We start from the raw sequence: 51391 nt of genomic DNA, 5'->3' as shown, positions 1-51391 counted from the left end.
AAGTAGCGGTAGGCCACGTCGATGGTGATGCCCTGCTCGCGCTCGGCCCGCAGGCCGTCGGTGAGCAGTGCCAGGTCGGGCGCCTCCTGGCCGCGCTTGATGGACGCGGCCTCGACGGCCTCCAGCTGGTCGGTGAGGACCGACTTGGAGTCGTGCAGGAGACGGCCCACCAGGGTGGACTTGCCGTCGTCGACGGACCCGGCGGTGGCGAAACGCAGCAGGGTGGTGGCCGAGACGTCGGCGAACTGCTCGGTGGACGTGCTCATTAGAAGTACCCTTCGCGCTTGCGGTCTTCCATCGCGGCCTCGGACATCTTGTCGTCGGCGCGGGTCGCGCCCCGCTCGGTGAGGCGGGAGGCGGCGATCTCGGCGATGACGGCGTCGAGCGTCGTGGCGTCGGAGTCGACGGCGCCCGTGCAGGACATGTCGCCGACGGTGCGGTAGCGGATGAGCCGCTTCTCGACCGTCTCGGTGTCCTTGGGGCCGCCCCACTCGCCGGCCGTCAGCCACATGCCGTTGCGGGCGAAGACCTCGCGCTCGTGGGCGAAGTAGATCTCCGGCAGCTCGATGCCCTCGCGGGCGATGTACTGCCAGACGTCCAGTTCGGTCCAGTTGGACAGCGGGAAGACGCGGACGTGCTCGCCGGGCGCGTGGCGGCCGTTGTAGAGCTGCCACAGCTCGGGGCGCTGGCGGCGCGGGTCCCACTGCGAGAACTCGTCGCGCAGCGAGAACACCCGCTCCTTGGCGCGGGCCTTCTCCTCGTCGCGGCGGCCGCCGCCGAAGACCGCGTCGAAGCGGTGCTGCTGGATCGCCTCGGTCAGCGGGACGGTCTGCAGCGGGTTGCGGGTGCCGTCCGGGCGCTCGCGCAGCTTGCCGGCGTCGATGTACTCCTGGACGGAGGCGACGTGCAGGCGCAGCCCGTGCTCGGCCACCACCCGGTCGCGGTAGGCGAGGACCTCGGGGAAGTTGTGCCCCGTGTCGACGTGCAGCAGCGTGAAGGGGACCGGCGCCGGGGCGAAGGCCTTCAGCGCCAGGTGCAGCATGACGATCGAGTCCTTGCCGCCGGAGAAGAGGATCACCGGCCGCTCGAACTCGCCCGCCACCTCACGGAAGATGTGGACGGCCTCGGACTCCAGGGAGTCGAGGTGCGACAGCGCGAACGGGCTGTCCGTGGTGTCGTGAGCATGCGCAACGGTGGTCACAGCAGACCCCTCTCGGTGAGCAGCGCGTGGAGCTGCGCCGCGGACTCCTGCACGGTCTGGTTCTGGGACTCGATCCGCAGATCGGGGGCCTCGGGAGCCTCGTACGGGTCGTCGACGCCGGTGAGGCCGGAGATCTCGCCCGCGGCCTGCTTGGCGTACAGGCCCTTCACGTCACGGACCGAGCAGACGTCCACCGGAGTGGCGACGTGCACCTCGACGAAGGCGGTGCCCTCGGCCTGGTGGCGCTTGCGGACCGCCTCGCGGCTGTCGGCGTACGGGGCGATGACCGGCACCAGGACCTTCACGCCGTGCGAGGCGAGCAGCTCGGCGACGAAGCCGATGCGCTGCACGTTGGTGTGCCGGTCCTCGCGGGTGAAGCCGAGGCCCGCCGAGAGGAACTCGCGGATCTCGTCGCCGTCGAGGATCTCGACGCCGTGGCCCTCGTCGCGGAGCCGGCCGGCCAGCTCGTACGCGATGGTCGTCTTACCGGCGCTCGGCAGGCCGGTGAGCCAGATGGTGGCACCGGTCACGTGGTTCTCCTGGGAGGTCTGGGAGGTCTGAGGGGTCGTGGTCATCAGCCGTGGATCCCGCATTCGGTCTTGGCGCGGCCCGCCCAGCGTCCGGCGCGGGCGTCCTCGCCCTCCACGACGCGGCGGGTGCAGGGGGCGCAGCCGACGGAGGCGTAACCGTCCATCAGGAGCGGGTTGGTGAGGACACCGTGCTCCATGACGTACGCGTCGACGTCTTCCTGCGTCCAGCGGGCGATGGGGGAGACCTTGACCTTCTGTCGCTTCTCGTCCCAGCCGACGACCGGGGTGTTCGCCCGGGTCGGGGACTCGTCGCGGCGCAGGCCGGTGGCCCAGGCGCGGTACGCGGTCAGGCCCTCCTCCAGCGGCTTGACCTTGCGCAGAGCGCAGCACAGGTCGGGGTTGCGGTCGTGCAGCCCGGGACCGTGCTCGGCGTCCTGCTCGGCCACGGTCTGACGCGGGGTCAGCGTGATGACGTTGACGTCCATCACGGCGTCCACGGCGTCGCGGGTGCCGATGGTCTCCTCGAAGTGGTAGCCCGTGTCGAGGAAGACGACGTCCACGCCGGGGCGGACCCGGGAGGCGAGGTGGGCGACGACCGCGTCCTCCATGGAGGAGGTGACGCAGAACCGCTCGCCGAAGGTGTCCACGGCCCACCGGAGGATCTCGAGGGCGGGGGCGTCCTCCAGATCACGGCCGGCCTGCTCGGCGAGTGCCTTGAGGTCGGACGTGGTGGCTTCCTGGCCTTCTTCGTGCTGAGTGATCGTCATATCTCTTCCCTCCCAGGGGTGTTGCCCGAAGTCGCCGGGGCGAGCAGCCCCAGGAACTTCAACTGGAAGGCTCGGCTGCACGCTGCGCATTCCCAGGCGCCGTGACCCTGCTCGTTCGGACGCAGGTCCTCGTCGCCGCAGTAGGGGCAGAAGAACGGGGCGGCTCGCTCGCTCATGAGAGGGACTCCTCCGAGGCGCGGGCCGTCCAGGTCGCGAAGCGCTCGCCGGTCTCGCGCTCCGCCTGGAAGCGCTTGAGGACGCGCTCCACGTAGTCGGGGAGCTCGGCCGCGGTGACCTTGAGGCCGCGGACCTTGCGGCCGAAGCCGGCCTCCAGGCCGAGGGCGCCGCCCAGGTGCACCTGGTAGCCCTCGACGCGGTTGCCCTCGTCGTCGAGGACCAGCTGGCCCTTGAGGCCGATGTCCGCGACCTGGATGCGGGCGCAGGCGTTCGGGCAGCCGTTGATGTTGATCGTCAGCGGCTCGTCGAAGTCCGGGATGCGGCGCTCCAGTTCGTCGATGAGGGAGGAGCCGCGGCCCTTGGTCTCGACGATCGCGAGCTTGCAGAACTCGATGCCGGTGCAGGCCATCGTGCCGCGCCGGAACGGCGAGGGGGTGACGCGCAGGTCCAGCGCCTCCAGCGCGGCGACGATGCCGTCGACCTGCGCCTCCTCGACGTCGAGGACGAGCATCTTCTGCTCGGCGGTGGTGCGGACCCGGCCGGAGCCGTGGGTCTCGGCGATCTCGGCGATCTTCGTCAGGGTGGCGCCGTCGACCCGGCCGACGCGCGGCGCGAAGCCGACGTAGAAGCGGCCGTCGTTCTGCCGGTGGACGCCGACGTGGTCGCGCCACTGGCCGGCGGGCTGCTCGGGCGCGGGGCCGTCCGTCAGCTTGCGCTTCAGGTACTCGTCCTCCAGGACCTGGCGGAACTTCTCCGGGCCCCAGTCGGCGACGAGGAACTTCAGGCGGGCGCGGTTGCGCAGCCGGCGGTAGCCGTAGTCGCGGAAGATCGAGATGACGCCCTCGTAGACGTCCGGGACCTCGTCGAGGGAGACCCAGGTGCCGAGGCGGACGCCGAGCTTGGGGTTGGTGGAGAGGCCGCCGCCGACCCAGACGTCGAAGCCGGGGCCGTGCTCCGGGTGGTTCACGCCGACGAAGGCGATGTCGTTGATCTCGTGCGCCACGTCGAGCAGCGGCGAGCCGGAGACCGCGGACTTGAACTTGCGGGGCAGGTTGGAGAAGTCCTTGTTGCCGACGATCCGCCGGTGGATCTCGTCGATGGCGGGCGTGCCGTCGATGATCTCGTCGGCGGCGATGCCGGCCACGGGCGAGCCGAGGATGACGCGCGGGGTGTCGCCGCAGGCCTCGGTGGTCGACAGGCCGACCGCCTCCAGGCGGTTCCAGATCTCGGGGACGTCCTCGATGCGGATCCAGTGGTACTGGACGTTCTGCCGGTCCGTGATGTCGGCGGTGCCGCGGGCGAACTCCTCGGAGATCTCGCCGATGACGCGGAGCTGCTCGGTGGTCAGCCGGCCACCGTCGATGCGGACGCGGAGCATGAAGTACTCGTCGTCCAGCTCCTCCGGCTCCAGGACACCCGTCTTGGTGCCGTCCAGGCCCTGCTTGCGCTGGGTGTAGAGGCCCCACCAGCGCATGCGTCCGCGCAGGTCGTTGGGGTCGATGGAGTCGAAGCCGCGCTTCGAGTAGACCGTCTCAATGCGTGTCCGCACATTGAGACCGTCGTCGTCCTTCTTGAACTGCTCATTGCCGTTCAGGGGGGTGAAGTGCCCCACGGCCCACTGACCCTCGCCACGGTGGCGCCCGGCCTTGCGGCGGGCGGCGGCGGGGGTGGGGTTTTCCGGGGTGGCGGCCATGGCGTTTCGTCCTTCGGGACTGCGAGAGGGCGGCTCTGACCTGCACACTCGCGCTCAGGTCAGAGGGTGGCGCGTCAGTGCGCAGCAGGGTGGGGCAGAGTCGGGCTGTAAGGAAATCGCGGCGGTGCTGGTTCTCTCAGCGCGCCGGACAGATGGCGCTGGACATGCGGCCGAGGTCGACGTGCCGCCGACTCACCAAGGCAATTCCAGTTCCAGACATGGCGGAAGCGTGTCACGGGACTTTGGACCCAGTCCAGCATCGTCCAGCATTTGGACGTAGTCGTCTCGCTTGGCGGGACGGTGTGCTCTGGGTCACGCGAAAGGGGGCCCTGGCCAGGCCCCCTTCGTGGTGCTTCGGCGGTTCCTCCGGTGCGGCTCAGGCGTGGGCGCCGGGCCACGGGCCGGGGGTCTCGGCCTCCTCGGCCTCCTCGACCTTGGTGTCGAACAGCCGGAAGCCGCGCCGCTCGTAGTTGGCCATCGCGTGCGGACCGTCGAGCGAGCAGGTGTGCAGCCAGACCCGCTTCGTCTCCTCGCGGTCCGGCCAGCGCTCGGCCAGGTCCCAGGCCCTCGCCGTGCCGTACGACAGGAGGTGCCCGCCGATCCGGCGACCCCGGAAGGCCGGGATCAGACCGAAGTAGACGATCTCCACCACGCCGTCGTCCTGCGGGTCCAGCTCCACGTACCCGGCCGGCGTCCCCTTGTCGTACGCCACCCAGATCTCGGCGCCCGGCTTCTCGACGATCTCCTGCCACTGCTTGAACGTCAGCGACAGCCGGTCGGACCAGCGGATGTCGCCGCCGACCGCGGTGTAGAGGAAGCGGCTGAACTCCGCCGACGGCACCTCGGCCCGCCGGATCGTGACGTCCTCGCCCTCCGGCGGGGTCGCGGGACGCAGATCGGACGGCGAGGTCTGTTCGAGGGACCAGGTGGTGAGAGTGATGCTCATGGGGTCATCGCATCATGCGGAGCGCCGGATTCCCAGACCGGGCCCCCGGCCCCGGGCCTCCGGCGGCAGGCGGGTGTCCGCATGGTGGACAGGGTTCCCGCGGGACCCCGCAGGACTGTTGCTAGGCCTTCGCCGCGGCCCGGACCGCCGGTGCCGTCGAGTGGGGCAGCAGGTCCGCCGGGAGGCGGGGGCGCAGGACCTCCACCGCCACCTCCTCGCGGAAGCGGTACGGGCGGTGCGCCAGGACCCCGGCCAGGTTCCGGCGCACCCGGGACATCTCCGCACGCACGGTGACCGTCCGCGTACGGTCGCCGAAGACGTCGTCGGCCAGTTCCGCCGCCGTCCGCCCGTCGCGATGGAGCGCCAGGACGTAGAGGAGCTCCGCGTGCCGGGGGCTGAGTTCCTGCTGCCAGCTGCCCGCCGCCCCCGAGACGGACACCGTCCAGCGGCGCGGCCGGCTCAGGTCGAGGACCACCCGGCTCGCGGCCTCCGCACCGGGCTCCGCCGCCCGGGCCTCCTCTTCCACCCGCAGCAGCCAGCCGCCCGGCAGCGGCTCCACCGCGCACACCCCGAGCGAGGGCAGCCAGACCCGGCCGGCCCGGAAGGACTTGGGCAGCGGGATCCGGTCGACCGGCGCGAGCCCGGTCACCGCCGCCGTCCAGCCGTGGGTGTCCACGGCGACCGCCCGGCCGCCCACCCGGCACAGGATCGGCGCGGCCACCGCCCGCAGCCGCTCGATCGACCCGCGGTGCCGCTCCCGCATCTCGGCTTCGGCGAGCTGCGCCACCGAGCCGACCAGCGCCAGCATCGCCGGGTGGAAGCTGGACGCCGGTCCGCTGACGTCCAGGATGCCCAGCAGGCGCTGGTCGCGCGGATCGTGCACGGGGGCCGCGGCGCAGGTCCAGTTGTGCAGCGCCTGGACGTAGTGCTCGGCGGAGTGCACCTGCACGGCCCGCCCCATGGCGAGCGCCGTGCCGACCGCGTTGGTGCCGGTGGTGTGCTCGGACCAGGCCGCGCCCTCCTCCAGGCAGATGCCGTTCGCCTGCCGCAGCACGGCGGAGTTCCCCTGCCGCCAGAGCACCCGGCCGTGCTCGTCGGTGACCACCATGATCTGGAGGGAGGCGTCGGCGATGCCGGCGAGACCGCCGCTCAGCGTCCGCATCACCTCGGAGAGGAGCGTGGTCCTGCGCCGCTCCTCCAGCTCCTCCCGCTGGAGCAGCACGCTGCTCGTGCCCCGGTCCGGGTCGAGACCGAGCCGGGCCATCCGCTGCCAGGACGCGTCGATCACGGCACGGGGCGCGATCGGGGGCGTACGGCCCGCCAGTGTCTCCTCGCGGACCCGGTGCAGCAGTCTGGTGGCCTGGGCGGCGTCCATGGAGGCCAGCCGCCTCATGTCGAGCTGCGTGTTCTTCATCGGTCTCTCCCAGCCCCCCGGGGTGCTGTATCGGTTCTGCACTGGGCAGATGTCCGGAGTGTCGGTGCCCATCGTGCCGTCCGGAACACCTCCGCGAGGCCCGGTTCGCACAATCCTGCAACCCTTTGCAACTCTGGCGATCGACCGGTCCCCCGGGCGAGGCTGATGTGAGCGGTGGGTGGTGCCGTGTCGGCGCAGCACCACCCCCGCTTTTCCGCGCGTGCCGACCCGTCCGCGGGTCCACCCCTGGCACGCGCGGCCCCACCCGTCCGCGGGTCCACCCCTGGCACGCGCGGCCCCACCCGTCGTACGGATCCTCAGACGGCCACCCGCGCCCGCTCCACCAGCGCCCGCAGGTCCAGGGTGTGCGGCAGCGTCCCGAACGCCGACCCGCCGTCCCCGCCCAGCCGCCCCGCGCAGAACGCGTCGGCGACCTCGGGCGGCGCCCACCGGACGAGCAGCGAACCCTGCAGCACCAGCGCCATCCGCTCCACGAGGCGGCGCGCCCGCGCCTCGATCCCCTCCAGGTCGGCCAGTTCGACGAGCAGGCCCCGGATCGCCCGGTCCAGCCGGTGATCCGCGCCCCGCGCCGCGCCCACCTCCCTCAGGAAGGCGTCGAGCACCTCCGGGCCGGCCCGCAGCGCGCGTACGACGTCGAGCGCCTGGACGTTCCCCGAGCCCTCCCAGACGGAGTTGAGCGGCGACTCGCGCAGCAGCCGGGGCATCCCGGACTCCTCCACGTACCCGTTGCCGCCCAGGCACTCCAGCGCCTCCGCCACCATCGGCGTACACCGCTTCGTCACCCAGTACTTCGCCGCCGGCACGGCGATGCGGAGCAAGGCCCGCTCCCGCCCGGCGTCACCGCCGTCGGCGTCGACGGCGTCGTAGGCCGCCGCGAGACGCATCCCCAGGACGGTCGCGGCCTCCGACTCCAAGGCCAGATCGGCCAGGACGTTGCGCATCAGCGGCTTCTCGACGAGCGGTCCGCCGAAGGCCTCGCGGTACGCGCAGTGGTGCACGGCCTGCGCCACCGCCTGCCGCATGAGCGCCGCCGAGCCGAGGACGCAGTCCAGCCGGGTCGCCGCGACCATGCCCATGATCGTGTGGATCCCGCGCCCCTCCTCGCCCACCCGGCGCGCCCACGTCGTCCCGTCGAACTCCACCTCGGCCGAGGCGTTCGACCGGTTGCCCAGCTTGTCCTTCAGGCGCTGGAGCGCGAACGGGTTGCGCGAGCCGTCCGCGAGCACCCGCGGCACCAGGAAGCACGTCAGCCCCGCCGGAGCCTGCGCCAGGACCAGGAAGGCGTCCGACATCGGCGCCGAGCAGAACCACTTGTGCCCCGTCAGGACGTACTCGCCGTCGGCCGCCAGCGGCCGCGCCTCCGTCCTGTTCGTCCGTACGTCGCTGCCGCCCTGCTTCTCCGTCATCGCCATGCCGAGCAGCACGCCCGGCTTCTCCGCGACCGTGCCGAGCGCCTTCTCGTACACGTGCGACGTGGCCGCGGGCTCCCAGACCGCCGCGAGCTCCGGCTCGACGCGCAGGGCGGGCACCGCCGCGTGCGTCATCGACAGCGGGCAGCCGTGACCCGCCTCCGGCTGGGACGCCACCACGAAGCCGGCGGCCCGCCGCACATGACCACCCGGGCGGCCCCACGCGTCCGTGAGCCCGGCGCTCACGGACCGGCCGAGGAGCCGGTGCCACGCCGGGTGGAACCGGACCTCGTCGATCCGGACGCCGTACCGGTCGTGGGTCCGCAGCCGCGGCGGGAACGCGTTCGCCAGCTCCCCCCACTCCCTGACCTGCTCCGAACCGGACGCCCGGCCCAGCAGGGCCAGCTCGTCGCGCGCCTCCGCGAGGAGCTCCGGCGCGAGGTGCCGCTCGACCGCCTCCGTCAGCGCCCGATCGCTCGTGAAGACGTCGTATCCGACCAGGGGCGGAGCCTGGTTGGTCACTGTGTGGGTGCTCCCTGACATGCCGATACGGTAAGCAGGTGCAGGCAGCAAGCGAAACACCCGAACGACCGGAGCGGCGGCCCTGGAGCAGGCTCCACCGCGCGCGCGTCCTCTACCGCAACGTCTCGAAGCGGAAGATGGTCTGGCTGCTCCTCAAGGACACCGTCAACTCGTGCATCGAGTACCGGATCCTGGGTCTGGCCGCCGAGGCCGCGTTCTTCACGCTGCTGTCCCTGCCGCCGCTGCTCCTCGGCCTCATCGCCCTCCTCGGGTACGCGGACGACTGGACGAACACCGACACCGTCGCGAGCATCGAGGAGAACATCCTCCGCGCCGCCGGAACGGTCCTCTCCGACCGGGGCGTCCACGACATCGCCAAACCGCTCCTGGACGACGTCACCCAGGGCAAACGGCCCGAGCTGGTCTCCCTCGGCTTCGCGATCGCCCTCTGGTCCGGCTCGCGCGCCGTGAACGTCTTCATCGACACCATCACCGTCATGTACGGACTCGACGGCCACCGCGGCATCGTGAAGACCCGGCTCCTCGCCTTCCTCCTGTACATCGTGGCCCTCCTCATCGGCGCGGTCGTCCTGCCGCTCGCCGTCGTCGGCCCCGACCGCGTCGTCGAGCTCGTCCCCTGGGGCACGGAGGTCGTCGCCGTCCTCTACTGGCCGGCCGTCACCCTGCTCTCGGTCGCCTTCCTGACGACGCTCTACCACGTGTCCGTGCCCGTCAGATCGCCCTGGATCGAGGACATCCCCGGCGCCCTGGTCGCGCTCGCCATGTGGACCCTGGGCAGCTTCCTGCTGCGGATCTACCTGACCAGCCAGGTCGAGGGCCCCACCATCTACGGCTCCCTCGCCGCCCCCATCGCCGTCCTCCTCTGGATCGGCATCTCCGCCTTCGCCGTGCTCGTCGGCGCCGCCGTGAACGCCGCCATCGACCGCGTCTGGCCCTCCGTCGCCACCGCCGCCGCCCGCGAGGCCAACGAACGCGCCCGCGCCCTCCAGGCCGCCGAACTCGTCGCCCGCGTCCGCGCCGAGGCGGAGGACGTCGACGAGGACGACCCCGACATGCCGTCCGAGTTCCCCGAGCGCTGGTCCAAGTTCCTCCCCCCGGACGACGTGAAGTCCCGCCTCCACTCCGGCTGGGAGAAGGACTGAATCCCGCGTCGCGGAAAAACCCGTGGCGCCTGCCGGAGCCTTCCGGCTACGGTGAACGCCGTACGGGATCGCGCCGGGCGTGATCGCGTACGACGCGATCCGTGCGACACGTGATCGCGAAGGACACGTGCGAAAGACACAGGAGGTGTGATCGATGGCTGCCGTCACGAAGGGCCTTGCCCACACGCGGATGTTCCTCCACACCACCTCCGCGGCCACCGGCTGATCTCCACTCTGCCTTCTCTCGGCGCCGGGGCCGCCCCTTGAAGGGTCCCCCTTGTCTTTCTCGCTTTCCCTTGACTCCTCCTCTCTGCTCGACGCCCACGGCTGGGACTCCGGCTGGGCCGCCGACTTCGCGCCCTACGCCGCCCAGGGGCTGATCCCCGGGCGGGTCGTCCGGGTCGACCGCGGCCAGTGCGACGTCGCCACCGCCGAAGGGATCGTCCGCGCCGACACGGCGTTCGTGACCCCGCACGACCCGCTGCGGGTCGTGTGCACCGGTGACTGGGCGGCCGTCGACCCCGAGGGGGTCAGCGACCCCCGGTACGTACGGGCGTGCCTGCCGCGCCGTACGGCCTTCGCGCGCTCCACCTCGTCCAAGCGGTCCGAGGGGCAGATCCTCGCCGCCAACGTCGACCACGCGGTCATCACCGTCTCCCTCGCGGTCGAGCTCGACCTCGGCCGGATCGAGCGCTTCCTCGCCCTGGCGTGGGAGTCCGGCGCCCAGCCGACCGTCGTCCTCAGCAAGGCGGACCTCGTGCCCGACCCCGTCGGGCTCTCCTACCTCGTCGAGGACGTGGAGACGGTGGCCCCCGGCGTCCAGGTGCTGCCCGTCAGTTCGACGACGGGAGAGGGCCTCGACGTGCTGAGCGCGACCGTCGCCGGCGGGACGACCGTGCTCCTCGGCGTCTCCGGCGCCGGGAAGTCGACCCTCGCCAACGTGCTGGTCGGCCAGGACGTCATGACCGTCCAGGCCGCCCGCGACATCGACGGCAAGGGCCGCCACACCACGACCACCCGCAACCTCTTCGTACTGCCCGGCGGAGGCGTCCTCATCGACACCCCCGGCCTCCGCGGCGTCGGGCTCTGGGACGCCGAGACCGGCGTCGGCCAGGTCTTCTCGGAGATCGAGGAGCTCGCGGCCGAGTGCCGCTTCCCCGACTGCGCCCACGAGGCGGAGCCCGGCTGCGCGGTCCTCGCGGCCATCGACGACGGCACCCTGCCCGTGCGCCGTCTGGAGAGCTTCCGCAAGCTCCTGCGCGAGAACCAGCGCCTCGTGGCCAAGACCGACGCCCGCCTGCGCAACGAGATCCGCAAGGACTGGAAGCGCAAGGGAGACGCGGGCCGCGCCGCCGGAGAGTTCAAGCGCAGCGGACGTCTGCGGTAGCGCGGGCAGCGCGCAGGTCCGGGGCCGCGGTCGCGCGGCCCGGACGGCACCTGCGCGCGGGGTCGCGACCGTACGGCCCCCCGGCGTCCGCGGTGGCGTGCACGCACGGGGTCGCGACCGTACGGCCCCGGCGTCCGTGGTGGCGTGCACGCGCGGGGTCGCGACCGTACGGCCCCCGGCGTCCGTGGTGGCGTACGCGCGGGGTCGCGGTCGTCACGGCCGCCGGGGAGCGTGGTGTCCGAAAACCGCGAGCCCCGGTCGGCCGGGGGCCGCACACTGGGAGGCGTGAGGGACGACGACACCCGCTACGAGGCGGTCAGCAGCAGGGACGCGCGGTTCGACGGAGAGTTCTTCTTCGCCGTCCGGACCACCGGGATCTACTGCCGTCCCAGCTGCCCCGCCGTCACGCCCAAACGGCAGAACGTCGCGTTCTTCCCGACGGCCGCCGCCGCCCAGGGCCACGGCTTCCGGGCCTGCCGCCGCTGCCGGCCGGACGCCGTCCCCGGCTCGGCCGAATGGAACGTCCGGGCCGACGTCGTCGGGCGCGCCATGCGGATGATCGGCGACGGCGTCGTCGACCGCGAGGGCGTGCCCGGCCTCGCCGGACGCCTCGGCTACAGCACCCGGCAGGTCCAGCGCCAGCTCACCGCCGAGCTCGGCGCCGGACCCGTCGCCCTCGCCCGCGCCCAGCGGGCGCACACCGCGCGGCTGCTGCTCCAGACCACGGGACTGCCCGTCACCGAGATCGCCTTCGCGGCCGGCTTCGCCAGCGTCCGCCAGTTCAACGACACCATCCGCGCCGTCTACGCCCGCACCCCGACCGCCCTCCGTGCCGAGGCGGGCAGCGGCGCCGGGGCCCGTACCGCGCTCGCCGCCGGGGTGCCGCTGCGGCTCGCCCACCGGGGTCCCTACGCGGCCGGCGAGGTCTTCGACCTGCTCGCGGCCGAGGCCGTGCCCCGCGTCGAGGAGGTCGTCGGAGCCCCGGGCGCCCGCACGTACCGGCGCACGCTCCGCCTCCCGTACGGCACCGGAGTCGTCTCCGTCGACGAACGCTCCGCCGGACGGTGGCTCGACGCCCGGATCCACCTCACCGAGCTGCGCGACCTCACGACCGCCGTGCACCGGCTGCGCCGCCTCTTCGACCTCGACGCAGACCCGTACGCCGTCGCCGAACGGCTCGGGGCCGCCCCCGCGCTCGCCGCCGAGGTGGCCGCACGGCCCGGCGTCCGCTCCCCGGGCACGGCCGAACCCGAGGAGTTCGCGCTGCGGACGGTCCTCGGGCCCGAGGAGTCGGCCCGGGTCGTCGAGCCGTACGGCACCCCGCTGGCCGTGGCCTGCGGCACCCTCACCCATGTCTTCCCCGAGCCGGCCGCCCTGGCCGGTCACCCGGTCGCGGGGCCGCTCGCCCGCGCCCTCTCCGACGGAACCGTCCGCCTCGACCCCGGCGCCGACCGCGACGACGCCGTACGCGCCCTGCTCGCCGTCCCCGGCGTCACGGCCGAGACCGCCGCCCTGATCCGCATGCGCGCCCTCGGCGACCCCGACGTGCCGCCCGCGAACGGCCCCGACGCGGAGGAATGGCGACCCTGGCGCTCGTACGCCCGGCTGTACGCCCGCCCCGGAGGCCCGGCCTGATCCGACGCGAATTGTCAGACAGGCCCTAGACCGAACGGGTGACGGAGCTCAGCCCCAGATGACCGCGCCCGCCCAGGCGCCCACGATCAGCAGGCAGGCGAAGAGCTCGACGAGGACGCTGGTGCCGGCGGCGCGCATGACGGTCCGGGTGGCCGCGCGGGCCTGGCCGTGGCCGCCGAGCCGGAGCCGTTCGGCGAGGTAGATCCCGCCGACGAAGCCGGGGATCGCGCCGATCACGGGGACCAGGACGAAGCCCAGGAGCGCGCCCACCCCCGCGTACGCCACGATCCGGCGGGTGATGCCGACGCCCCGGAAGCGGCGGGGTGGCAGTTGCCAGACGATCACCTGGGTGAGGAGCAGCAGACCGGTCGAGGAGACGAGCAGGATCCAGGCGAGGCCCGTCCGCTCGTGCAGCGACCACCAGAGCATCGCCGCCCACACCAGCCACGTCCCCGGCACACCCGGGGCCAGGACCCCGAACAGACCGAGCAGCATCACCGTCGCGATCATCAGGAGCTGCCACACACCCACGATGCCCAGCGTGCCGGACGACGCCGGTCTCCGCAGGTCGCGAGGGGCGGACGGGCTACGCACGGGGCCGGCCACCCGCGGTACCCAGGCCCCGGCCGCCACCCGTGTCGGCGGCCGCGGGCCACGGGCGTCGCCCGGGGCCCCGCCGGGCCCCGGGCCCCTGGGTCCCACCGGTTTCGGCCAGGGTCCACCCGGGCCCCCGGGCCCTGCCCGGGTCGGCCGTGGGCCACCCGCGTCGGCCAGGCTCTCGCCGAGCCCCGAGCCCCGAGCCCCAGGTGCCACCGGCGTCGGCCAGGTCCTCCTGGCCCCCCGGGTGCCACCCGGGTCGGCCGTGGGCCACCCGCGTCGGCCAGGGTCTCCCCGGGCCCCAGGATCCCGGGCCCCGTTCCGGTCAGCCGCGGGCCACCCAGCCCTTCTCGTAGGCGTGCCAGCCGAGCTGGAGGCGGGTGGTGACTCCGCTCAGTTCCATCAGGCCCTTGACGCGCCGCTGGACGGTCCGCAGGCCCAGGTCGAGCTGCTTGGCCACGCTGGCGTCGGTCATGCCGGCGAGCAGCAGGGACAGGATCTCCAGGTCCATCACGTCCGGGCCCGGGGCCTCGTCCTCGGCGATCTGCGCGCCGGCGCCGAGCCGCAGCGGCAGGGCCTCCCGCCACACCGACTCGAAGAGGCCCATGAGCGATTCGAGGAGTCCGCTCGCGTGGACGACGAGGGCCGCGGGCTCGGCGCCCCGGCCGGTCAGCGGGACCATGGCGAGGGACCGGTCGGCGACCACCAGTTTGGTGGGGACGCGGTCGGCGACCCGGATCAGCTCGTCGCGGCCGAGCGCCGCGGAGAGTTCCAGCAGCCCGGACGGGAGGGTGAGCACCTCGCGCTCGATCACCACCCGGTAGCGCACCCCGCGGCCGGCCGCCTGTTCCTCGGCGTCGTTCTCGAGGCCGGTGACGGCGATCGGCTTGCCGGTGACGAGCGCGCAGACCTCCTCCGTCGCGCCCAGCTGGAGCTGGAGGAAGCGGTGGGTGACGGCGCTCGCGCCGGTCACCACCTCCACCATGTCGTGCACGGCGACGGCCTCGGCCTCGGCGCGGTACTCCTCGGCGAGCAGCGCCGCCGCCAGTTCGGCCTGCTCCAGTTCGTGGCGCTGCTGGGTGAGCAGCGCGCCGAGCGCCACCCCGGGCGGCGCGGCCACCCACCGGCCGGTGCGGGCGGAGGACTGGGCGGCGAGTCCCTGTGACTCGAGCCGGCGCAGGGCACGCTCGGTGTCGCGTTCGGGGAGGGCGAGCCGGTGCGCGAGATCGGAGACCTCGGCAGCGCCCAGCGCGACCAGGGCCCGGTACGCGGACTCCTGGCGCTCGTCGAGTCCTATCGCTCCCAGCATGGATGCCCCACCCCTCGCCTTACCTCCGGGCGTTCCCGATCTTTCCGGGACATCACCGGAGGCATTCGTTCCGTTGGTGACCTGGCGGGAAACGGCCACGGCGCATTCCCGCCTCACCCATCATCCCTGCACCGCCCTCACCTCTGCCAATGTGGCGCCACCGCAGCACCAACCGCCTTCGGATACGGGACCTTTGCTCCCTTTTTCCGAATTCAGATGGGGAGAGCGATGCGCCCGATTTCGCGTACGGCCCTGGGAGCGGCGACCGCCGCCGTCCTGGCCGTCACCGCGGTCTCGCCGTCCATGGCAGACGAGCCACAGGACGGCACGGCCGGCAAGCGACCGCTGGTCGGCAGCGAGGCCCCGGCCCGCGCCGGGGGAGCGGCCGGCAGCCGGACCGCCACGGTGACCCTGGTCACCGGCGACCGCGTCCTGGTCACCCGCGACGCCGCGGGCGACCCGGCGGCCACGGCGCTGCCCGGCGAGGACGGCACCGTCCCCTTCGTCCAGACCCGACGCTCCGGCCAGGACCTGTACGTCTACCCCGAGGGCGCCACCCGGGCGCTCGCCGCCGGACGCGTCGACGAGGAACTGTTCAACGTCACCGGACTCGTCCGCCAGGGCTACGACGACGCGGCCACCACGACACTGCCCCTCATCGCGGTCTACGGCTCCGACGTCGCCCGCTCCGTCCCGGCCGCCCCCCGCGGCGCCCGGCGCGGCCAGGTCCTCAAGGCCGTCGACGGCGTCGCCCTGACGGCGGAGAAGAAGCAGGCCGCCACCTTCTGGGCCGAGGTCACGGCGCCCGGCGCCCGCTCCGCCGCCGGACTGAAGAAGCTCTGGCTCGACCGCAAGGTCGAGGCCACCCTGGAGGAGTCGACGAAGCAGGTCCACGCCCCCGAGGCCTGGGCGGCCGGCTACGACGGCACCGGCACCAAGGTCGCCGTCCTCGACACCGGTGCCGACGCCGAACACCCCGACCTCAAGGGCCGCATCGCCGCCTCGGAGAACTTCACCGACTCCGACAGCGCCGACGACCGGCAGGGTCACGGCACCCACACCATCTCCACCGTCGGCGGCTCCGGCGCCGCCAGCGGCGGCAGGAAGAAGGGCGTCGCCCCCGGCGCCCAGCTCCTCAACGGCAAGGTCCTCAACGACTCCGGCTCCGGTGCCGCCTCCTGGATCATCGCCGGCATGGAGTGGGCCGTCGCCCAGGGCGCCGACGTCGTCTCCATGAGCCTCGGCAGCCCCGTCCCCACCGACTGCACCGACCCGATGAGCGTCGCGGCCGAGGAACTCGCCCGTAACCAGGGCACGTTGTTCGTCATCGCCGCGGGCAACTCCGGGCCGACGCACAACACCGTCTCCTCGCCCGGCTGCGCGCCCGGCGTGCTCACCGTCGGCGCCACCGACCGCGACGACTCCACCGCGTGGTTCTCCAGCCGCGGCCCGACGATCGTGAACCACACCCTCAAGCCCGAGATCGCGGCGCCCGGCGTCGGCATCTCCGCCGCCGCGGCCGGCGGCCGGGGCGTCTCCGCCTACCAGTCCATGTCCGGTACGTCGATGGCGGCCCCGCACGTCGCGGGCGCCGCCGCCATCGTCAAGCAGCGCCACCCCGACTGGACCGCCCGGCAGGTCAAGGCGGCCCTCGTCTCCTCCGCCGACAGCGACCTCCCCGGCGACGTCCGCGAGGTCGGCGGCGGCCGGCTCGACGTGAAGGCCGCCATCGACCAGACGGTCCTCGGCGCCCCCGCCGTCCAGGGCGGCACGTTCGCCTGGCCGCAGGACAGGAGCGACCGGACCACGGTCTCCGTCCCGTACACCAACGGCTCCGGCGCACCCGTCACCCTGACGCTGGCCGTCGACAAGGTCACCGGCAACGACGGCTCCGCCGTCCGCTCGTCCGTCGCCCGCCTCGGCGCCCGCACCGTCACCGTCCCCGCCGGTGCCACCGTGCAGGTCCCGCTCGAACTCGACCCCGACGCACGCCTGGAGCGCGCCCAGTACGGCGACGTCACCGGCCGCGTCCTCGCCACCGGACCCGGCGGCATCCACGTCTCCACCCCGTTCTCGCTGTACGTGGAGCCCGAGACGGTCACCCTGCGCGTCAAGCTGATCGACCGTCAGGGCAAGCCCGCCGCCGGCGCCTCGTCCCTCGACGTCATCGGCACCGACGACGCCACCGGCGAACGGCGCTTCAACGACGGAGCCGCCGACCAGGTCTACCGGCTGCGCCCCGGCAGCTACTTCCTCTCCTCCTTCGTCACCACGCCCGACGCGGGAGAGGGCGCCACGCTGAACGACTCGCTCAGCTACCTCGGCCGCCCGCAGCTGGAGCTGAAGGGGGACACCACCGTCGTCCTCGACGCCCGCACGGCGCACCGGCTGTCGGTGAAGACCGACCGCGCCTCCGAACTCCGCGGCGCCACCCTGGCGTTCGCCCGTTCCTGGGACGGCTTCTGGCTGCACGCCGGGACCGCCGCGGGGCCGCGCACCATACGCGGCTACTACGCCTCGGTCGAAGGTGGCGCCGACGAGGGCGACTTCGAGTTCGGCAGCTACTGGCGGGCCGCCGCACCGCAGATCACCTCGCTGCGCACCGGCGACGGCCTGACCCTGCACCCGCTCACCGGCACCATCGGCTCCGACAACCTCGACGGCACGGGCTCCGCCCGCCTCGTCGACGCCGGCACGGGCACGCCGGACGAACTCAAGGCCGCCGGGGTCCAGGGCCGCATCGCCCTCGTCCGGCTGCCGGACGACTCCAGCGCCGCGAGCGCCCTCGCCCGGAACGCCAAGGCCGCCGGTGCCGTCGCCGTCGTCGCGTACCACTCGGCCCCCGGCCGCTGGTACCCGGCCGGAGGCTTCGCGGGCCTGGGTCTCCCCGTCCTGTCCCTCCCGTCCGACGAGGCCGCCGCGCTCCTCGGCGAGCTGGCGGCCGGCGAGGTCACCCTCGCCTGGAAGGCCACCGCGAAGAGCCCCTACCTGTACAACCTCGCCTTCCCCGAGGCCGGAGCGATCCGCGACGACCGCGCGTACCGGGTCCGCGACCACGAGCTCGGCCGCACGGACTCCACCTACGGGTCGGCGGGCATCGCCACCGACTTCGTGGACTTCCCGGCGGCGCGCCGCCCGGACGGCGTCCGCGTCGGCTTCGGCTCGCTGGAGGCGGTCCCCGCTCCCGGCGCCCGCACCGAGTACTACTCGACCGGCGACACCACCTGGGAGCCGATGGTCGGCAGCAGCTTCCCGTTCGGCGAGATCATGGTCGGCACCCCGCACGCGTACACGGAGGGCGAACACCGCACCGAGAAGTGGTACGACGGCGTCCTCGCCCCCACCGCCCCGCAGGACGGCGCCGGGAAGCCGGTCCTCGTCGCCGAGCGCCAGGGCAACCTGATCGGCTTCGCGAACGCCATGTGGGGCGACAACACCCACTACGCCGTGCCCGGCTCCTTCGGCGACATCGGCAACGTGAGCCTGAGCCGCGACGGCGAGGAGCTCGGCCGGAGCAGCTGGCCGTTCGGTGTCTTCGAGGTACCGGCCGAAGCCGGGACGTACAGGCTCGAACAGAACACCATGAAGATCGGCAGCAAGGTGTGGGCCCGCTCCACGTCCGTCAACTCGGTGTGGGAATTCACCTCCAAGCTCGACGAGACCGTCTATTCTCAGGGCATCCCGATTCTCTTCCCCCGGTACAACCTTCCGGAGGACGGACTCAAGACCCTCGCCGCGACCGACGGCCAGCAGATCGGCCTCACCGCGACGGGTCACGCGGGCTACACCCCCGCAGCGCTCACCTCGGCCAGGCTGTCGTACTCCTACGACGGAGGCACGACCTGGACCGAAGCGCGGGTCTCTCGGCAAGGCGGCGGCTGGACCGCGACCGTGGACCACGCGGGCGCGACCGGCAAGCAGGTCACGCTGAGGACCGAACTGACGGACGCCAACGGCAACTCCGTCACCCAGACCGTGATCCGCGCTTACGACGTGCGCTGATCACGCCGGTCCGCCGGGCGTCCTTCCCGTGGGGGGTGGGGCCGCCCGGCGGACCACCCATGTGCGGACCACCCGTTTGCAGCAATGGTTTTCCTGGTGTCCCGTTTTCGGGCGCCGCGAGCGGTGGACAATAAGGGCATGACTCAGCAGGGGGACAACTGGTGGGACAAGCTCTACGACGACGCGGCGCCGGACACGGCCCCGACGGTCTCGGGTGACACGCTCGACGACCACTTCGACACGGCGCCCCGCGCCACGACCGGCCCACCGGGCGGGACGCCCCCGCCTCCGAACCCGCCGCCCGCGCCGGCGGCGGTGCTCCCTTCCCTGCCGCCCCCCGTGCCCGGCCGGGCACCCTGGGAGGTGCCAGAGGCGGGTCCCCGGACCTTCCCGCCGCCGCCCCCGGCCGCCCCGCCCGTCGAGACGCCCACCGTCCAGGTGTCGCTGCTCCCGGGGCCGGCGACCGAGGGGCCGGCGGTCGAGGGGCCGGCGGTCGAGCAGCCGGCACCCGCACCGGCGACCGACGTCACGGCCGACCCCGGCACCGACACCGAGCTCACCGTGGAGGTCTCCGTCCCCGTCGACCTGCCACGGCCGCGGACCGGCTTCGTCGGCAGCAGACCGCCCACCTACGAGGCGGAACCCACCGCCCTGCCCGTCGCCCGCCCCGGCGAACTCGCCGACCTGGTACCCGACACCGTCCTCGACGGCGCCCGCTACGGCACCTGCACCCTGCGCGCCGCCTCCGTGCGCGGCGACTCCGCCCGCTACCGGGGCGAGCCCCGCCGCGACGCCCTCCTCACCGCCCGCTTCGGCCACGACGAGACCGCGCTCGTCCTCGTCGCCGTCGCCGCCGGCTCCCGCGCAGCCGAGGACGCCCACCTCGCCGCCGCCGACGCCTGCCACTGGATCGCCGAGGCCGTCTGCCGCAGCCACGCCCGGCTCTCCGAGGACATCAGGTCGGGCCGGCGCGGCGACCTGAAGTCCGGTCTGCACCGGCTCACCGACCGCACGTACGGCAAGCTCAGGGCGCGCGCCTCCGAACGCGGCCTCGCCCCCGACGAGTACACCGCGACCCTGCGCTGCCTGCTCGTGCCGGCCGACCCCGAGTGCCGCACCCGGGTCTTCTTCGGCATCGGCGGCGGAGGCCTCTTCCGGCTCCGCGAGGGCGCCTGGCAGGACCTGGAGCCGCTCCTGCCCGAACCGGCCGCCGTCGTCGGCGCACCCGTCCTCGGCTTCGGCTCGCCGCCCGCCGCACAAGAGGCGACCGAGGAGGGCGACCGGCTCACCATGGACCTCGGCATCACGACCGCTCCAGGGCCGCTCATCGAGCAGCCCGTACCGGCGCCGCCCGAACCGTTCAGGTTCCGCGCCTCCGTCGCCCGCCCCGGCGACACCCTGCTCCTCGCCTCACCGGGCCTCGCCGAGCCGATGCGCGGCGAACCCGCCCTCGCCCGCGCGCTCGCGGACCGCTGGGCCGACCGGGAGCCCCCCGGCCTCGCCGCCTTCCTCGCGGACACCCAGCTGAGGGTGACCGGCTACGCCGACGACCGTACGGGGGTCGCCGTCTGGGAGGCGTAACGCGCCGGGCCGTGTGTTGATGGAGCCATGGCCAAACAGAACGTGGCGGAGCAGTTCGTCGACATCCTCGTGCGCGCGGGTGTCCGCCGCTTGTACGGAGTGGTCGGCGACAGCCTGAATCCGGTCGTCGACGCCATCCGCCGCACCCCGGAGCTCGACTGGGTCCAGGTGCGGCACGAGGAGGTGGCGGCCTTCGCCGCGGGCGCCGAGGCCCAGATCACCGGTGGCCTCGCCGCCTGCGCGGGCTCCTGCGGACCGGGCAACCTGCATCTGATCAACGGCCTGTACGACGCCCACCGTTCCATGGCCCCGGTGCTCGCCCTCGCCTCGCACATCCCGTCGAGCGAGATCGGCCTCGGCTACTTCCAGGAGACCCACCCCGACCAGCTGTTCCGCGAGTGCAGCCACTACAGCGAACTCATCTCCAACCCGGAGCAGATGCCCCGGCTGCTGCACACGGCGATCCAGCACGCGGTCGGGCGCGGCGGCGTCAGCGTCGTCTCGCTGCCCGGCGACATCGCCTCCCAGCCGGCCCCCGAGAAGACGTCGGGGACCGCGCTCGTCACCACCCGGCCCACTGTCCGGCCCGGCGACGGCGAGATCGAGGCGCTGGTCCGGATGATCGACGCGTCCGACCGGGTGACGCTGTTCTGCGGCAGCGGCACCGCGGGGGCGCACGCCGAGGTGATGCAGTTCGCCGAACGGGTCAAGTCACCCGTCGGCCACGCCCTGCGCGGCAAGGAGTGGATCCAGTACGACAATCCGTACGACGTCGGCATGAGCGGACTGCTCGGGTACGGCGCCGCCTACGAGGCCACCCACGAGTGCGACCTGCTGATCCTGCTCGGCACCGACTTCCCGTACAACGCCTTCCTGCCCGACGACGTCAAGATCGTGCAGGTGGACGTCCGGCCCGAACGCCTCGGCCGCCGCTCCCGGCTCGACCTCGCCGTCTGGGGAGACGTCCGCGAGACCCTGCGCTGCGTCATCCCGCGCGTCCGCGCCAAGACGGACCGACGCTTCCTCGACAAGATGCTCAAGAAGCACGCCGACGCCCTGGAGGGCGTCGTCAAGGCCTACACCCGCAAGGTCGAGAAGCACGTCCCCGTCCACCCCGAGTTCGCCGCCTCCGTCATCGACGAACTCGCCGACGACGACGCCGTGTTCACCGTCGACACCGGCATGTGCAACGTCTGGGCGGCCCGCTACCTCTCGCCCAACGGGCGGCGCAGGATCATCGGCTCGTTCACCCACGGCTCCATGGCGAACGCCCTGCCGCAGGCCATCGGCGCCCAGTTCACCGACCGGAACCGGCAGGTCGTCTCGCTCTCCGGCGACGGCGGGTTCTCCATGCTCATGGGCGACTTCCTCACCCTCGTCCAGTACGACCTGCCCGTGAAGGTGATCGTCTTCGACAACTCCTCGCTGGGCATGGTCGAGCTGGAGATGCTCGTCGCGGGGCTCCCCTCGTACGGAACGACGAACAAGAACCCCGACTTCGCCGCCATCGCCCGCGCCGCCGGTGCGTACGGCGTCCGCGTCGAGAAGCCCAAGCAGCTGGCGGGCGCCCTCAGGGACGCCTTCAAGCACAAGGGCCCGGCCCTGGTCGACATCGTCACCGACCCCAACGCGCTCTCCATCCCGCCGAAGATCAGCGCCGACATGGTGGCCGGCTTCGCCCTCTCCGCGGGCAAGATCGTCCTCGACGGCGGCGTGGGCCGGATGCTCCAGATGGCCCGCTCCAACCTCCGGAACGTGCCGCGCCCCTGAGGGAATGCGGGCGCCCCGGTGGGGCATGCATCCCCGTGAGCCTGTTCGACGACGTGTGGGTGGGGGTTATGGCCGGGGAGGCGCGACAGCCGACTCAACTGCTCAGGAAGGTGGGATGCGCCGATCTCACCGCGGTGCCGGAGGTACGACATGCCTTACGCGAACTGCTGCGGAAGTGGGGCGGACCGGGCGCCTCCGACGTGGCCGAACTGCTCACCAGCGAACTGGTGACCAACGCCCTGGTCCACACCGACCACGGGGCCGTCGTCACGGCGACGGTCGTCCCCGAGCAGCTCAGGGTCGAGGTCCGGGACTTCGTCCCCGGCCTCGAGACGCCGCACGCACCGCCCGCCGACGACGGTACGCACGGCAGGGGACTCGTCCTCGTCCAGGCCCTGGCCGACTCGTGGGGGGTCGAGGACAGCGGCGTGGGCAAAGTGGTGTGGTTCGAACTGAACGGTGGGGCCGCCTGAGAGGCGGCCCCACCGGTTTGCGGGATCTCCACGATCCCCCGCTCAGCCGAACTGCTGCTCCAGATCCTTGAGCTTGCGCTCCAGGGAGTCGAGCCGGGGCAGCGTCTGGGTGTCGTCCTCGGCGGTGAGGTCCACCATCCGGGAGTCCGCCGAGCGGGACTCAGCGCCCCTCACGGCTTGCAGGGAGGGCCGGGGTCGAAGCGGCAGCTGTCCGGGGTCCGCTATGGCGGGCTCCGCGACGGCGGCCTGCACGGCAGCCGTCGCGGAGCCCGCCCCGGAACCGGCACCCGGTCCCGAGCCGGCCGCGGCGTTGAGCGCCGCCATCTCGACCTGACGGCCCCCGCCCCGGCCGAGCCCGAAGGCACGGTGCTGACGGTTGATCGCCTTGAGCCGCGCCCGGTCGAGCTTGACCTGGTCGCGCCGCCGGATCCGGCTCTGCTCCTTCTCCCGCCGGTCCTCGCGCACCTCGTCGACCGCCTCGTCGAGGGTGCGTACGCCCTCCAGGAGCATCAGCGACCATGCGGCGAAGGTCTCCCGGGGAGCCCGCAGCCACCGGACGATCCGGATCTGCGGCAACGGGCGGGGCACCAGGCCCTGTTCGCGCAGCGCCGCCCGGCGGGTCTGCTTGAGGGCCCGGTCGAAGAGGACCGCCGCCGAGAGGGACATGCCCGCGAAGAACTGCGGGGCGCCGTCGTGGCCCAGGCCGCGCGGGGCGTGGACCCAGTTGAACCAGGCCGCCGCGCCCGCGAACAGCCAGACGAGGAGGCGCGAGCCGAGGGCCGCGTCACCGTGGCTGGCCTCGCGGACCGCGAGTACGGAACAGAACATGGCCGCGCCGTCGAGGCCGAACGGGACGAGGTACTCCCAGCCCCCGGCGAGGTTGAGGTTCTGCCGGCCGAAGCCGACGAGCCCGTGGAAGGAGAGGGCCGCGGCGACCGCGGCACAGCAGAAGAGGAGGACGTAGGACGCGGTGCCGTAGACCGCCTCCTTGCGTCTGCGGCGCTCCTCGCTGCGTTCCCAGGAGTCCTCGGCCGCGGCCTGGTCACCGGCGCGCTTCCCGCGCGCGAGCACCGCCACCGCCGTCAGGACTCCGGCCACCATCACGCCACCCGGAAGCAGCCAGTCCAGCGATATGTCGGTCAGTCTCATGCGGTGTCCCTTGCATCGCAGTAGGGCGTTTGGCGGCCCATACTGGCCGACCCCGTGCGGTGCTCAAGGGGTTTCGGGGCAAGAGCACGCCATCGGGGGCCCACGGCATACGAATAGGTGCGATCTGGTCGAACGCACATGCAGGGGACGGGAATTGAGTTCGATTTACGCCACCCGTGCGGGTGGCGTAATCACCCGGGAGCCTCAGGCGGTCGCGGTCAGCCGGCGGACCCGCTCGGCGTCGCAGGTGCGCGGGCAGGTGAGGCAGGTGTCCTCGGGGCGCAGGGTGTAGAAGAAGCAGCACGTCGCCCGGTCGCGGGTGGCGCGCGGGGTGCCGTCGGCGTCCTCGGCCCCGGCCAGCTCGCGGAAGCCCGCGGCGCCGGCGTACGGCTTGTACGGCTTGGCGGTGCCCGGCATCAGGAGGTCGAGCTCGGTCATCGCCCGCCGCTCCTCGCCGAGCAGGGCGGCGACGTACCAGAGACCCTCGACGATCTCGTCCGTGGCCATGCCCCACAGGGCCCGGCGGCCGCGCTTCATCCGGGACCCGAAGCCGCCGAGCACCTCCTCGAAGTGCTCGGCGAGGGAGGCGCGGACCTCGGCCCGCAGCGCCTCCTCGTCGGCGACGACCCGGGCGCCGGGGAGCGCGGCGGCGGGGTCCCCCGGCAGGCAGGCGAACTCGTCCACCCGGACCGACATCCGGCCCAGCGCGCGCTGGAAGGCGACGTTCCGGGTGGGCAGCCGGGGCACCCGCCGGTGCAGGAACCACGGGACGGTGACGAGGAGGCAGGCGGGCCAGGCGTAGCGGTGCAGTCCGAAGCTCGCGACGACGTCGGGCCGGGCCTGGGTGCCGTAGTCGCGCAGCACCTGCGCGTTGTCCCAGGCGAGGAAGGCGTCGAGGGCGGGGCCCCCGGCCGCGAGCTCGTCCGCGCCCACCCAGCCGGCGCCGCGCGGCAGCCGTTCGCCCCGGGCCGGTTCCTCTATCCGCAGGCCGGAGAAGGCCTCGGCGAGTCGCGCGTAGGAGGCCGCGACGGGCGAGGCGGGCGGAGCGGGCAACAAGGCGGGGACGGTCATGTGGACCACCGAATCGCGATCGTAGGCAGGTTAGCCTTACCTTACCCGATTCGGGATCATCTCTCACACCGCCGCCCGCCCCGACCTGCGGGGCGGGCGGCGGGGCCTGCCCAGGCCGATCGCGGCCGGGCTCGCGCCCGATCCGCCGGGACACCCCTCGCCCCCGCCACGCCGGTCCGTTCGCCTATGGTGCACAGAGGACCCGGGCCACGCGAGCCGGGCCCGGCACGAGGCCCCAGGAGGACCCGGGTGGAGCAGAGCGCAGCGCGCGAGCGGGCGACGGACCGACCGTCCCCGCCCTTCGGCGACGCCGCACGGGTGCCCGAACAGGCCCGTCCCGCCGAGCCCGGACACCCCGACGGCACGGCAGGCGCCCCCGTGGCGGAGGACGGCCGTGACGGGTACGGCGGCCGCGGCCCCGTGGCGGAGGACGGCCGTGACGGGTACGGCGGCCGCGGCCCCGTGGCGGAGGACGGCCGTGACGGGTACGGCGCCCGCGCCCCCGTGGCGGAGGACGGCCGTGACGGGTACGGCGCCCGAGGTCCCGCGTACGTCCCCGATCCCGCCCGGACGGGTGACGTCCCGGTCGCCCGCGGCGAGCACACCCACGGGGGGCCGGCGGCCCGCGCCCCCCGGGAGGTGCGGCGGCACTCCGTGCGCGGGCAGGTCCTGGACGCCCTCCGCACCGCTCTCGTCGGCGGCGAGCTCGTGCCCGGCGAGGTGTACTCCGCGCCCGCCCTCGCCGAGCGCTTCGGGGTCTCCGCGACGCCCGTGCGCGAGGCCATGCAGCGACTGGCCGTCGAGGGCGCCGTCGAGGTCGTGCTGAACCGCGGCTTCCGCGTCACCGAGCGGACCCCGCGCGAGCTCGCCGAACTCGCCGAGGTCCGGGCGCTCATCGAGGTGCCCGTCATGCTGCGGCTCGCCCGCACCGTCCCTGCCGAGCGCTGGGCCGAGCTCCGGCCGCTCGCCGAGGCGACCGCGGCGGCCGCCGCACGGGGGGACCGCGCCCACTACGCCGAGACCGACCGCGCCTTCCACCGCGCGGTCCTCTCCCTCGCCGGCAACACCCAGCTCCTCGCCGTCGCCGACGACCTCCACCGCCGCTCCCAGTGGCCCCTGATCAGCGCCCCCGCCCTCCGGCACGGCGACCTCGTCGCCGACGCCGCCGAACACACCGCCCTCCTCGCCGCCTTGATCGCCCAGGACCTGACCGTCGTCCAGTCCCTGGTGCGGGAGCACTTCGCGGGCTCGGAGGGCTGAGGCACTCCCCGGGAGGCCCGCCGCCGCGGCGGGCTCGGTCGACGAGGCACCCGCGGCCCCCGGGGCGACTAGAGTCGGAGGCGTCAGCCGCCCGCACCGTCGTGCCCGTGAGGTGCCCCATGACGTCGTCCGTGACCCCGTCCTCGGCATGGGACGGACGCCGACCCGTCACCGGCACGGAAACCGAGGCCGCGGCCCTGCTCGGCTGGCTGACCGACCCCGAGGCTCCGCGGCTCTGCGTGGTCACCGGTGCGGCGGGCAGCGGGAAGACGGCCCTGCTCGGGTGGTTCGCCGCCTACGGCCCACGGGCCGGCCGGCCGCGCCGGCGGGCGGGCCGGGTGCTCGTGCCGCTGGCCGGGCAGAGCGTGCTCGGTGCGACGTGGACGATCGCCGACCGGCTCGGCGTGGTGGCGAAGTCGCCCGGCGACCTCGTGCACGCGCTCGCCACCAGCGAGGCGCGGCCCGCGGGTCGGGCCGTGCTGCTCCTGACGGACCTGCACGCGGCGGCCGAGCCGGCCGAGCTCACCCGGCTGATCGGGGAACTCGCCGGCGTGGGCCGGATCCGCCTGGTGGTCGAGGCCAGGAGCGGCAGCCCGGCCCCGGCCGTACTCCGCGCCGAACGCCGGGTCGCGCTCGTGGACCTGGAGGGGGACCCGGTACCCGGTGGATCCGGCCCCTCGGCACCCGCGCCACGGCGGCTGCCGGACCTCTCCGACCCGGTCGCGGTCTGCGCGGCCGACCCGCTGCTCGTCACCACCGCGTACGTCACCGGGGCCGCGCCCGCCGGCCTGGCCGGCACCCTGGACGGCCCCGAGGCCCCCGCCCGCCCCGGCGAGGGAGCCGCGGACGACCACGGCGGGCTGCGCGCCGCCTGGATGCGGGCCGGCCAGTCCCTCTGTCGCGAACAGGCCCCGGCGGAACGCGCGTTGGTACTGCTTGCCGCACTCGGCGACGGAGCGGACCCCCGGCTGCGACCGGCCCTCGCCGACCTCGCGCAGGGTGCGCCCTGGAGGCTCCGGTGGGCCCGTCACCGGGGCGATCTGACCCCGCCCTGGCCGGGTCCGGTCACCGTCCTCGGCTCGGCCGGCGGACCGCTGGAGGGGACGCTGCTCGTCGGCGACCGCACCGGGGCCGTACGGCTGCTCCACGAGGCGGACGCGAGTCCTGGCGGGCGCCTCGCGCACACCGTCCCCGGCCGGGTCACCGCGCTCGCGCCCGCACCCGACGGCACGGTGCTGCTGCTCGACGACCGGGGCCGGCTGCACACCGTGCGCGGCACCACGCCCCGGGCCCCGTACCTGGAGCGCCTCACCGAGGCCGTCTCGGCGACCCTGGCCCGGCACCCGGGCACGGCCCTCGCGGCGATCGCGGGCTCGGTGGTGGTGGGGGACCGGCTCGGTTCCGTCCACGCCTTCGGTCTGACCGGCCTGCACCAGGCGGCCTCGCACAGCGGCCGGGTCACGGCGGTCTCCGCGGTGGACTCCGAGACCCCGTTCGTCTGCTCGGGCGGCGCGGACGGCACCGTACGGCTCTGGACCCCGGGCCGCGACCCGCGCCCCGAACCCCTCGCCGAGCGCCCGTCCCCGGTCGTCTCCCTGCACGCGACGGAGACCCCGCACGGGCCCCTGGTCGCCGCCGCCTGGGCCGACGGCCTCGTCGAGCTCCACCGTCCCGAAGGCGGCCCGAAGCTCTCCTTCCGCCCGGGCCCCCCGGTCCGCGCGGTCGCTGTCACGGGGGCGGGCGCCCTGGTCGTCGGAACCGACGAGAGCCTCGTCTGCCTCATACCCAAGTCCCGCAACGGATGACAGAGTTGAGGGGAGGCCTCGCGTGCGGGGCCTCCCCTGGTGGTCACCGGGCCTGTGCTGTACGGGACTTCAGGTGGCGGTGCGCGGTGTCAGCTGGGCCGACAGCCAGGTGGGCACCCCGTCGAGGAGATGGAAGAGGCGCCGCGCCTCGGCCCGCAGCCGGCCGGCCTCCGGTTCCGTCTCGGTGTCGGCGAGGGCGGTGAGCGCGGGGGCGGTGCCGACCAGGTAGCCGAGTTCCTCGCGGATCCGCAGCGATTCGGCGAAACCGTGCCGCGCCTCCGCCAACTCGCCGTCCCGTAAGGCGAGTCCGGCGAGGTGGCGCCAGGTGGACGACAGCAGCAGCGAGTCCCCCCGGGCGGCGGCCCCGGCGTGCGCCCTGCGGTACGCGGCGCGGGCCGCCTCCGGCGAGTCGCCGAGGTTCTGCGCGACGAGCCCGCGCCGGAAGTCGAGCAGCGGCCGGCCCTCCGCGTCGGGAGCGATCAGCGCCGCCGCCCGGCCCAGTGCCATCCGCGCCTCGTCGGCCCGGTCGCGTACCCCCAACAGCGTGGAGGCGTAGGCGAGATAGCCGCGTTCGCAGGCGGCGGCCCCGCGTTCCTCGTCGGTGCGGGCGACGGCCTCGGCGGCCCGCAGGGCATCCTCGGCGTCGGCCCAGCCCTGTTCGGTGTAGAGGCAGCGCTCGATGAGCAGCGCGGCCCGTTGGAGTGCGGCGGCGGGTTCGGTCGCGTGCGGTGCGAGCAGCGCGGCCGCGTCCGTCCAGCACCCGCGGGAGCGGAGACGCCATATGGCCGTCTCCACGGGCGTCTCCTTGCCGTAGGCGAGGGACGGATCTTCGCCACCCCTTGATTCGGAACCAGACATGGCGGTATCCGCCACATTGCCCTCCCCGAGCGCGCCATCGAGCTGTTGAGTAGACCCGCATCTCAGCACATGGGCAGCACCTGGCCAAGGGGTCAGGTGAAAGAATTCACAAGAGTCCGGGCGGTGCGCCCACCGTCGCCCGGGCCGCGGTCGACAGGCCGTCAGATCGCCGCCGGGCCCGGGATCAAGCCCTCTCGCGGCCCGCCGTCCGCTTCCGCCAACGGGCCCTCACCAGCGCGGACGTCACTCCTTCGGGCTCCACCGAAAGAGTGAATCCGCACGGAGTGGATCAGCTCATCCGCAGGGCCAGGAAGAAGTCGAGCTTGTCCTCCAGGCGGGAGAGGTCACGGCCGGTGAGCTGCTCGATCCGGCCCACCCGGTAGCGCAGCGTGTTCACGTGCAGGTGCAGCCGCGTCGCACAGCGCGTCCACGAGCCGTCGCAGTCCAGGAAGGCCTCCAGGGTCGGGATGAGCTCCGCGCGGTGGCGCCGGTCGTAGTCGCGCAGCGGGTCGAGCAGACGGGCCGTGAAGGCGCGGCGGACGTCGTCCGGGACGAACGGCAGCAGCAGCACGTGCGAGGCCAGCTCGTGGTGCCCTGCGGCGCAGACCCGGCCCGGGCGGGCGGCGGCGACCCGGCGGGCGTGCCGGGCCTCCTCCAGGGCGCCGCGGAGCCCCTCCGCGGAGGCCACGGCCGCGCTGACGCCGAGCGTGAGGCGCCCGTCGTCCGCGAGACCGGCCGACAGCGGGGCTCGTACGGCCGCCAGCAGCGCGTCCGCGTGCAGGCCGAGCGTGGTCGCCGGGCCCTCGTCCTCGCTGTCCGGGAGCGGGCCCGCGGCCAGCGGGACCAGGGCGATGGCCTCGTCGCCGCTGTGCGCGACGGCGATCCGGTCGGCGGACTCGGCGCCGACGGTCGCCGGGTCGACGAGGATCTCCTCGAGCAGCGCCTGGGCGACCGGCCCGCTGTCCACGGCGGAGCCCTGGCCGGCGTCCTGGTCCCACTCCACGCGGGCGACGACGACCTGCCAGTGCGGCGCCGTGCCGAGGCCGGGCAGCAGCACCGGGGCGGCGACCCGGAGACGGGCCGCGATCTCGGCGGGCGCGGCGCCCGTCTGCACCAGCTCCAGGACCTCCTGGGCCAGCCGTCGCCGTACCGTGCGGGCCGCGTCGCGCCGGTCCCGCTCGACCGCGATCAGCTGGGTGACGCCCTGGAGCAGGTCGAGCCGGGCGGCCGGCCAGTCGCCGGCGTCCGCCTCGACGGCGAGCAGCCAGTCCGAGAGGACCGTCTCGCGCACGTCCCGGGAGGCCGGGGCGGCGCCGCGGCCGGTGTTGCGGATCGGGAAGAGCGAGTACGTCGCCCCGGCGGCGCTCAGCCGGTGCGGGCCGCGCCGGCCCGTGCGGGTGGCGGCCAGGTGCTCCCCGGCCAGGGTCGCCGCCAGACCGGCCTCCAGGGGTTCGCCCGCCCCCGCGATCTGGCGGCCGGTGGGGGACAGGACCCAGGCCCGCAGATCCAGGTCGGAGCCCAGGAGGTCCAGGACCACCTCGGGGCCGCCGCCCGCCGGTCCCGAGGTCATCAGCCGCCGGTGCCGGTCCACGACGGCCGCCAGGTCGCCGGCCCGCTCGCCGGAGACCTGTCGAACAACGTGCTCGGTGATCGTCGCGAACGCAACGGACTCGTTGACCGCGAAGAGCGGCAGCCGGTGGCGTGAACACGCCTCCACGAGATCGTCCGGGATGTCGCCCAGCTCGGCCTCGCCGGCCGCCAGGGCGGCGACCCCGGCGGAGGCCAGGATCCGGACGAAGGGCTCGGCGTCGGACGGGTCGGCCCGCCAGGCGAGGCCGGTGAGGACCAGTTCGCCGCCCGAGAGGTACCGGCTGGGGTCCTTGAGGTCCGTCGTCATCACGCCGCGGACGGTCCGGTCCAGTTCGTCCTCGCCGCCGAGCAGGCGCAGCCCCAGCGCGTCGTTCTCCAGCAGTGCGCGCAGCCGCATCGTGTCGCCGCCGTTCCTTCGTTGGGTGAGGGTGGGTGTCGCGTTGTCGACGGTGGCGTGGTGCCAACGTTTCCAGGGGAAAACAGCGAGGTTCCTGTTCCCCGCCTTTCGTTCGAATCTACAAGACGACCAAGGGAGCCAGCCAACTCCTTCATGTTTTCGGTGACTGCACCCGGGCGATCGTGGGCTTGTGTACTAGGCCACACACCGCGTGAACAGCACATGAACACGATGTCGAGGGCCGGCCGTCCCCCCGGGCCCCACCGTTCGACCCCCGATCACCAGAATCACTAGAAGAGAGCCACCATGGACTTCCTTCGCCCCGCCAGCTGGGAGGAGGCGCTCGCCGCCAAGGCCGAGCACCCCACGGCCGTGCCGATCGCAGGCGGCACCGACGTCATGGTCGAGATCAACTTCGACCACCGGCGGCCCGAGTACCTCCTTGACCTGAACCGTATCGAGCTGCTGCGCGAGTGGGAGGTCGGCGAGGAGAACGTCCGGCTCGGCGCCTCCGTTCCGTACACCACGATCATGGAGAACCTGCGGGCCGAACTGCCGGGTCTGGCGCTCGCCTCCCACACGGTCGCCTCCCCGCAGATCCGCAACCGCGGCGGCGTCGGGGGCAACCTCGGCACCGCCTCGCCCGCCGGCGACGCCCACCCGGCCCTGCTCGCCGCGGGCGCCGAGGTCGAGGTCGAGTCCGTGCGCGGCAGCCGGTTCATCCCGATCGACGAGTTCTACACCGGCGTGAAGCGCAACGCGCTCGCGCCCGACGAACTCATCAAGACCGTCCACGTCAAGAAGGCGGACGGCCCCCAGCAGTACTCCAAGGTCGGCACCCGCAACGCGATGGTCATCGCCGTCTGCGCCTTCGGCCTGGCCCTGCACCCCGAGACCCGTACCGTCCGCACCGGCATCGGCTCCGCCGCGCCGACCCCGATCCGCGCCAAGGAGGCCGAGGCCTTCCTGAACGCGGCTCTGGAAGAGGGCGGCTTCTGGGACAACGGCAAGATCATCACCCCGTCGATCGCGAAGCAGTTCGCCGACCTCTGCTCGGGCGCCGCCAACCCGATCGACGACGTCCGAGGCACCGCCAAGTACCGCCGCCACGCCGTCGGAATCATGGCCCGCCGCCAGCTCGGCTGGACCTGGGAGCAGTACCGGGGCACCGGTCGCACGCTTGAGGGAGCTGCATAACCATGCGCGTCAATTTCACGGTCAACGGTCGTCCGCAGGAAGCCGACGACGTCTGGGAGGGCGAGTCCCTCCTCTACGTCCTGCGTGAGCGCCTGGGTCTGCCCGGCTCCAAGAACGCCTGCGAGCAGGGCGAGTGCGGTTCCTGCACGGTCCGTCTCGACGGCGTGCCGGTCTGTTCGTGCCTCGTCGCCGCCGGTCAGGTCGAGGGCCGCGAGGTCGTCACCGTCGAGGGCCTCGCCGACTTCGCCAAGGAGCGTGCGGAGCACGCCGGTTGCGACTCCGGCGCCTGTGGCACCTCGCTCGACGCCGCCAAGAGGTGGGAGGCCAAGCCCGGTCAGGACTCCCAGACCGGCGAGGGCGTCGAACTCTCCCCGATCCAGCAGGCGTTCATCGACGCCGGCGCCGTCCAGTGCGGCTTCTGCACCCCCGGTCTGCTGGTCGCGGCCGACGAGATGCTGGAGCGCAACCCGTCCCCGACGGACGCGGACATCCGCGAGGCGCTCTCCGGCAACCTCTGCCGCTGCACCGGTTACGAGAAGATCCTCGACGCGGTCCGCCTCGCGGCCGCCCGTCAGGGAGAGGCGGTCTGATCATGGCTGGCACCACCACGGGCATCCCCCGCGACGTCACCCAGAACCACGTCAAGGGCGGCATCGGCGAGTCCACCCTCCGCCCCGACGGCACCCTGAAGGTCACCGGCGAGTTCGCCTACTCCTCGGACATGTGGCACGAGGACATGCTGTGGGGGCAGGTCCTCAGGTCCACCGTCGCGCACGCCGAGATCGTGTCCATCGACACCGCCGAGGCCCTCGCGATGGACGGCGTCTACGCCGTCATGACGCACGAGGACCTGCCGGCCGCGAAGAACTACGGCATGGAGTTCCAGGACACCCCGGTCCTCGCCTACGGCAAGGTCCGTCACCACGGTGAGCCGGTCGTCCTTGTGGCCGCCGACCACCCGGAGACCGCCCGCCGCGCCGCCGCCAAGGTCGTCATCGAGTACCGGGAGCTCCCGGTCATCACGGACGAGGCCTCGGCCACCGCTCCGGACGCGATCCTGGTCCACGAGGGCCGCGACGACCACCACTCCGGTCACGTCCCGCACCCCAACATCGTGCACCGCCAGCCGATCATCCGCGGCAACGCCGACGAGGCCGCCAAGCGGGCCGACGTCATCGTCAAGGGCGAGTACACCTTCGGCATGCAGGACCAGGCCTTCCTCGGCCCCGAGTCCGGCCTCGCCGTACCGGCCGAGGACGGCGGCGTCGACCTCTACGTCGCCACCCAGTGGCTGCACTCGGACCTCAAGCAGATCGCCCCCTGCCTCGGCCTGCCCGAGGAGAAGGTCCGCATGACGATGGCCGGCGTCGGCGGCGCCTTCGGCGGCCGCGAGGACATCTCGATGCAGATCCTCGCGTCGCTGCTGGCCATGCGCACCGGCAAGCCGGTCAAGATGGTCTACAACCGGTACGAGTCCTTCTTCGGGCACGTCCACCGTCACCCGGCGAAGCTCTACTACGAGCACGGCGCCACCAAGGACGGCAAGCTCACGCACATGAAGTGCAAGATCGTGCTCGACGGCGGCGCCTACGCGTCGTCCACGGCGTCGGTCGTCGGCAACGCCTCCTCCCTCTCGGTCGGCCCGTACGTCATCGACGACGTGGAGATCGAGGCGATCGGCCTCTACACCAACAACCCGCCCTGCGGCGCCATGCGCGGCTTCGGCGCGGTCCAGGCCTGCTTCGCCTACGAGGCCCAGATGGACAAGCTCGCGGCCAAGCTGGGCATGGACCCGGTCGAGCTGCGCCAGCTCAACGCCATGGAGCAGGGCACGATCATGCCGACCGGCCAGGTCGTGGACTCGCCGGCCCCGGTCGCCGAGCTCCTCCGCATGGTCAAGGCACGCCCGATGCCGCCGGAGCGCCAGTGGGAGACCGCCGGCGAGGGCGCGGACGTCCGCGCGCTGCCGGGCGGCCTGTCCAACACCTCGCACGGCGAGGGTGTCGTACGGGGCGTCGGCTACGCGGTCGGCATCAAGAACGTCGGCTTCTCCGAGGGCTTCGACGACTACTCGACCGCCAAGATCCGCCTCGAGGTCATCAACGGTGAGCCGGTCGCGCTGGTCCACACCGCCATGGCCGAGGTCGGCCAGGGTGGCGTCACGATCCACGCCCAGATCGCCCGTACCGAGCTCGGTGTCCAGCAGGTCACCATCCACCCGGCCGACACCCAGGTGGGCTCGGCCGGTTCGACCTCCGCGGGCCGCCAGACGTACATGACCGGCGGCGCCATCAAGAACTCCTGCGAGATCGTCCGCGAGAAGGTCCTGGAGATCGGCCGGCGCAAGTTCGGCTCGTACCACCCGGCGTGGGCCAACGCCGAACTCCTCCTGGAGGGCGGCAAGGTCGTCACCGACAACGGCGAGGCCCTCGCCAGCATCGCGGACGTCCTGGAGGACCAGGCCGTGGAGGTCGAGGAGGAGTGGCGGCACCGCCCCACCCAGGCCTTCGACCTCGTCACCGGCCAGGGCAACGGGCACGTCCAGTACGCCTTCGCCGCGCACCGCGCGGTGGTGGAGGTGGACACCGAACTCGGCCTGGTCAAGGTCATCGAGCTGGCCTGCGCCCAGGACGTCGGCAAGGCGGTCAACCCGCTCTCCGTGATCGGCCAGATCCAGGGTGGCACCACCCAGGGCCTGGGCGTCGCGGTGATGGAGGAGATCATCGTCGACCCGAAGACCGCGAAGGTGCGCAACCCCTCCTTCACGGACTACCTGATCCCGACGATCCTCGACACGCCGACCATCCCGGTCGACTACCTCGAGCTGGCCGACCCCAACGCGCCGTACGGCGTCCGGGGCATCGGCGAGGCCCCGACCCTGTCGTCCACCCCGGCCGTCCTCGCGGCGATCCGGGCCGCGACGGGCCTGGAGCTCAACAAGACGCCGGTCCGCCCCGAGGCGCTCACCGGCACCCTGTAGGACTCTCCGGGCGGTGTGTGCCTCCCAGGAACGTCACACTTCCCCGCCCGCACCGCCCGGAGTAACCCCCCAGCACCACCCGCTCCACCCGCTCACCCGCAGTACCCGCTCCACCCGCAGTGTCGATTCACTCCGTTCGCCTCGGGCCGTCCCCCGGGTCGTGCAGCCCACGCAGCATCCCAAATCCCGCAGCTTCACCAGATCAGAAACCTTCGAAGTCTGATGCGGGTGCCCCTTTGAACCTTGGGAGTAGGCCCCATGACCCAGTCGTCTGTGGAGCCCAAGACCGCATCGGAGGACGCGGGCTCCGGCTCCGACGTCCCCGCCGGCCGTTCTTGGCTCGACCGGTACTTTCACATCTCGGAGAGAGGATCCACCGTCGCGACGGAGATCCGCGGCGGCGTCACCACCTTCATGGCGATGGCGTACATCCTCCTGCTCAACCCCCTGATCCTCGGCGGCAAGGATGTGGACGGCAACGTCCTCAGCCAGCCCGCCCTCATCACCGCGACCGCGCTCGCCGCCGCCGTGACCACCCTGCTGATGGGCTTCTGGGGCAAGGTCCCGCTCGCCCTCGCAGCCGGTCTCAGCGTCTCCGGCGTGCTGTCCTCCCAGGTCATCGCCGTCATGACCTGGCCGCAGGCCATGGCCATGTGTGTGGCCTACGGTGTGGTGATCTGTCTCCTGGTGGTCACCGGCCTCCGTGAGATGATCATGAATGCGATCCCGCTGGCGATCAAGCACGCGATCACCATAGGCATCGGCCTCTTCATCGCACTGATCGGCTTCGTCAAGGCGGGCTTCGTCCACGAGAACCCCTCTCCCGGTGGTGGCCCGGTCGTCCTCGGCCCGGCCGGTGAGCTGGCCGGCTGGCCGGTCCTCATCTTCGCCTTCACGCTGCTGCTGATCTTCGCGCTCCAGGCCCGCAACGTGCCCGGCGCCATCCTGATCGGCATCGTGGCGGGCACGGTCATCGCCGCCGTCGTGAACGCCGTCGGCGACCTGCCGGCCAAGGCCTGGTTCTCCGGCCCGCCGGAGCTCAACGGCAGCGCGGTCTCCACGCCGGACTTCTCGCTCATCGGCGAGGTGTCGTTCAGCGGCTGGGGCGACGTCGGCTACATCACGATCACCATGATCATCTTCACCCTGGTGCTCGCCGGCTTCTTCGACGCCATGGCCACGATCATCGGCGTCGGCTCCGAGGCCAAGCTCGCCGACTCCCAGGGCCGGATGCCCGGCCTCTCCAAGGCGCTGTTCATCGACGGCGCGGGCGGTGTCATCGGCGGCGGCGTCGGCGGCTCCGGCCAGACCGTCTTCGTCGAGTCCGCCACCGGCGTCGGCGAGGGCGCCCGCACGGGTCTGTCCTCCGTCGTCACCGGCGCGTTCTTCGCGGCCTGCCTCTTCTTCACCCCGATCACCGCGATCGTGCCGGCCGAGGTGGCCTCCGCGGCCCTGGTCGTCATCGGCGCGATGATGATGCAGAACGCCAAGCACGTCGACTGGAGCGACCGCTCCGTCGCGATCCCGGTGTTCCTCACCGTGGTCCTGATGCCGTTCACGTACACCATCACCACGGGTGTCGCGGCCGGCGTCATCTCCTACGCCGTCATCAAGACGGCGCAGGGCAAGGCACGCGAAGTGGGCGCCTTCATGTGGGGCCTGACCGCGATCTTCATCGTGTTCTTCGCGATCCATCCGATCGAGAGCTGGCTGGGCGTCAGCTGACGCCCGTACCGTCGCCCTCCACACACATATCGAGGAGTTCGAGATGCTGGACATCGCCGAAGAGCTGCACCGGTGGGTCGAGCAGGGACGCGCCTTCGCCGTCGCCACCGTGGTGGCCGTCGGCGGCAGCGCGCCCCGCCAGCCGGGTGCCGCCCTCGCCGTCGACAGCGAGGGCACGGCGATCGGCTCGGTCTCCGGCGGGTGTGTGGAGGGCGCGGTCTACGACCTGTGCGTCCAGGCCCTCGAAGACGGCAAGACCGTCGTCGAGCAGTTCGGATACAGCGACGAGGACGCCTTCGCGGTCGGTCTGACCTGCGGCGGCATCATCGACATCCTCGTCACCCCGGTCCGCGGCGGGGTCTTCCCCGCCGCGGTCGCGGCCGCCGCCACGGGGGAGGCGGCGGCCCTGGCCCGCATCGTCGACGGACCCGACGAACTGCACGGCACGGCCCTCCTGGTCCGCCCCGACGGCTCGTACGAGGGCAGGCTCGGCGGCCACCCGGAACTGGACCGCACCGCGGCGGGCGAGGCGCGCGCGATGCTCGACGCGGGCCGTACCGGCACCGTGGAGATCGGCGAGGACGGCAGCCGCTGCGGACAGCCGCTGACCCTGCTGGTGGAGTCCTCGGTCCCCGCCCCCCGCATGATCGTCTTCGGTGCCATCGACTTCGCCGCCGCCCTCGTCCGGGTCGGCAAGTTCCTCGGCTACCGCGTCACCGTCTGCGACGCGCGGCCCGTCTTCGCGACGCCGGCCCGCTTCCCCGAGGCCGACGAGATCGTCGTCGAATGGCCCCACCGCTACCTGGAGTCGACGGAGGTCGACGGCCGCACGGTCCTGTGCGTGCTCACCCACGACGCCAAGTTCGACGTGCCCCTCCTCCAGGCCGCCCTCAGGCTTCCCGTCGCGTACATCGGCGCGATGGGCTCCCGCCGCACCCACGAGGACCGCAACGAGCGGCTCCGCGAGGTCGGCGTCACCGAACTCGAACTCGCCCGGCTGCGCTCGCCGATAGGCCTCGACCTCGGTGCCCGTACGCCCGAGGAGACCGCCCTCTCGATCGGTGCCGAGATCGTCGCCAGCCGCCGGGGCGGCAGCGGCCGCTCCCTCACCGGCGCCCACACCCCGATCCACCACGACGGCCCCCGCGAGCCGGACGGCCGGATAGGCTCCGTCGCCTGAGACCCGTCCCTCGGACCGTGTCGGGCGGGCCCCGGCTCCGCAACGCCGAATGGTTCACCGTTCCCGGCGCGGCCGCCTTCGACCCGGGTGGCCAGGTCACGTCGGTGTCCCGTTCCGGGGACCATCTCGACCTGTTCGCCGTGGGCAACGACCGGCGTGTGTGGACGCACTTCTGGAGCGCCCGGGCGGGCTGGGCGGCCGACTGGTTCCCGGTGCCCGGACAGGCCGTCTTCGACCCGGCCCAGCGGGTGGCGGCCGTGTCCCGCCGCTCCGATCAGCTCGACCTCTTCGTCCTGGGGCACGACCACCACGTCTGGTCCACCTTCTGGCACCACGACACGGTCAGGTCGGGTCTCGCCGGCGAGCCGTTCACCCCGATCCCCCGCACCCTCCAGGTCGACGACCCGGGGCACTTCGCCCGCCACCCCCCTCCGTGAACAGCCCGCTCACCCTGCGGGTCGAGCAGTGCGGCGGGGTGTACGAGATCGTCTACGACTGGCACCTCGCCTGAGGGCCGGTGGTCCGCGCCCCGGGGCCGTCGACCCGGCTCCGGGGCGTTCCGTGGGGGAGGGCTCCTCTTTCGATGCTTAATGCAACTCAAAAGAAAAGTGGTGTCCTATGCCTTGACCCCGATCCGGCCAGCCATGAGCATCTGTGGCGGAGCGCGCGCACTCCCGTCCAACCTCCCCTCTCCCGTCAGGAGTTCGAGCCATGCCCGCAGTCGGCATCCGTCTCGCGCCACCCCCACGCCCCAGGCACCGCACCACCGCAGCCGCACTCGTCACGGCGCTCCTCGCCGGCCTGCTCGCGCTCGTCGCCGCACCCCCCGCCGCGGCGGCGCCCGTCCTGCTCTCGCAGGGCAAGCCGGCCACGGCCTCCAGCCAGGAGAACGGCGGCACCCCGGCCACCGCCGCCGTCGACGGCGACCCCGGCACCCGCTGGTCCAGCGCCTTCGCCGACCCGCAGTGGATCCAGGTCGACCTCGGATCCCCGGCCGCGCTCAGCAGGGTCGACCTGCGCTGGGAGACCGCGTACGGCAAGGCCTACCGCATCGAGCTCTCCACCGACGGCACCACCTGGACGAGCGCCTACAGCACCGCCGCCGGCCCCGGCGGCAACGAGTCCCTCCCCGTCACCGGCACCGCCCGCTACGTCCGGGTGTACGGCACCACCCGCGCCACCGGATACGGCTACTCGCTCTGGGAGTTCCAGGTGTACGGCTCCGCCGACGGCGGCCCGGTCCTGCCCGGCGGCGGCGACCTCGGCCCGAACGTGCACGTCTTCGACCCGTCCACGCCCGGCATCCAGGCCAAGCTGGACGAGGTCTTCACCCAGCAGGAGTCGGCCCAGTTCGGCAACGGACGGCACGCCTTCCTCTTCAAGCCGGGCACGTACAACGGCCTCAACGCCCAGATCGGCTTCTACACCCAGATCGCCGGCCTCGGGCTGCGCCCCGACGACACCACGATCAACGGCGACGTGACCGTCGACGCCGGCTGGTTCAACGGCAACGCCACCCAGAACTTCTGGCGCGCCGCCGAGAACCTCGCCCTCAACCCCGTCAGCGGCACCGACCGATGGGCCGTCTCACAGGCCTCCTCGTTCCGCCGCATGCACGTGAGGGGCGGTCTCAACCTCGCCCCCGACGGCTACGGCTGGGCCAGCGGCGGCTACATCGCCGACTCGAAGATCGACGGCCAGGTCGGAAACTACTCGCAGCAGCAGTGGTACACCCGCGACAGCGCCATCGGCGGCTGGTCCAACAGCGTGTGGAACCAGGTCTTCTCCGGCGTCGAGGGCGCCCCGGCGCAGAGCTTCCCCGAGCCCCGCTACACCACGCTCGACACCACCCCCGTCTCCCGGGAGAAGCCCTTCCTGTACTGGGAAGGCGGCCAGTACAAGGTCTTCGCCCCGGCCAAGCGGGTCAACGCCCGCGGAACCAGCTGGGGTTCGGGCACCCCGCAGGGACAGTCCATCCCGCTGAGCGGCTTCTACGTGGTCAAGCCCGGCACCACCGCCGCCACCATGAACGCCGCCCTCCGCCAGGGCCTCCACCTGCTGTTCACCCCCGGCGTCTACCACGTCGACCAGCCCCTCCAGGTCGACCGCCCCGGCACGATCGTCCTCGGCCTCGGCCTCGCCACGATCATCCCCGACAACGGCGTGACGGCGATGAAGGTCGCCGACGTCGACGGCGTCCGGCTCGCGGGCTTCCTCATCGACGCGGGACCGGTCAACTCCCCGGTCCTGCTGGAGATCGGCGCGCAGAACTCCGCCGCCGACCACGCCGCCGATCCCACCACCGTCCAGGACGTGTACCTCCGCGTCGGCGGAGCGGGCGCCGGCAAGGCCACCGTCGCCATGGCGGTCCACAGCGACGACACCATCGTCGACCACACCTGGGTCTGGCGCGCCGACCACGGCGAGGGCGTCGGCTGGGAGACCAACCGCGCCGACTACGGCGTCCGCGTGTACGGCGACGACGTCCTGGCCACCGGCCTGTTCGTCGAGCACTTCAACAAGTACGACGTCGAGTGGTTCGGCGACCGCGGCCGCACGATCTTCTTCCAGAACGAGAAGGCCTACGACGCGCCGAACCAGGCGGCCGTCCAGGACGGACCGCACAAGGGATACGCCGCCTACCGCGTCGACGACTCCGTCACCACCCACGAGGGCTGGGGACTCGGCAGCTACTGCTACTACAACGTCGACCCGACGATCCGTCAGGACCACGGCTTCCGCGCCCCGGTGAAGCCCGGCGTCAGGTTCCACGACCTGCTCGTCGTGTCCCTCGGCGGCAACGGACAGTACGAGCACGTCATCAACGACGTGGGCGCCCCGACCTCGGGCACCTCCACCGTGCCGTCCACGGTGGTCTCGTACCCCTGATCCGACAGGGCCGGGCGGCGTGCGCTCAGCGCGCCGCCCGGTCCCGTACCGTCGACGCCCACGCCGGCTGCTCCCCGGCGGCCTCGCCCCCGGCCTCGGTCCGCCGGCCGCCGAGGGAGAAGAAGTCGGCGAGCGGCAGGATCGCCGCGCCGACCGTGACCGCGTCGGGCCCCAGCCTTCCCATGCCGATGGCGACCCGGGCCGCCGGGTACGCGAGGGCGTACTCCGCCACGTACCCCTTGACCGTCTCCAGGAAGCGGGCGCCGAGCTGGAGTCCGGCCCAGCCGCCCACGAGGATCCGCTCGGGCTGGAAGAGGTTCACGAGGTCGGCGAAGCCGGCGCCCAGGTACTCGGCGGTCTCCTCCAGGACGGCCAGCGCGGCGGCGTCCGGTTCCGTCCCCGGATCGGCGGGATACGCGGCGGCGAGCATCGAGGTCAGGGCCGTCTCCTCGTCCGCGCCGGCCGGCGGCTTCCCGCCCGCCTCGCGCCACCGTTCGAGCAGGGCCTCCGCGCCCGCGTACGCCTCCAGGCAGCCCAGGGCGCCGCAGCGGCAGCGGCGCCCGCGGACCCGCACCTTCAGATGGCCCCATTCGAGCGCCCGGCCGGGACCCATCGGGTCCGTCACGACGCAGGCGCCGACCCCCGAGCCGAAGAGCACGACCACCGCGCTGCTCGCGCCCCGCCCGGCGCCGAACCACATCTCGGCCTGGCCGAGGGTCTTGGCACCGTTGTCGATCCGGTACGGCACCGAGGCCGGCAGGTCGACGGCCTCCCGCAGGAGCCGCTCCAGCGGGACGGCGTCCCAGCCGGTGGTCTGGCCGTGCACGACCGCGCCGTCCTCGGGGGTCGAGGCCACGATCCCGGGCACGCCGACCCCGACGCCGAGCAGCCGCTCGGCCGGCACCTCCGCGGACCGCAGCACCTCGGCGATGCCCTCGCGGATGTGGTCCACCACCACCCCGACCTCGTACCGGTCGTGCGGATGGGTGCTGTCCACCGCCAACGGGCGCTCGGCGCGGGCGAGTTCGGTGAGGGTGAGGTCGAAGAGCTCGATCCTGACCCGGGTCTCGCCGACGTCGACGCCGATCATGCAGCCGCTGCCCGGGGTGACCCGGAGCAGGATGCGGGGGCGTCCGCCGGCCGAGTCGACGCTGCCCGCCTCCTCGACCAGTCCCTCGGCGACGAGTTCCGCGACCACGTTGCTGACCGAGCCCGAGCTCAGTCCGGTCGCGGGTCCCAGTTCGAAACGGCTCATCGGCCCGTCGAAGTACAGGCTCTGGAGGACGGCGGTGCGGTTCTCGCGTCGCAGGTCACGCACGGTGCGGCCGTTCCGCATGGTCACTGGGCCCCCTGGTGAAGTAGTCCTCACCTCAAACGTACCGCCTGGGGTGGGACCCCAAGGAGACACCCGGGCGGTGCGCGACCCGGCTCCGCGCCGGGCTCAGGCCTTGCGGAGGCCGCTGAGGAGCAGCTCGGCCAGTTGCTCGTACGCCTCCGCGTCGGCGAGGCCGGTGGCCGCGGCCACCTGACGCCGCTGGATGCGGACCATCACGGAGGAGATGACGTCGGCCGCGAAGGTGACGTGCACCTCACGGAAGACCCCGGCCCGCACGCCCTCCTCGATGAGCTGCTGGACCCGGCCCGCCGCCGCGCGGGTGTTGCGCTCGTACACCTCGGCCGCCGGCTCGAAGGCGGCCACGTCGTCGAAGAACTGCGGGGAGACCGGCGCGAGCTCGGCCGACACCGCCCGCAGGTAGGCGGCGAGCCGCTCGGCGGGATCGGACGCCGCGGCGAGGACCGCCTCGACGCGGGCCGTGGCGCGCCGGAAGAAGTGCACGACCGCCGCCCGGACCAGCTGCTCCTTGCTGTCCGCGAGGCCGTACAGGGTCCGCTTCGAGCAGCGCAGGCGCGCGGCCAGGTCGTCGAGCGTCAGCCGGGCGAAACCCTCGCCGACGAGGAGGGCGACGAGGTCCTCGAAGAGGGCGGAGCGGCGCGCCGCTCCCCGGCCCGTGAGTTTCGGGGCGTCGGCGGCGGAGGTCTCGATCACCCGGCCAGTATTCCAGGCCGGCCCTCCTGGGAGTTACGGCGGCACCCTTCTGCGCTACTCTCAACGGTACTGCAGTACCTTCCCCAGTACCACTTTGCGCGCCGCTGGAGTCGCACATGGATGTCGACCGTCTGCTTCCCACCCCCGAGGCAGCGGACCTCATCGCCCTCACCCGGGAGATCGCCGACAAGGAGCTCTCTCCGCGGGTGAACGAGCACGAGGCCGCCGAGACCTATCCCGAAGGTCTCTTCACCACCCTCGGCCAGGCCGGGCTGCTCGGCCTCGCCTACCCCGAGGAGTACGGCGGCGGCGGCCAGCCCTACGAGGTCTACCTCCAGGTCCTCGAGGAACTCGCCGCGCGCTGGGCGGCCGTCGCCGTCGCCACCAGCGTCCACACGCTGGCCTGCCACCCCCTGTACACCTTCGGCACCGCGGAGCAGAAGGAGCGCTGGCTCCCCGCCATGCTGGAAGGCCGCACCATCGGCGGCTACAGCCTCTCCGAGCCGCAGGCGGGCTCCGACGCCGCCGCGCTCAGCTGCAAGGCCGAGCGGCAGGACGACGGCAGCGGCTACCGGATCACCGGCACCAAGGCCTGGATCACGCACGGCGGCAAGGCCGCCTTCTACGCCCTCTTCGCCCGCACCGCCCCCGGCAGCCACGGCATCTCCTGCTTCCTCGCCCCCGGCGACGCCGAGGGCCTGAGCTTCGGCGCGCCCGAGCGCAAGATGGGCCTCCAGGCCGTCCCCACCACCTCCGCCTACTGGGACGGCGCCCTCCTCGACGCCGACCGGCTCATAGGGGACGAGGGCCAGGGCCTCCAGATCGCCTTCAGCGCCCTGGACAGCGGCCGCCTCGGCATCGCCGCCTGCGCCACCGGCCTCGCCCAGGCCGCCCTCGACGCGGCCGTCGACTACGCCAACGAGCGGACCACCTTCGGCCGCAGGATCGTCGACCACCAGGGCCTCGGCTTCCTCCTCGCCGACATGGCCGCCGCCGTCGACGCGGCCCGCGCCACCTACCTGGACGCGGCCCGCCGCCGCGACCTCGGCCGCCCCTTCAGCCGCCAGGCCAGCGCCGCCAAGCTCATCGCCACCGACACCGCGATGAAGGTCACCACGGACGCCGTCCAGGTCCTCGGCGGCTACGGCTACACCCGCGAGTTCCCCGTCGAGCGCTACATGCGCGAGGCCAAGATCATGCAGATCTTCGAGGGCACCAACCAGATCCAGCGCCTCGTCATCAGCCGCGGCCTGTCGACGACGGCGACGGAGACGCGCTGGTTCTCCTTCTCCGCGGCGTCCAGGGTGGCCTGCGCGGCCTTCGTCGCGGCCTCGATCGTCAGGTGCGTCGACCGCGTGGTGTTCTTGTTCTTGGCGTCGGCCTTGGCGACGGCGGCGACCGGGGCGGCCGCCGTGTCCTCGCCGGTGGCGCTCGCGGAGTAGGCACCGAAGCCGCCGAGGGCGAGAGCGGCGACGATCGCGCCACCGGTCACGACACGGGTGCGCGAGGTCTTCTTCACGTGCTTCATGGGGTCTGCTCCAGTGGACTCGGGTGATCGCGCGGGCCGCCGGGAGGCCGTGGCCCGCTCCGTCTCCCATCCTGGTGGCCGTTCCCTCACCGTCCGTCGTCGTCCCGGCTGCGTCCGGCGCCCGCAACGGTGGACCCCCGGGTCATCCGATCGGCTGACCCCCGGCCTCCTCGACGCCCCACCGCGCGGCCAGTTCGGCGAAGGCGCCGGCGGCCGCGCTCCGGTAGCCGGCCGCGCGCCGGAGGAGGACGACACCGCGGGCCGGCAGGGCGGGGGAGAGCGGGACGGGGCTGAGGCCGGGCTGGTCCCGGGTGACCGCGTCCGGCAGGACGGTGGCGAGGGCGGTGCGGCGGACGACCTCCGTCAGCGCGCTGACGGAATCGGTCTCCACCGCGATCCGGGGCCGGACGCGGTGCTCGGAGACGTACGCGTCGATGTGCAGCCGGGTGGCGAAGTCCCGGCTGAGCAAAGCGAGGTGATGCTCGGTCAACTCCGTGACCGGGACCGGATCGGTGCGGCCCGCGAGGGGATGCCCGGGGCCCACCACGAGCCCGAGGGTCTCGGTGAACAGCCCGGTCGCCTCGATGCCCGGGAGGTGGGCGCCCTGGAAGGCGACGCCGAGATCGAGGCGGTCGGCGAGGAGTTCGGCCTCGATGCGGTCCTGGGGCAGCTCCCGCACCTCCACGCCGATGCCCGGATGGCGGATGTGGAAACCGGCGACCAGCGGGCCGGTGAGATAGGCCGTGAAGGTGGGGGTGACGGCCAGGCGCAGGTGACCGCGGGAGAGGTCGTGCACGTCGAGCACCGCCCGCTCGCCCGCCGCCAGCTCCCGCAGGGCCCGCCGGGCATAGCGGGCGTACGCCTCCCCGGCGTCCGTGAGCCGCACCGCACGGCCGCCGCGGTCCAGGAGCCGTGTCCCCAGCGCCTTCTCCAGCTGCCGGATCTGCTGCGACAGCGTGGGCTGGGCGATGCGGAGCTCCTCGGCGGCCCGCGTGAAGTTCGCGTGCTCGGCGACGGCGAGCAGATAGCGGAGATGGCGGAGTTCCGGCTGCATGACACCGACTATAGATCGCATCTATAGCTGAGATCGACAGCAGGTCTTGGACGCTATAGCCACTGGTCGTGCAGGGTGAGGACATGCCTCATCTCGCCGAGGGAATCGCCCGCTTCCAGCGGGAGGTCTTCCCTGCCAAGGCCGGGCTCTTCGCCCGCCTGGCCACCGCCCACCGCCCCGGAACGCTCTTCATCGGCTGCTCGGACGCCCGCGTCGTACCCGAACTGATCACACAGACCGACCCGGGCGAGCTCTTCGTCGTCCGCACCGCCGGCAACCTCGTCCCCGCCCACACCCCGGGCACCGACGGGGTGACCGCCGCCGTCGAGTACGCCGTCGCCGTCCTCGGCGTCCGGGACGTCATCGTCTGCGGACACTCCGCCTGCGGCGCCATGACCGCGCTCGCCGAGGGCCACGACCTGACCGGCGCACCCGCCGTCGCCGCCTGGCTGCGCCACGCCGACGCGTCGCTGGCCCGTACCGCCGCGGCCGGACGGCGGGGAGACGTGGCCGCCCTCGTCCGGGAGAACGTCACCGCCCAACTGGCCAACCTCGCCACCCACCCCTCGGTGGCCCGCGCCCTGGCCGAAGGGGCCGTACGGCTGCACGGCTGGGTCTTCGACATCGCCGACGGCACCGTCGAGGAGCTCCCCACCGCGGCGCGGTCCTCGTTCGCCGCCTGACCACCCGACACCCCGCACACACCGAAGCCCGAGAAGGAAGGACGTACCACTCATGGTGCACGCCCAGTTCGACCCCACCGCCCGCCAGGCCCTCGCCGTCGCCGCCGTCGACGCCAAGGACCGCAAGGACCTGACCTGGCAGGAGATCGCGGACGCCGCCGGTCTCTCCGTCGCCTTCACCACCGCCGCCGTACTCGGCCAGCACGCCCTGCCGGCGCCCGCCGCGAAGGCCGTCGCCGGACTCCTCGGCCTGGACGAGGACGCGGAGCGGCTGCTGCGCACGATCCCCACCCGCGGCTCCCTCGACGGCGCCGTCCCCACCGACCCCACGATCTACCGGTTCCACGAGATGCTCCAGGTCTACGGCACCACGCTCAAGGCCCTGGTCCACGAGCAGTTCGGGGACGGCATCATCTCCGCGATCAACTTCAGGCTCGACGTGAAGAAGGTTGCCGACCCCGAGGGCGGCGAGCGCGCGGTCATCACGCTCGACGGCAAGTACCTGCCGACCAGGCCCTTCTGACGGGCTCAGCCGGCCGCGGCGGCCGCCTCCGCACCGAGCAGGGCGAGCGAGTCCGCCCACAGGACGTCGAGGCGGCCCGGGTCGTCGTACAGCTTGGCGAAGAGGACCCGGCCCTCCAGCTGGGCGACCAGGGCGCGCGCGGCGGCCCCGGCGTCGGCGACCGTGACCTCGCCGCGGTCGCGGGCCTCGGCGACGGTCCCCTCCACCAGGGAGACCTGCTCGTCGAAGACCTCCCGCAGCCGCGCGCGGACGCTCTCCGTCCGGGTGCTCATCTCCAGGGCCAGGTTCCCGAGCAGGCAGCCGGTGACCACGCCGCAGCTCTCCCGGTCGGCGCGCAGCCCGTCCCCGGTGGACTCGTACAGCCGCCGCAGCCGGGCGAGCGGCGGGACGTCCGGGGCCAGCGCGCGGTCCCACTCGGCGCGCCGAGCGGTCCAGTGCTCGTCCACGACGGCGAGCGCCAGCTCCTCCTTGGAGGCGAAGAAGTAGTAGAAGCTCCCCTTCGGGACGCCGGCCGCCGCACAGATCTCGGCCACGCCCAGGGCCGCGTAGCCGCGGGACAGCATCAGCGTCTCCGCGGCGCTCAGGATGCGCTCCCGCGCGTCACTCGTTCGCCCCATGGCCCGAGTCTACGACCGGTCGACTACTTCCTCGCCGAGCGCTCGGCCTCCGCTTCCGGGGGCGCGGCCCACGGTTCTATGGTGGGCGGCGCAGATCGCGCGGACCGCGCGGTCCTCCGCGGGCAAGCGCCCGATCCGGCGGCCATCCCGGCGGCAGGGTCGCACCCGCACGACACGAACGAGGAGTTCCATGGACATCGCCGGCTCCGCCGCTCTCGTCACCGGTGCCGCTTCCGGTCTCGGGGCCGCCACCGCCGCCGCGCTCGCCGCCCGCGGCGCCACCGTCTACGGCCTGGACCTCGGCAAGGCCGTGGCCGCCGCGGGGCAGCTGCCGGAGGGCGTCCGGCTGCTCGCCGCCGACGTCACCGACGAGGAGCAGGTGCGCGAGGCCCTGGCCGCGATCGACGCCGACGGCGCCGAGCTGCGGCTCGCCGTGAACTGCGCCGGCATCGCCCCCTCCGCCCGCATCCTGGGCCGCAAGGGCCCGCACGACCTCGACCTGTTCCGTACGGTGCTCGAGGTCAACCTGCTCGGCACGTTCAACGTGATGCGGCTCGCCGCCGAGGCCATCGCCCGCCACGAGCCCGACGAGCACGGGCAGCGCGGTCTCGTCGTGAACACGGCCTCGATCGCCGCGTTCGAGGGCCAGGTCGGCCAGATCGCGTACGCGGCCTCCAAGGCCGGCGTCGCCGGGATGACCGTCACCGCCGCCCGCGACCTCGCGCAGTTCGGCATCCGGGTCGTCACCGTCGCCCCCGGCATCGTCGACACCCCGATGATGGCCGGATTCGGCGAGGACGTCAGGGCCGGGCTCGCCGCGAGCGTGACCTTCCCGCAGCGCCTCGCCCGCCCGGAGGAGTACGCCCGGCTGGTCACGATGATCGCCGAGCACGACTACCTCAACGGCGAGACGATCCGGATGGACGGTGCCCTGCGCATGGCCCCCCGCTGAACCTCCGTACCCTCGTAAGAGCACTCGGTGCCGGATTCGTCCGGCACCAAGTGCCGCGGGGGGCCGTTTCGGGTGTTAGGTTCGGGCCATGGGAACTGCGTCGACGAACTCCACGAAGCCCGCGATGCGGGACTCCCTCATCGCCGCCGCCTTTCAGCTCTTCCTGGAGCGGGGCTACGAGCAGACCACCGTCGACGACATCGTCACGCTCGCGGGGGTCGGCCGGCGGTCCTTCTTCCGGTACTTCCCGTCGAAGGAGGACGTGGTCTTCCCCGACCACGAGCAGTGCCTCGCCGACATGACCCGGTTCCTCGCGGCGAGCGCCGACTCCGACGACCCCGTCGTGCGGGTCTGCGACGCCGCCCGGCTCGTCATGCGGATGTACTCGGAGAACCCGACCTTCTCCGTGCAGCGCTACCGGCTCACCCGAGAGGTGGCCGGACTGCGCACCTACGAACTCTCGGTCGTCTGGCGGTACGAGAAGACCCTCGGCGACTACCTCCGCACCCGCTGGGCCGACCGCAGGGACGGCACCCTGCGGGCCAACGTCGTCGCGGCGGCCGTCGTCGCCGCCCACAACCACGCCCTGCGCCACTGGCTCCGCTCGGGCGGGGAGGGCGACCCGCAGGCGGAGGTCGACCGGGCCCTGGAGTTCGTGCGCGCCACCTGGAGCCCGGACGCGGCGTCGGAGGCGCCGGCCGAGGAGACCGAGGACGTCGTCGTGGTGATCACCAAGCGGTCCACCCCGATGTGGCGCGTGGTGCGCGAGGTCGAGTCGAGCCTCGGCGAGGGCTGAGGGCCGCCGGGGATCTCAGTATCCAGGATTGAGGGAACTCAGGTCTTTATTTGATGGCACTCAGTGCCATATCTTTGCCTTGCCACGGTCGAGCCGCCGAGTGCAAGGAGAAGGCATCGTGTTCCACACGGGACTGAGGAGCGGGACCGCCGTCCAGGACGACGAGTCGACCCCGGACTCCGAGCTCTATTTCCAGCGCTGCCGCTGGTGCCACAGCACGACGTTCCAGCGCCTGCTCTGTCCGACCTGCGGGTCGACCGACCTCGCGCCCGAACTCAGCGACGGCGAGGGCGTGATATCCGTACGCCGCGGGGTCGCCGCGGCCGACGCGGACCTCTGGCCGGTGCACATGACGGAGGGCTTCGTGGTCCGCTGCCGGGTCGACGGGCCGCTCCACGCGGTGCGCCCCGGGGTGCGGGTCAAGCTCTCCTCCGGCGTCGGGGAGACCGGGCGCAGGCCGGTGGTCCGGCTCTGCGACGAGGTCGCGCTCGACGGCTGGTTCTGACGACCGTCAGCGACGACGAAGGGGCGGTGGGTGGCACAGAGTGCCACCCACCGCCCCTTTCGTGTGCGGGACCGGACGGTCAGCGGGCGCCGATCTCGTCCGTCAGCTGCGGCAGCACCTCGAAGAGGTCGCCGACCACGCCGTAGTCCACCAGGTCGAAGATCGGGGCCTCGGGGTCCTTGTTGACCGCGACGATCGTCTTCGACGTCTGCATGCCGGCCCGGTGCTGGATCGCGCCGGAGATGCCCGCCGCGACGTACAGCTGCGGCGAGACCTGCTTGCCCGTCTGGCCGACCTGGTTGGAGTGCGGGTACCAGCCGGCGTCCACGGCGGCGCGGGAGGCGCCGACGGCCGCGCCGAGCGAGTCGGCCAGCTTCTCGACGACCGCGAAGCCCTCGGCGGCGCCGACACCGCGGCCGCCGGAGACCACGATCGCGGACTCGGTCAGCTCGGGGCGGCCGGTGGCGACGCGCGGGGTGCGCGAGACGACCTTCGCGGCGTTGCCGGTGAAGGCGACGGTCACGTTCTCGACCGTGCCGGCGGCCGGGGCGGCCTCCGGGGCGGCGGAGTTCGGCTTGACCGTGATGACCGGGACGCCGTGCGAGACCGTCGACTTCACCTGGTACGAGGCGGCGAAGACGGACTGGGTGGCGACCGGGCCGTTCTCGCCGGCCTCCAGCTCCACGGCGTCGGTGATCAGGCCGGAGCCGAGGCGGAGCGCGACGCGGGCCGCGATCTCCTTGCCCTCGCCGGAGGAGGTCACCAGGACGGCGGCCACCTCCTTCTCCTTGGCGAGCTGGGTGAGCGCGTCGACCTTCGGCACGACGAGCTGCTCGGTGAACTCGGCGCCGTCCGCGACGTACACGGTGGCCGCGCCGTACTCGCCGGCCGTGGCGGCGATCGAGGCGGCGGCCTCGCCGGCGCCGAGGACGACCGCCGTGGGCTCGCCGATGCGGCGGGCCAGGGTGAGCAGTTCGAGGGCCGGCTTGCGGACCGCACCGTCGGCGTGGTCCACGAGAACCAGGATCTCAGCCATGATTCGTAGCTCCTGTGTGGGTGGTTGACCGACGGCGGGTCAGATGAACTTCTGGGTGGCGAGGAAGGCGGCGAGCTGCTTGCCGCCGTCGCCCTCGTCGGTGACGATCGTGCCCTGCGTACGGGCCGGACGCGCGGCGACGGCGTCGACCAGGGTCCAGGACCCGCCGAGACCCACCTCGTCCGCGTCGATGTCCAGGTCGTCGAGGTCCAGCTCGGCGACCGGCTTCTTCTTGGCGGCCATGATCCCCTTGAAGGAGGGGTAACGGGCCTCGCCGGACTGGTCGGTGACCGACACGACGGCGGGCAGCGGGGCCTCCAGGAGCTCCGTGGCGGCGTCGCCGTCGCGGCGGCCCTTCACGAGGCCGTCCTCGACGGAGAGCTCGGAGAGCAGGGTGACCTGCGGCAGGCTCAGGCGCTCGGCGAGCAGCGCGGGGAGCACGCCCATCGTGCCGTCGGTCGAGGCCATGCCGCAGACGACCAGGTCGAAGCCGGTCTTCTCCAGGGCCTTGGCCAGGATCGCGGAGGTGGCGATGACGTCGGAGCCGTGGATGTCCTCGTCGTTGACGTGGACGGCCTTGTCGGCACCCATGGAGAGCGCCTTGCGCAGCGCGTCCTTGGCGTCGTCGGGGCCCACGGTCACGACGGTGACCTCGGCGTCGTCGGACTCCTCCGAGATGCGCAGGGCCTGCTCGACGGCGTACTCGTCCAGCTCCGACAGCAGCCCGTCGACGGCCTCGCGGTCGGTCGTCAGGTCGTCGGCGAAACCGCGGTCGCCGGTCGCGTCGGGGACGTACTTCACACAGACAGCGATCTTCAGGGTCACGGCCTGTCTCCTTTCGAGAGGCGGGGGGTTACGGGAGGTTGCGGGCCATCACGATGCGCTGAACCTGGTTGGTTCCCTCGTAGATCTGGGTGATCTTGGCGTCGCGCATCATGCGCTCCACGGGGTA

At 73.0% G+C, this 51391-nt stretch carries 43 protein-coding genes and 3 pseudogenes; 22 read left to right on the top strand and 24 right to left on the bottom strand.

The window, feature by feature from the left end:
• The 10 genes and pseudogenes from OO54_RS48625 to OO54_RS33465 all read right to left on the bottom strand — a co-directional run.
• Positions 1 to 419: GTP-binding protein (locus OO54_RS48625; RefSeq protein ID WP_342450942.1), on the bottom strand; the 419-nt coding region annotated here is incomplete at its 3' end.
• Positions 329 to 1201: pseudogene (gene cysD, locus OO54_RS33500) on the bottom strand (sulfate adenylyltransferase subunit CysD); the annotation flags it as partial. The gene OO54_RS48625 and the pseudogene cysD, both read right to left, overlap by 91 nt.
• Positions 1198 to 1776 carry an adenylyl-sulfate kinase gene (cysC, locus tag OO54_RS33495; RefSeq protein WP_051787454.1) on the bottom strand — a complete coding sequence of 193 codons (579 nt, stop codon included), beginning with the start codon at positions 1774 to 1776 and terminating at the stop codon, positions 1198 to 1200. The gene cysC and the pseudogene cysD, both read right to left, overlap by 4 nt.
• Complete coding sequence (locus OO54_RS33490; RefSeq protein ID WP_033210001.1) at positions 1776 to 2498, bottom strand: phosphoadenylyl-sulfate reductase; 723 nt, start codon at positions 2496 to 2498, stop codon at positions 1776 to 1778. The genes cysC and OO54_RS33490 overlap by 1 nt, the downstream gene beginning before the upstream one ends.
• Entirely contained in the window at positions 2495 to 2674 is a 180-nt protein-coding gene (locus OO54_RS33485) for a hypothetical protein (RefSeq protein WP_017238256.1), read from the bottom strand. The genes OO54_RS33490 and OO54_RS33485 overlap by 4 nt, the downstream gene beginning before the upstream one ends.
• Positions 2671 to 4368, bottom strand: a complete 1698-nt coding sequence (locus OO54_RS33480; RefSeq protein ID WP_033209999.1) for a nitrite/sulfite reductase — start codon at positions 4366 to 4368, stop codon at positions 2671 to 2673. The genes OO54_RS33485 and OO54_RS33480 overlap by 4 nt, the downstream gene beginning before the upstream one ends.
• A 136-nt stretch (positions 4369 to 4504) precedes the next feature.
• Positions 4505 to 4588 carry a putative leader peptide gene (locus tag OO54_RS48620; protein WP_310591794.1) on the bottom strand — a complete coding sequence of 28 codons (84 nt, stop codon included), beginning with the start codon at positions 4586 to 4588 and terminating at the stop codon, positions 4505 to 4507.
• A gap of 156 nt (positions 4589 to 4744) precedes the next feature.
• Positions 4745 to 5314, bottom strand: coding sequence for a GNAT family N-acetyltransferase (locus OO54_RS33475; RefSeq protein WP_033209998.1), 570 nt, complete (start codon positions 5312 to 5314; stop codon positions 4745 to 4747).
• Positions 5315 to 5435: 121 nt separating this feature from the next.
• Positions 5436 to 6728, bottom strand: a complete 1293-nt coding sequence (locus OO54_RS33470; RefSeq protein ID WP_033209995.1) for a helix-turn-helix domain-containing protein — start codon at positions 6726 to 6728, stop codon at positions 5436 to 5438.
• Positions 6729 to 7045: 317 nt separating this feature from the next.
• Positions 7046 to 8701, bottom strand: a complete 1656-nt coding sequence (locus tag OO54_RS33465; RefSeq protein ID WP_033209993.1) for an acyl-CoA dehydrogenase family protein — start codon at positions 8699 to 8701, stop codon at positions 7046 to 7048.
• A 17-nt stretch (positions 8702 to 8718) separates the two neighbouring features.
• Between OO54_RS33465 and OO54_RS33460 the strand changes: the two genes are divergently transcribed.
• From OO54_RS33460 to OO54_RS33450, 3 genes are all read left to right on the top strand, one after another.
• Positions 8719 to 9843: a YihY/virulence factor BrkB family protein gene (locus OO54_RS33460; protein WP_078905475.1), complete on the top strand. Its 1125-nt coding sequence runs from the start codon at positions 8719 to 8721 to the stop codon at positions 9841 to 9843.
• A gap of 277 nt (positions 9844 to 10120) precedes the next feature.
• Positions 10121 to 11230: a ribosome small subunit-dependent GTPase A gene (gene rsgA, locus OO54_RS33455; RefSeq protein ID WP_033209990.1), complete on the top strand. Its 1110-nt coding sequence runs from the start codon at positions 10121 to 10123 to the stop codon at positions 11228 to 11230.
• A 234-nt stretch (positions 11231 to 11464) separates the two neighbouring features.
• Positions 11465 to 12865, top strand: coding sequence for a DNA-3-methyladenine glycosylase 2 family protein (locus OO54_RS33450; RefSeq protein WP_200146600.1), 1401 nt, complete (start codon positions 11465 to 11467; stop codon positions 12863 to 12865).
• A gap of 48 nt (positions 12866 to 12913) precedes the next feature.
• On the opposite strand, the gene OO54_RS33445 is transcribed toward OO54_RS33450, so the two are convergent.
• Positions 12914 to 13396: a DUF456 domain-containing protein gene (locus OO54_RS33445; RefSeq protein WP_033209989.1), complete on the bottom strand. Its 483-nt coding sequence runs from the start codon at positions 13394 to 13396 to the stop codon at positions 12914 to 12916.
• Positions 13397 to 13787: 391 nt separating this feature from the next.
• A complete protein-coding gene (locus OO54_RS33440; protein ID WP_033209988.1) occupies positions 13788 to 14771 on the bottom strand; it encodes a helix-turn-helix domain-containing protein in 984 nt (327 codons plus the stop codon).
• Between the two features lie 228 nt (positions 14772 to 14999).
• On the opposite strand from OO54_RS33440, the gene OO54_RS33435 reads away from it, so the two are divergent.
• The 4 genes from OO54_RS33435 (at position 15000) to OO54_RS33420 (ending at position 22597) form a co-directional block, all read left to right on the top strand.
• A complete protein-coding gene (locus OO54_RS33435; RefSeq protein ID WP_033209987.1) occupies positions 15000 to 18773 on the top strand; it encodes a S8 family peptidase in 3774 nt (1257 codons plus the stop codon).
• 138 nt (positions 18774 to 18911) lie between these two features.
• A complete protein-coding gene (locus OO54_RS33430) occupies positions 18912 to 20354 on the top strand; it encodes a protein phosphatase 2C domain-containing protein (protein ID WP_033209986.1) in 1443 nt (480 codons plus the stop codon).
• A gap of 27 nt (positions 20355 to 20381) precedes the next feature.
• A complete protein-coding gene (locus tag OO54_RS33425; RefSeq protein WP_033209984.1) occupies positions 20382 to 22124 on the top strand; it encodes a pyruvate dehydrogenase in 1743 nt (580 codons plus the stop codon).
• Positions 22125 to 22192: 68 nt separating this feature from the next.
• Positions 22193 to 22597, top strand: a complete 405-nt coding sequence (locus OO54_RS33420) for an ATP-binding protein (RefSeq protein WP_026058037.1) — start codon at positions 22193 to 22195, stop codon at positions 22595 to 22597.
• A 42-nt stretch (positions 22598 to 22639) separates the two neighbouring features.
• Here the strand turns inward: OO54_RS33420 and OO54_RS33415 are convergent, their stop codons facing one another.
• Both OO54_RS33415 and OO54_RS33410 read right to left on the bottom strand, forming a co-directional pair.
• On the bottom strand, positions 22640 to 23746 hold the full coding sequence (locus OO54_RS33415; RefSeq protein ID WP_017238271.1) for a DUF2637 domain-containing protein: 1107 nt from the start codon (positions 23744 to 23746) through the stop codon (positions 22640 to 22642).
• A gap of 204 nt (positions 23747 to 23950) precedes the next feature.
• The gene (locus tag OO54_RS33410; protein ID WP_033210016.1) at positions 23951 to 24817 is read right to left on the bottom strand and encodes a (2Fe-2S)-binding protein; all 867 of its coding nucleotides are present in this window, start codon (positions 24815 to 24817) and stop codon (positions 23951 to 23953) included.
• 462 nt (positions 24818 to 25279) lie between these two features.
• On the opposite strand from OO54_RS33410, the gene OO54_RS33405 reads away from it, so the two are divergent.
• Both OO54_RS33405 and OO54_RS33400 read left to right on the top strand, forming a co-directional pair.
• Entirely contained in the window at positions 25280 to 26077 is a 798-nt protein-coding gene (locus OO54_RS33405; protein WP_200146581.1) for a GntR family transcriptional regulator, read from the top strand.
• 119 nt (positions 26078 to 26196) lie between these two features.
• On the top strand, positions 26197 to 27882 hold the full coding sequence (locus tag OO54_RS33400; protein ID WP_033209982.1) for a WD40 repeat domain-containing protein: 1686 nt from the start codon (positions 26197 to 26199) through the stop codon (positions 27880 to 27882).
• Positions 27883 to 27951: 69 nt separating this feature from the next.
• Here the strand turns inward: OO54_RS33400 and OO54_RS33395 are convergent, their stop codons facing one another.
• Together OO54_RS33395 and OO54_RS33390 are read right to left on the bottom strand one after the other, a co-directional pair.
• Positions 27952 to 28740, bottom strand: a complete 789-nt coding sequence (locus OO54_RS33395; protein ID WP_078905474.1) for a hypothetical protein — start codon at positions 28738 to 28740, stop codon at positions 27952 to 27954.
• A gap of 289 nt (positions 28741 to 29029) precedes the next feature.
• Positions 29030 to 30727 carry a PucR family transcriptional regulator gene (locus OO54_RS33390; protein WP_033209979.1) on the bottom strand — a complete coding sequence of 566 codons (1698 nt, stop codon included), beginning with the start codon at positions 30725 to 30727 and terminating at the stop codon, positions 29030 to 29032.
• Positions 30728 to 31033: 306 nt separating this feature from the next.
• On the opposite strand from OO54_RS33390, the gene OO54_RS33385 reads away from it, so the two are divergent.
• From OO54_RS33385 to OO54_RS33355, 7 genes are all read left to right on the top strand, one after another.
• Positions 31034 to 31924 carry an FAD binding domain-containing protein gene (locus OO54_RS33385; RefSeq protein WP_033209978.1) on the top strand — a complete coding sequence of 297 codons (891 nt, stop codon included), beginning with the start codon at positions 31034 to 31036 and terminating at the stop codon, positions 31922 to 31924.
• Positions 31925 to 31926: 2 nt separating this feature from the next.
• A complete protein-coding gene (locus OO54_RS33380) occupies positions 31927 to 32514 on the top strand; it encodes a (2Fe-2S)-binding protein (RefSeq protein ID WP_033209977.1) in 588 nt (195 codons plus the stop codon).
• Positions 32515 to 32516: 2 nt separating this feature from the next.
• Positions 32517 to 34904: a xanthine dehydrogenase family protein molybdopterin-binding subunit gene (locus OO54_RS33375; RefSeq protein WP_017238278.1), complete on the top strand. Its 2388-nt coding sequence runs from the start codon at positions 32517 to 32519 to the stop codon at positions 34902 to 34904.
• Positions 34905 to 35162: 258 nt separating this feature from the next.
• On the top strand, positions 35163 to 36629 hold the full coding sequence (locus OO54_RS33370; RefSeq protein ID WP_033209972.1) for an NCS2 family permease: 1467 nt from the start codon (positions 35163 to 35165) through the stop codon (positions 36627 to 36629).
• A 43-nt stretch (positions 36630 to 36672) separates the two neighbouring features.
• Complete coding sequence (locus tag OO54_RS33365) at positions 36673 to 37809, top strand: XdhC family protein (RefSeq protein WP_033209965.1); 1137 nt, start codon at positions 36673 to 36675, stop codon at positions 37807 to 37809.
• 17 nt (positions 37810 to 37826) lie between these two features.
• On the top strand, positions 37827 to 38246 hold the full coding sequence (locus tag OO54_RS33360) for a PLL family lectin (protein ID WP_033209962.1): 420 nt from the start codon (positions 37827 to 37829) through the stop codon (positions 38244 to 38246).
• A gap of 274 nt (positions 38247 to 38520) precedes the next feature.
• A complete protein-coding gene (locus tag OO54_RS33355; RefSeq protein WP_033209959.1) occupies positions 38521 to 40698 on the top strand; it encodes a discoidin domain-containing protein in 2178 nt (725 codons plus the stop codon).
• A 25-nt stretch (positions 40699 to 40723) separates the two neighbouring features.
• Here OO54_RS33355 and OO54_RS33350 read toward each other — a convergent pair whose 3' ends face one another.
• Positions 40724 to 42040 (bottom strand): ROK family transcriptional regulator, encoded by a 1317-nt coding sequence (locus OO54_RS33350; protein ID WP_033209956.1) that lies wholly within the window; start codon positions 42038 to 42040, stop codon positions 40724 to 40726.
• Between the two features lie 99 nt (positions 42041 to 42139).
• Positions 42140 to 42745: a TetR/AcrR family transcriptional regulator gene (locus OO54_RS33345; RefSeq protein ID WP_051787451.1), complete on the bottom strand. Its 606-nt coding sequence runs from the start codon at positions 42743 to 42745 to the stop codon at positions 42140 to 42142.
• A gap of 116 nt (positions 42746 to 42861) precedes the next feature.
• Here OO54_RS33345 and OO54_RS33340 point away from each other — a divergent pair.
• A pseudogene (locus OO54_RS33340) lies at positions 42862 to 44001 on the top strand (acyl-CoA dehydrogenase family protein); the annotation flags it as partial.
• On the opposite strand, the pseudogene OO54_RS47730 reads toward OO54_RS33340, so the two are convergent.
• Both OO54_RS47730 and cynR read right to left on the bottom strand, forming a co-directional pair.
• A pseudogene (locus tag OO54_RS47730) lies at positions 43995 to 44264 on the bottom strand (heme-binding protein); the annotation flags it as partial. The pseudogenes OO54_RS33340 and OO54_RS47730 sit on opposite strands and share 7 nt — an antisense overlap.
• 151 nt (positions 44265 to 44415) lie before the next feature.
• A complete protein-coding gene (cynR, locus tag OO54_RS33335) occupies positions 44416 to 45327 on the bottom strand; it encodes a transcriptional regulator CynR (RefSeq protein ID WP_033209954.1) in 912 nt (303 codons plus the stop codon).
• 83 nt (positions 45328 to 45410) lie between these two features.
• Between cynR and OO54_RS33330 the strand changes: the two genes are divergently transcribed.
• Entirely contained in the window at positions 45411 to 46010 is a 600-nt protein-coding gene (locus OO54_RS33330; RefSeq protein ID WP_033209952.1) for a carbonic anhydrase, read from the top strand.
• 52 nt (positions 46011 to 46062) lie between these two features.
• Positions 46063 to 46533: a cyanase gene (gene cynS, locus OO54_RS33325; RefSeq protein WP_033209950.1), complete on the top strand. Its 471-nt coding sequence runs from the start codon at positions 46063 to 46065 to the stop codon at positions 46531 to 46533.
• Positions 46534 to 46538: 5 nt separating this feature from the next.
• Here the strand turns inward: cynS and OO54_RS33320 are convergent, their stop codons facing one another.
• Entirely contained in the window at positions 46539 to 47150 is a 612-nt protein-coding gene (locus OO54_RS33320; RefSeq protein ID WP_033209949.1) for a TetR/AcrR family transcriptional regulator, read from the bottom strand.
• A gap of 190 nt (positions 47151 to 47340) precedes the next feature.
• Here OO54_RS33320 and OO54_RS33315 point away from each other — a divergent pair, with 190 nt between their 5' ends.
• The 3 genes from OO54_RS33315 to OO54_RS33305 all read left to right on the top strand — a co-directional run bounded on the left by OO54_RS33315 (position 47341) and on the right by OO54_RS33305 (position 49403).
• Positions 47341 to 48102, top strand: coding sequence for an SDR family NAD(P)-dependent oxidoreductase (locus tag OO54_RS33315; RefSeq protein ID WP_017238291.1), 762 nt, complete (start codon positions 47341 to 47343; stop codon positions 48100 to 48102).
• Positions 48103 to 48190: 88 nt separating this feature from the next.
• Positions 48191 to 48898, top strand: coding sequence for a TetR family transcriptional regulator (locus tag OO54_RS33310; RefSeq protein ID WP_017238292.1), 708 nt, complete (start codon positions 48191 to 48193; stop codon positions 48896 to 48898).
• 118 nt (positions 48899 to 49016) lie between these two features.
• The gene (locus tag OO54_RS33305) at positions 49017 to 49403 is read left to right on the top strand and encodes a zinc ribbon domain-containing protein (RefSeq protein ID WP_017238293.1); all 387 of its coding nucleotides are present in this window, start codon (positions 49017 to 49019) and stop codon (positions 49401 to 49403) included.
• Between the two features lie 79 nt (positions 49404 to 49482).
• Here the strand turns inward: OO54_RS33305 and OO54_RS33300 are convergent, their stop codons facing one another.
• The 3 genes from OO54_RS33300 to OO54_RS44185 form a co-directional block, all read right to left on the bottom strand.
• Positions 49483 to 50439: an electron transfer flavoprotein subunit alpha/FixB family protein gene (locus OO54_RS33300; protein ID WP_033209946.1), complete on the bottom strand. Its 957-nt coding sequence runs from the start codon at positions 50437 to 50439 to the stop codon at positions 49483 to 49485.
• A gap of 39 nt (positions 50440 to 50478) precedes the next feature.
• Positions 50479 to 51264, bottom strand: a complete 786-nt coding sequence (locus OO54_RS33295; RefSeq protein WP_017238295.1) for an electron transfer flavoprotein subunit beta/FixA family protein — start codon at positions 51262 to 51264, stop codon at positions 50479 to 50481.
• Between the two features lie 28 nt (positions 51265 to 51292).
• A partial coding sequence (locus tag OO54_RS44185) for an acyl-CoA dehydrogenase family protein (RefSeq protein ID WP_155525297.1) occupies positions 51293 to 51391 on the bottom strand: 99 nt, incomplete at its 5' end.

Origin of the sequence: Streptomyces wedmorensis (assembly GCF_000716445.1) — a bacterium.
In the GTDB taxonomy this organism is placed as follows: Bacteria; Actinomycetota; Actinomycetes; order Streptomycetales; family Streptomycetaceae; genus Streptomyces; species Streptomyces wedmorensis.
This window is presented reverse-complemented; position numbering and strand designations above follow the sequence as displayed.

What these genes read in the sequence shown, in the direction of transcription:
- cysC (WP_051787454.1), bottom strand. Translation starts at nt 1,776, where the DNA reads ATGACCACGACCCCTCAGACCTCCCAGACCTCCCAGGAGAACCACGTG.
- OO54_RS33490 (WP_033210001.1), bottom strand. Translation starts at nt 2,498, where the DNA reads ATGACGATCACTCAGCACGAAGAAGGCCAGGAAGCCACCACGTCCGAC.
- OO54_RS33485 (WP_017238256.1), bottom strand. Translation starts at nt 2,674, where the DNA reads ATGAGCGAGCGAGCCGCCCCGTTCTTCTGCCCCTACTGCGGCGACGAG.
- OO54_RS33480 (WP_033209999.1), bottom strand. Translation starts at nt 4,368, where the DNA reads ATGGCCGCCACCCCGGAAAACCCCACCCCCGCCGCCGCCCGCCGCAAG.
- OO54_RS48620 (WP_310591794.1), bottom strand. Translation starts at nt 4,588, where the DNA reads ATGTCTGGAACTGGAATTGCCTTGGTGAGTCGGCGGCACGTCGACCTC.
- OO54_RS33475 (WP_033209998.1), bottom strand. Translation starts at nt 5,314, where the DNA reads ATGAGCATCACTCTCACCACCTGGTCCCTCGAACAGACCTCGCCGTCC.
- OO54_RS33470 (WP_033209995.1), bottom strand. Translation starts at nt 6,728, where the DNA reads ATGAAGAACACGCAGCTCGACATGAGGCGGCTGGCCTCCATGGACGCC.
- OO54_RS33465 (WP_033209993.1), bottom strand. Translation starts at nt 8,701, where the DNA reads ATGTCAGGGAGCACCCACACAGTGACCAACCAGGCTCCGCCCCTGGTC.
- OO54_RS33440 (WP_033209988.1), bottom strand. Translation starts at nt 14,771, where the DNA reads ATGCTGGGAGCGATAGGACTCGACGAGCGCCAGGAGTCCGCGTACCGG.
- OO54_RS33435 (WP_033209987.1), top strand. Translation starts at nt 15,000, where the DNA reads ATGCGCCCGATTTCGCGTACGGCCCTGGGAGCGGCGACCGCCGCCGTC.
- OO54_RS33430 (WP_033209986.1), top strand. Translation starts at nt 18,912, where the DNA reads ATGACTCAGCAGGGGGACAACTGGTGGGACAAGCTCTACGACGACGCG.
- OO54_RS33425 (WP_033209984.1), top strand. Translation starts at nt 20,382, where the DNA reads ATGGCCAAACAGAACGTGGCGGAGCAGTTCGTCGACATCCTCGTGCGC.
- OO54_RS33420 (WP_026058037.1), top strand. Translation starts at nt 22,193, where the DNA reads ATGGCCGGGGAGGCGCGACAGCCGACTCAACTGCTCAGGAAGGTGGGA.
- OO54_RS33415 (WP_017238271.1), bottom strand. Translation starts at nt 23,746, where the DNA reads ATGAGACTGACCGACATATCGCTGGACTGGCTGCTTCCGGGTGGCGTG.
- OO54_RS33410 (WP_033210016.1), bottom strand. Translation starts at nt 24,817, where the DNA reads ATGACCGTCCCCGCCTTGTTGCCCGCTCCGCCCGCCTCGCCCGTCGCG.
- OO54_RS33400 (WP_033209982.1), top strand. Translation starts at nt 26,197, where the DNA reads ATGACGTCGTCCGTGACCCCGTCCTCGGCATGGGACGGACGCCGACCC.
- OO54_RS33395 (WP_078905474.1), bottom strand. Translation starts at nt 28,740, where the DNA reads ATGTCTGGTTCCGAATCAAGGGGTGGCGAAGATCCGTCCCTCGCCTAC.
- OO54_RS33390 (WP_033209979.1), bottom strand. Translation starts at nt 30,727, where the DNA reads ATGCGGCTGCGCGCACTGCTGGAGAACGACGCGCTGGGGCTGCGCCTG.
- OO54_RS33385 (WP_033209978.1), top strand. Translation starts at nt 31,034, where the DNA reads ATGGACTTCCTTCGCCCCGCCAGCTGGGAGGAGGCGCTCGCCGCCAAG.
- OO54_RS33380 (WP_033209977.1), top strand. Translation starts at nt 31,927, where the DNA reads ATGCGCGTCAATTTCACGGTCAACGGTCGTCCGCAGGAAGCCGACGAC.
- OO54_RS33375 (WP_017238278.1), top strand. Translation starts at nt 32,517, where the DNA reads ATGGCTGGCACCACCACGGGCATCCCCCGCGACGTCACCCAGAACCAC.
- OO54_RS33370 (WP_033209972.1), top strand. Translation starts at nt 35,163, where the DNA reads ATGACCCAGTCGTCTGTGGAGCCCAAGACCGCATCGGAGGACGCGGGC.
- OO54_RS33365 (WP_033209965.1), top strand. Translation starts at nt 36,673, where the DNA reads ATGCTGGACATCGCCGAAGAGCTGCACCGGTGGGTCGAGCAGGGACGC.
- OO54_RS33355 (WP_033209959.1), top strand. Translation starts at nt 38,521, where the DNA reads ATGCCCGCAGTCGGCATCCGTCTCGCGCCACCCCCACGCCCCAGGCAC.
- cynR (WP_033209954.1), bottom strand. Translation starts at nt 45,327, where the DNA reads ATGCAGCCGGAACTCCGCCATCTCCGCTATCTGCTCGCCGTCGCCGAG.
- OO54_RS33330 (WP_033209952.1), top strand. Translation starts at nt 45,411, where the DNA reads ATGCCTCATCTCGCCGAGGGAATCGCCCGCTTCCAGCGGGAGGTCTTC.
- cynS (WP_033209950.1), top strand. Translation starts at nt 46,063, where the DNA reads ATGGTGCACGCCCAGTTCGACCCCACCGCCCGCCAGGCCCTCGCCGTC.
- OO54_RS33320 (WP_033209949.1), bottom strand. Translation starts at nt 47,150, where the DNA reads ATGGGGCGAACGAGTGACGCGCGGGAGCGCATCCTGAGCGCCGCGGAG.
- OO54_RS33315 (WP_017238291.1), top strand. Translation starts at nt 47,341, where the DNA reads ATGGACATCGCCGGCTCCGCCGCTCTCGTCACCGGTGCCGCTTCCGGT.
- OO54_RS33310 (WP_017238292.1), top strand. Translation starts at nt 48,191, where the DNA reads ATGGGAACTGCGTCGACGAACTCCACGAAGCCCGCGATGCGGGACTCC.
- OO54_RS33300 (WP_033209946.1), bottom strand. Translation starts at nt 50,439, where the DNA reads ATGGCTGAGATCCTGGTTCTCGTGGACCACGCCGACGGTGCGGTCCGC.